The sequence below is a fragment of the Flavobacterium hercynium genome (assembly GCF_002217285.1).
Lineage (GTDB): Bacteria > Bacteroidota > Bacteroidia > Flavobacteriales > Flavobacteriaceae > Flavobacterium > Flavobacterium hercynium.
Genome location: NZ_MUGW01000018.1, coordinates 1 through 57,671 on the forward strand (window position 1 = coordinate 1; position 57,671 = coordinate 57,671).

The 57,671-nt window shown below is 33.7% G+C and carries 56 protein-coding genes and 1 tRNA gene (1 of these 57 running past the window's edge); 37 read left to right on the plus strand and 20 right to left on the minus strand.

Features of this window, described 5'->3' with window-relative positions; all coding sequences use genetic code 11:
• Window positions 1-68: 68 nt before the first annotated feature.
• Entirely contained in the window at window positions 69-494 is a 426-nt protein-coding gene (locus B0A66_RS09255; protein WP_089049578.1) for a helix-turn-helix domain-containing protein, read from the minus strand.
• A gap of 251 nt (window positions 495-745) precedes the next feature.
• Here B0A66_RS09255 and B0A66_RS09260 point away from each other — a divergent pair, with 251 nt between their 5' ends.
• Complete coding sequence (locus B0A66_RS09260) at window positions 746-1,003, plus strand: hypothetical protein (protein WP_089049579.1); 258 nt, start codon at window positions 746-748, stop codon at window positions 1,001-1,003.
• Window positions 1,004-1,136: 133 nt separating this feature from the next.
• On the opposite strand, the gene B0A66_RS09265 is transcribed toward B0A66_RS09260, so the two are convergent.
• The 3 genes from B0A66_RS09265 to B0A66_RS09275 all read right to left on the minus strand — a co-directional run bounded on the left by B0A66_RS09265 (window position 1,137) and on the right by B0A66_RS09275 (window position 4,522).
• The gene (locus B0A66_RS09265) at window positions 1,137-2,294 is read right to left on the minus strand and encodes a TlpA disulfide reductase family protein (RefSeq protein ID WP_165766596.1); all 1,158 of its coding nucleotides are present in this window, start codon (window positions 2,292-2,294) and stop codon (window positions 1,137-1,139) included.
• Window positions 2,295-2,484: 190 nt separating this feature from the next.
• Window positions 2,485-3,258: a TIGR03915 family putative DNA repair protein gene (locus tag B0A66_RS09270; RefSeq protein WP_089049581.1), complete on the minus strand. Its 774-nt coding sequence runs from the start codon at window positions 3,256-3,258 to the stop codon at window positions 2,485-2,487.
• 4 nt (window positions 3,259-3,262) lie between these two features.
• Window positions 3,263-4,522, minus strand: a complete 1,260-nt coding sequence (locus B0A66_RS09275) for a putative DNA modification/repair radical SAM protein (RefSeq protein ID WP_089049582.1) — start codon at window positions 4,520-4,522, stop codon at window positions 3,263-3,265.
• A 328-nt stretch (window positions 4,523-4,850) separates the two neighbouring features.
• Here B0A66_RS09275 and B0A66_RS09280 point away from each other — a divergent pair, with 328 nt between their 5' ends.
• The 5 genes from B0A66_RS09280 (at window position 4,851) to B0A66_RS09300 (ending at window position 7,643) form a co-directional block, all read left to right on the plus strand.
• On the plus strand, window positions 4,851-5,219 hold the full coding sequence (locus tag B0A66_RS09280) for a hypothetical protein (RefSeq protein ID WP_208862576.1): 369 nt from the start codon (window positions 4,851-4,853) through the stop codon (window positions 5,217-5,219).
• Between the two features lie 56 nt (window positions 5,220-5,275).
• Complete coding sequence (locus tag B0A66_RS09285) at window positions 5,276-5,839, plus strand: DUF6642 family protein (protein WP_089049583.1); 564 nt, start codon at window positions 5,276-5,278, stop codon at window positions 5,837-5,839.
• A gap of 3 nt (window positions 5,840-5,842) precedes the next feature.
• Window positions 5,843-6,763 carry a helix-turn-helix domain-containing protein gene (locus B0A66_RS09290; RefSeq protein WP_089049584.1) on the plus strand — a complete coding sequence of 307 codons (921 nt, stop codon included), beginning with the start codon at window positions 5,843-5,845 and terminating at the stop codon, window positions 6,761-6,763.
• Between the two features lie 69 nt (window positions 6,764-6,832).
• Window positions 6,833-7,033 carry a hypothetical protein gene (locus B0A66_RS09295; protein ID WP_089049585.1) on the plus strand — a complete coding sequence of 67 codons (201 nt, stop codon included), beginning with the start codon at window positions 6,833-6,835 and terminating at the stop codon, window positions 7,031-7,033.
• 37 nt (window positions 7,034-7,070) lie between these two features.
• Window positions 7,071-7,643 carry a pentapeptide repeat-containing protein gene (locus tag B0A66_RS09300; RefSeq protein ID WP_089049586.1) on the plus strand — a complete coding sequence of 191 codons (573 nt, stop codon included), beginning with the start codon at window positions 7,071-7,073 and terminating at the stop codon, window positions 7,641-7,643.
• Window positions 7,644-7,722: 79 nt separating this feature from the next.
• Here B0A66_RS09300 and B0A66_RS09305 read toward each other — a convergent pair whose 3' ends face one another.
• From B0A66_RS09305 to B0A66_RS09320, 4 genes are all read right to left on the minus strand, one after another.
• A complete protein-coding gene (locus B0A66_RS09305) occupies window positions 7,723-9,285 on the minus strand; it encodes a DUF5123 domain-containing protein (protein WP_244283422.1) in 1,563 nt (520 codons plus the stop codon).
• Window positions 9,286-9,321: 36 nt separating this feature from the next.
• Entirely contained in the window at window positions 9,322-11,124 is a 1,803-nt protein-coding gene (locus B0A66_RS09310; protein WP_089049588.1) for a RagB/SusD family nutrient uptake outer membrane protein, read from the minus strand.
• A 16-nt stretch (window positions 11,125-11,140) separates the two neighbouring features.
• Window positions 11,141-14,347 carry a SusC/RagA family TonB-linked outer membrane protein gene (locus B0A66_RS09315; RefSeq protein ID WP_089049589.1) on the minus strand — a complete coding sequence of 1,069 codons (3,207 nt, stop codon included), beginning with the start codon at window positions 14,345-14,347 and terminating at the stop codon, window positions 11,141-11,143.
• A gap of 544 nt (window positions 14,348-14,891) precedes the next feature.
• Window positions 14,892-16,058: an MFS transporter gene (locus B0A66_RS09320; protein WP_089049590.1), complete on the minus strand. Its 1,167-nt coding sequence runs from the start codon at window positions 16,056-16,058 to the stop codon at window positions 14,892-14,894.
• A gap of 102 nt (window positions 16,059-16,160) precedes the next feature.
• Here B0A66_RS09320 and B0A66_RS09325 point away from each other — a divergent pair, with 102 nt between their 5' ends.
• The 6 genes from B0A66_RS09325 (at window position 16,161) to B0A66_RS22835 (ending at window position 21,798) form a co-directional block, all read left to right on the plus strand.
• Window positions 16,161-16,994, plus strand: a complete 834-nt coding sequence (locus tag B0A66_RS09325; RefSeq protein ID WP_089049591.1) for an AraC family transcriptional regulator — start codon at window positions 16,161-16,163, stop codon at window positions 16,992-16,994.
• 130 nt (window positions 16,995-17,124) lie between these two features.
• On the plus strand, window positions 17,125-17,625 hold the full coding sequence (locus tag B0A66_RS09330; RefSeq protein WP_089049592.1) for a DUF3347 domain-containing protein: 501 nt from the start codon (window positions 17,125-17,127) through the stop codon (window positions 17,623-17,625).
• Between the two features lies 1 nt (window position 17,626).
• Window positions 17,627-18,187: an AraC family transcriptional regulator gene (locus B0A66_RS09335; protein ID WP_089049593.1), complete on the plus strand. Its 561-nt coding sequence runs from the start codon at window positions 17,627-17,629 to the stop codon at window positions 18,185-18,187.
• A gap of 211 nt (window positions 18,188-18,398) precedes the next feature.
• Entirely contained in the window at window positions 18,399-20,852 is a 2,454-nt protein-coding gene (locus B0A66_RS09340; protein WP_089049594.1) for a heavy metal translocating P-type ATPase, read from the plus strand.
• Between the two features lie 136 nt (window positions 20,853-20,988).
• Window positions 20,989-21,552 carry a hypothetical protein gene (locus B0A66_RS09345; RefSeq protein WP_089049595.1) on the plus strand — a complete coding sequence of 188 codons (564 nt, stop codon included), beginning with the start codon at window positions 20,989-20,991 and terminating at the stop codon, window positions 21,550-21,552.
• A 93-nt stretch (window positions 21,553-21,645) separates the two neighbouring features.
• The gene (locus tag B0A66_RS22835) at window positions 21,646-21,798 is read left to right on the plus strand and encodes a hypothetical protein (RefSeq protein ID WP_165766597.1); all 153 of its coding nucleotides are present in this window, start codon (window positions 21,646-21,648) and stop codon (window positions 21,796-21,798) included.
• Between the two features lie 135 nt (window positions 21,799-21,933).
• Here the strand turns inward: B0A66_RS22835 and B0A66_RS09350 are convergent, their stop codons facing one another.
• Window positions 21,934-22,386, minus strand: coding sequence for a DUF4442 domain-containing protein (locus B0A66_RS09350; RefSeq protein WP_089049596.1), 453 nt, complete (start codon window positions 22,384-22,386; stop codon window positions 21,934-21,936).
• 254 nt (window positions 22,387-22,640) lie between these two features.
• On the opposite strand from B0A66_RS09350, the gene B0A66_RS09355 reads away from it, so the two are divergent.
• From B0A66_RS09355 to B0A66_RS09375, 5 genes are all read left to right on the plus strand, one after another.
• Window positions 22,641-23,096 carry a DUF4870 domain-containing protein gene (locus B0A66_RS09355; RefSeq protein WP_165766598.1) on the plus strand — a complete coding sequence of 152 codons (456 nt, stop codon included), beginning with the start codon at window positions 22,641-22,643 and terminating at the stop codon, window positions 23,094-23,096.
• 194 nt (window positions 23,097-23,290) lie between these two features.
• The gene (locus B0A66_RS09360) at window positions 23,291-23,623 is read left to right on the plus strand and encodes a PadR family transcriptional regulator (RefSeq protein WP_089049598.1); all 333 of its coding nucleotides are present in this window, start codon (window positions 23,291-23,293) and stop codon (window positions 23,621-23,623) included.
• 3 nt (window positions 23,624-23,626) lie between these two features.
• Window positions 23,627-25,360, plus strand: coding sequence for a PspC domain-containing protein (locus B0A66_RS09365; protein WP_089049599.1), 1,734 nt, complete (start codon window positions 23,627-23,629; stop codon window positions 25,358-25,360).
• 4 nt (window positions 25,361-25,364) lie between these two features.
• Window positions 25,365-26,099: a head GIN domain-containing protein gene (locus B0A66_RS09370; protein WP_089049600.1), complete on the plus strand. Its 735-nt coding sequence runs from the start codon at window positions 25,365-25,367 to the stop codon at window positions 26,097-26,099.
• Window positions 26,100-26,187: 88 nt separating this feature from the next.
• Window positions 26,188-27,108, plus strand: coding sequence for a GIN domain-containing protein (locus B0A66_RS09375; RefSeq protein ID WP_089049601.1), 921 nt, complete (start codon window positions 26,188-26,190; stop codon window positions 27,106-27,108).
• Between the two features lie 140 nt (window positions 27,109-27,248).
• Here the strand turns inward: B0A66_RS09375 and trxB are convergent, their stop codons facing one another.
• Together trxB and B0A66_RS09385 are read right to left on the minus strand one after the other, a co-directional pair.
• The gene (gene trxB, locus B0A66_RS09380; protein WP_089049602.1) at window positions 27,249-28,196 is read right to left on the minus strand and encodes a thioredoxin-disulfide reductase; all 948 of its coding nucleotides are present in this window, start codon (window positions 28,194-28,196) and stop codon (window positions 27,249-27,251) included.
• 153 nt (window positions 28,197-28,349) lie between these two features.
• Window positions 28,350-28,424: transfer RNA gene (locus B0A66_RS09385), tRNA-Pro, on the minus strand.
• Between the two features lie 325 nt (window positions 28,425-28,749).
• Here B0A66_RS09385 and B0A66_RS09390 point away from each other — a divergent pair.
• From B0A66_RS09390 to B0A66_RS09415, 6 genes are all read left to right on the plus strand, one after another.
• A complete protein-coding gene (locus B0A66_RS09390) occupies window positions 28,750-29,517 on the plus strand; it encodes a ParA family protein (RefSeq protein ID WP_089049603.1) in 768 nt (255 codons plus the stop codon).
• A gap of 5 nt (window positions 29,518-29,522) precedes the next feature.
• Window positions 29,523-30,425 (plus strand): ParB/RepB/Spo0J family partition protein, encoded by a 903-nt coding sequence (locus B0A66_RS09395; protein ID WP_089049604.1) that lies wholly within the window; start codon window positions 29,523-29,525, stop codon window positions 30,423-30,425.
• Window positions 30,425-30,988, plus strand: a complete 564-nt coding sequence (locus B0A66_RS09400) for a DUF5683 domain-containing protein (RefSeq protein WP_089049605.1) — start codon at window positions 30,425-30,427, stop codon at window positions 30,986-30,988. The genes B0A66_RS09395 and B0A66_RS09400 overlap by 1 nt, the downstream gene beginning before the upstream one ends.
• A 37-nt stretch (window positions 30,989-31,025) precedes the next feature.
• On the plus strand, window positions 31,026-31,727 hold the full coding sequence (dapB, locus tag B0A66_RS09405; RefSeq protein ID WP_089049606.1) for a 4-hydroxy-tetrahydrodipicolinate reductase: 702 nt from the start codon (window positions 31,026-31,028) through the stop codon (window positions 31,725-31,727).
• A 59-nt stretch (window positions 31,728-31,786) separates the two neighbouring features.
• Complete coding sequence (lepB, locus tag B0A66_RS09410; RefSeq protein WP_089049607.1) at window positions 31,787-33,340, plus strand: signal peptidase I; 1,554 nt, start codon at window positions 31,787-31,789, stop codon at window positions 33,338-33,340.
• A gap of 112 nt (window positions 33,341-33,452) precedes the next feature.
• Window positions 33,453-34,073, plus strand: coding sequence for a WbqC family protein (locus tag B0A66_RS09415; protein ID WP_089049608.1), 621 nt, complete (start codon window positions 33,453-33,455; stop codon window positions 34,071-34,073).
• Here B0A66_RS09415 and B0A66_RS09420 read toward each other — a convergent pair.
• The 6 genes from B0A66_RS09420 to B0A66_RS09445 all read right to left on the minus strand — a co-directional run bounded on the left by B0A66_RS09420 (window position 34,063) and on the right by B0A66_RS09445 (window position 40,361).
• On the minus strand, window positions 34,063-35,109 hold the full coding sequence (locus B0A66_RS09420) for an endonuclease/exonuclease/phosphatase family protein (protein ID WP_165766599.1): 1,047 nt from the start codon (window positions 35,107-35,109) through the stop codon (window positions 34,063-34,065). The genes B0A66_RS09415 and B0A66_RS09420 overlap by 11 nt on opposite strands.
• Before the next feature lie 20 nt (window positions 35,110-35,129).
• A complete protein-coding gene (locus B0A66_RS09425) occupies window positions 35,130-35,993 on the minus strand; it encodes a rhomboid family intramembrane serine protease (protein ID WP_089049609.1) in 864 nt (287 codons plus the stop codon).
• Between the two features lie 42 nt (window positions 35,994-36,035).
• Entirely contained in the window at window positions 36,036-36,785 is a 750-nt protein-coding gene (locus tag B0A66_RS09430) for a rhomboid family intramembrane serine protease (RefSeq protein WP_089049669.1), read from the minus strand.
• Window positions 36,785-38,701 carry a DNA mismatch repair endonuclease MutL gene (gene mutL / locus B0A66_RS09435; protein ID WP_089049610.1) on the minus strand — a complete coding sequence of 639 codons (1,917 nt, stop codon included), beginning with the start codon at window positions 38,699-38,701 and terminating at the stop codon, window positions 36,785-36,787. The genes B0A66_RS09430 and mutL overlap by 1 nt, the downstream gene beginning before the upstream one ends.
• Window positions 38,702-38,921: 220 nt before the next feature.
• Window positions 38,922-39,494, minus strand: coding sequence for a 6,7-dimethyl-8-ribityllumazine synthase (gene ribH / locus B0A66_RS09440; protein ID WP_089049611.1), 573 nt, complete (start codon window positions 39,492-39,494; stop codon window positions 38,922-38,924).
• 87 nt (window positions 39,495-39,581) lie between these two features.
• Window positions 39,582-40,361, minus strand: a complete 780-nt coding sequence (locus tag B0A66_RS09445; protein WP_089049612.1) for a tetratricopeptide repeat protein — start codon at window positions 40,359-40,361, stop codon at window positions 39,582-39,584.
• Window positions 40,362-40,742: 381 nt separating this feature from the next.
• On the opposite strand from B0A66_RS09445, the gene recF reads away from it, so the two are divergent.
• From recF to B0A66_RS09500, 11 genes are all read left to right on the plus strand, one after another.
• Complete coding sequence (recF, locus tag B0A66_RS09450; protein ID WP_089049613.1) at window positions 40,743-41,822, plus strand: DNA replication/repair protein RecF; 1,080 nt, start codon at window positions 40,743-40,745, stop codon at window positions 41,820-41,822.
• Window positions 41,823-41,901: 79 nt separating this feature from the next.
• Window positions 41,902-42,582, plus strand: coding sequence for a DUF2461 domain-containing protein (locus B0A66_RS09455; protein WP_089049614.1), 681 nt, complete (start codon window positions 41,902-41,904; stop codon window positions 42,580-42,582).
• A gap of 17 nt (window positions 42,583-42,599) precedes the next feature.
• Window positions 42,600-43,658, plus strand: coding sequence for a glycosyltransferase (locus tag B0A66_RS09460; RefSeq protein ID WP_089049615.1), 1,059 nt, complete (start codon window positions 42,600-42,602; stop codon window positions 43,656-43,658).
• An 85-nt stretch (window positions 43,659-43,743) separates the two neighbouring features.
• A complete protein-coding gene (locus B0A66_RS09465) occupies window positions 43,744-44,847 on the plus strand; it encodes a pyridoxal phosphate-dependent aminotransferase (RefSeq protein ID WP_089049616.1) in 1,104 nt (367 codons plus the stop codon).
• A 140-nt stretch (window positions 44,848-44,987) separates the two neighbouring features.
• Complete coding sequence (murB, locus tag B0A66_RS09470; RefSeq protein ID WP_089049617.1) at window positions 44,988-46,001, plus strand: UDP-N-acetylmuramate dehydrogenase; 1,014 nt, start codon at window positions 44,988-44,990, stop codon at window positions 45,999-46,001.
• Between the two features lie 32 nt (window positions 46,002-46,033).
• Entirely contained in the window at window positions 46,034-46,492 is a 459-nt protein-coding gene (locus B0A66_RS09475; protein ID WP_089049618.1) for a GNAT family N-acetyltransferase, read from the plus strand.
• Window positions 46,493-46,503: 11 nt separating this feature from the next.
• Entirely contained in the window at window positions 46,504-47,118 is a 615-nt protein-coding gene (locus B0A66_RS09480) for an FMN-binding negative transcriptional regulator (RefSeq protein ID WP_089049670.1), read from the plus strand.
• A gap of 83 nt (window positions 47,119-47,201) precedes the next feature.
• Window positions 47,202-48,308, plus strand: a complete 1,107-nt coding sequence (locus B0A66_RS09485; protein ID WP_089049619.1) for a glycosyltransferase — start codon at window positions 47,202-47,204, stop codon at window positions 48,306-48,308.
• On the plus strand, window positions 48,299-48,850 hold the full coding sequence (locus tag B0A66_RS09490; RefSeq protein WP_089049620.1) for an RNA polymerase sigma factor: 552 nt from the start codon (window positions 48,299-48,301) through the stop codon (window positions 48,848-48,850). The genes B0A66_RS09485 and B0A66_RS09490 overlap by 10 nt, the downstream gene beginning before the upstream one ends.
• 162 nt (window positions 48,851-49,012) lie before the next feature.
• Window positions 49,013-49,837: an energy transducer TonB gene (locus tag B0A66_RS09495; RefSeq protein ID WP_089049621.1), complete on the plus strand. Its 825-nt coding sequence runs from the start codon at window positions 49,013-49,015 to the stop codon at window positions 49,835-49,837.
• Window positions 49,838-50,007: 170 nt separating this feature from the next.
• Complete coding sequence (locus tag B0A66_RS09500; RefSeq protein ID WP_089049622.1) at window positions 50,008-50,388, plus strand: PH domain-containing protein; 381 nt, start codon at window positions 50,008-50,010, stop codon at window positions 50,386-50,388.
• An 86-nt stretch (window positions 50,389-50,474) separates the two neighbouring features.
• Here B0A66_RS09500 and B0A66_RS09505 read toward each other — a convergent pair whose 3' ends face one another.
• The 3 genes from B0A66_RS09505 to B0A66_RS09515 all read right to left on the minus strand — a co-directional run bounded on the left by B0A66_RS09505 (window position 50,475) and on the right by B0A66_RS09515 (window position 53,109).
• Window positions 50,475-51,239, minus strand: coding sequence for a toxin-antitoxin system YwqK family antitoxin (locus B0A66_RS09505; RefSeq protein ID WP_089049623.1), 765 nt, complete (start codon window positions 51,237-51,239; stop codon window positions 50,475-50,477).
• Window positions 51,240-51,980, minus strand: coding sequence for a hypothetical protein (locus tag B0A66_RS09510; RefSeq protein WP_089049624.1), 741 nt, complete (start codon window positions 51,978-51,980; stop codon window positions 51,240-51,242). It lies immediately after the preceding gene.
• 247 nt (window positions 51,981-52,227) lie between these two features.
• Entirely contained in the window at window positions 52,228-53,109 is an 882-nt protein-coding gene (locus B0A66_RS09515) for a M48 family metalloprotease (protein ID WP_089049671.1), read from the minus strand.
• 330 nt (window positions 53,110-53,439) lie between these two features.
• Here B0A66_RS09515 and lipA point away from each other — a divergent pair, with 330 nt between their 5' ends.
• From lipA to B0A66_RS09530, 3 genes are all read left to right on the plus strand, one after another.
• Window positions 53,440-54,306 carry a lipoyl synthase gene (gene lipA, locus B0A66_RS09520; RefSeq protein WP_089049625.1) on the plus strand — a complete coding sequence of 289 codons (867 nt, stop codon included), beginning with the start codon at window positions 53,440-53,442 and terminating at the stop codon, window positions 54,304-54,306.
• Window positions 54,307-54,491: 185 nt separating this feature from the next.
• Entirely contained in the window at window positions 54,492-55,490 is a 999-nt protein-coding gene (gene gap, locus B0A66_RS09525) for a type I glyceraldehyde-3-phosphate dehydrogenase (protein ID WP_089049626.1), read from the plus strand.
• 26 nt (window positions 55,491-55,516) lie between these two features.
• A protein-coding gene (locus B0A66_RS09530; RefSeq protein WP_089049627.1) for a tetratricopeptide repeat-containing hybrid sensor histidine kinase/response regulator crosses the window boundary here: on the plus strand, window positions 55,517-57,671 show its 5' portion. Its footprint extends 11 nt past the window's final position; only the first 2,155 of its 2,166 coding nucleotides appear in the window; the start codon lies at window positions 55,517-55,519; its stop codon lies beyond the right edge, outside the window.

Here is a 57,671-nt window from a genome sequence, read left to right on the forward strand (position 1 = left end):
AAATATAAAAAAAGGCATTTTTGGAACGTTACCAAAATGCCTTTTACTTAAATATCGTATCGAATTATCTACTTCTGTAATTTATCAATTAGCTTTTCGAATGTGTTCAGCATATTATCTTTTTGCCTCATAATATCGTCCTTCTCTTTTAGCATACGCTCGTATAAAGCAGTTTTTTCATCATACAATTGAACTATTTTATCTATTGGATTAATAATAGTTTGACAACCAACAAGATTTCCATTATCAACTGTATTAGAAATAATATTGACAACGTGTTCTTCACTAAAAGTATCAAAAGCTTCCACGGGAATTTTTAATACTTCGGAGATTTGTTTGAGTAATTTATAATCAATAACGTCTTTTTGCTCCAGCATTGAAATTTTCTTCTGATTCCAATCTTCACCCAAATCAAAAGCTAATGATTCTTGTTTAACGCCAAGCATTTCTCTAAAACGTTTTAAGTTTCTCCCCTGATGTATTTTCTGTTCCATAATAAATGCTGTTATCTGAAAGGCTTAACTACAAAGCCATTTAAATTAAAAGTCTGAATTTCAAAATTAAAAAAAATATCCTGTTAAATAGTCATTTTGTCAGATATAATATCTTGTTAGTAGTATTCGAAATTTCTCCTATTACTGCAAAACAAAAAAACTTTCTCTCAAACAATTAAAAAAAATTAAAAACAGCAACGAGAATTGCCTTTAAAGTAGCATTTTTGCATATTATTTAATTTACCTACAACATGGATATCGTCAAATTTAAAATCACATCAAAAACTATAAAAGTAGAAGTACGTAATTCTAATAATTATGTTTTTAATTTTAATACTGCGCTGGAGATTCAAAAAGAAGATAAAGATGTTTTATTAAAGCTGTATCATGCCTTAGATCTGCTGTTTAAGAAAGAAAATAACATTGAGGCAAAAAACTATATTTCTCCTAATCAAACTAATATTTTAGATCAAATTTCTGCTGCTGATAGTTTGGAAGAGGAAAAATAATTCAAAATAGAATTAAAAACGAAGCTTCGATTTAAAGACTCAAAATAACTTAAAAAATATGGGACAAAGATATTATTCATCTTTGTCCCATTCTGTTTTTATATGTACACGCTTTTAAGTATAATGTCTTTTATTAAAAAACTTTACTTAAAGATTCGGTTAAATCTTTCTTATTATCATCTCCTCCACCTCTCCATCTTCCTATTATTTTACCATCTTTATTTATTAAAATTTTTACAGGTATGGTAGTAACAAAATAATCTTTTTCTATGTCGCTATGGTAAGTGTTGTTTTCAATATTATCTTTAATTGCTATATGTTTCCAATTTTCAATACCGTCTTTCTTAATCGCTTTCTTCCAAGATTCTAAATCCTGATCTTTAGAGATACTCACAATTTCAAAACCATTTTCACGATATTTATTAGACAATTCTTTTAAAAACGGAAAATCTTCTCTACAAGGTGCACACCAACTTGCCCAAAAATCAAGCAAAATAACTTTTTGACCTTTAAACGAATCGAGTTTTATATGATTGTGATTAATATCTATTAAATCAAAGCCAGACGCGTTTTCACCTACTTTACTACTTTTTAATTGTTTAATTACTTTCTTAAATTCATGAGATGCATAACTTTCCTTGACTTTATCACCAAGCAGATTAAAAAGCGAATCTATTCTTTCATAGCGAAGTGCACCTTCCCTTCTTTTAATCCAAGACAATAATAGATCAGGGCTCACATATGAATTTTTGTTATCAGCAACAAACTTTAAATCAAATTCCATATTCTTTAACCGATTACTATCAATCATTTGGTCAATTTTAATAGCATTTGCTTCCAAATTGGATTTATCACCTTTAGCAAGACTCAGAGCTTCGTTATTTAATTTAAGAAGTTTATATATTGAATCACTTTCTACGAAAAGAGATTTCTTTAGTTTTACCAGATCATTATATTCATCATAGGTACGAAAAGATTTTATTTGTAAATCCCTCAAATTTTTATAATTCAATTCTAAAGTAGCTTTTTTTGGTTCTAAGTAAATAACTTCACCATTAATACCATCAAGAATAAATTCCTTATTATTGCTAATGAACGCCTTTACGGGAAATTCAATCTCCCCTTTCATAATAACTGAGTTCGATTTAATTTCGAAAGAATCAATCACAACTTTATCCGTTGTCTTATAAGTTAGATAAAACTTATTTCCTTTGCCTGAGTTCTTTACTTTTCCATTAATTTCAAAACCAGAACTTTGTCCGGTTACCGAAACTGAGAATAAAAAAACCATTTTTAAAATAAACAATTTATACATTACATCTTTTCTTTGCTGGTTCCTTCTGAAGTAAAAGGAATCTATCTATTAACTAATCATTTTTAAATTAGTAAATAATGCATTTAAAAGCCTATTCTACTGCACTTACTAATAGAACCAAATATAGAAAAAACATATTGCAAGAAGTTTAAAAGTGAGAATTTAATTACTCCAACTTCGGAATCTTCTCTGTCAAATGTTTCCAATATCGTTTAGGAAGATGCTGGAGGTGAAGTCGCATATTTTTTCTGGACTCGATGTTTACACTGGTAAAATAACGTCGCCATAAACTTTGGTAAAACTCTTCCTGCTCATCGCATAGTTCAGCTAAATATTGAGTTGAATTGGATTGCGTATTAAATTCTATTGCGACTGTGGTAACCTTTTCAAGGTCGTAATAAATGCCGTATTTGCGTTTGGCGTCATAAATTAACCAACGCTGATCTGCGTAGCGGTTTTTAAAATGTGTTTCTATTAAAGGCAAAACATCACAATCGGGCTCAACAATAGCATAATACAGCTGGTCTTTCGTTAGTTTAAAACGAACGAAGGCTTCCATTCTATGACTTTCTTTTGCTGTTAATCTTGCTGCTTTTCGAATATCCCAGACTTCACTGTTCCCTAAATCTTCTTCAACATTTTTGGAACTGGCAAATACATATTTTACAAACCGAAACATGATTTCTTCTACCTGATCTACTTCTGACAAAAAGGTGTGGTATACTCTATTTAATCCTTCTTTTGACAATCGTTGTTTGAGACCTTCTAAAACCCGGTTTGCTTTTTTAATATCTGTATTGACAAAATAGGTGGTAGAAAAAAGTAATGCAGCTGAAGGTTCTTTTTTAGCAAACACAACATCACTGAGTTTATACTCGTAAATTTCAAACACAGCGCTCAGCCAGCCTTCATAGGTTCCGTCGTAAATTACTTGTGTCATGATCTTAAAACAAAGAGAGTTGATTAGAGAAATCGTTTTTGTATTTACTTTTTTGGGAATCGAGAATCTGATCTTTAATTTGAACAGCCGTTAAATCCTTTTGCAATAAAAATGGAGAAGCAAATGCCAAAAAGTATTTTGCACGACTGTAAGCGATACCTAACTTTTGAAGATCCTGCGGTGCCAATTTTTTAAATTTTCGGGCTGCGACAATTTTCTGTGCGCCTAAAAAACCAATTCCGGGAATACGTTTTACCAAATCGAGATCAGCGGTATTGATATCTACCGGAAACTGATTTAGATTACGCAAAGCCCATCCTAACTTAGGGTCGATATCAAGATCCAGATTGGGCTGGTTGAAACCTACAATCTCATTTACATTAAAACCATAATTCCGAATCAGCCAATCGGCTTGGTATAATCGGTTTTCACGAATAATGGGAACCGGAGTTCCTATCGCCGGAAGACGATTATCATGACTAATTGGTACGTAACCGGAATAATAAACACGCTTCATACTCATTTTTTGATAGAAATAATCTGCCATGCCTAAAATCTCGAGATCGCTTTCTTTCGTTGCGCCTATTACCATTTGTGTACTTTGACCCGCTGGCGCAAAAAGTGGTGCTTTGTAATTTAGTTTCTTTTCTTCTTTATAGCCAATGATTTCATTTTTCAGATACTCCATTGGTTTAATAACGTCTTTGTGGTTTTTATCCGGAGCGAGTAATTTAAGGCTTTGTTCTGTTGGCATTTCAACATTTACACTCAAACGATCTGCATACATACCTGCTTCTTTTAGCAATTCGTCACTTGCTCCCGGAATTGCTTTGAGATGAATGTAACCATTAAAATTATGATCCTGGCGTAGTTTTTTGGCTATTCTAACCAAACGTTCCATAGTCGCATCGGCATTATCAAAAATACCGGAGCTTAAAAAAAGTCCTTCAATGTAATTCCTTCTGTAAAATCCAATGGTGAGTTCAACAACCTCATCGACTGTAAAAGCAGCTCTTTTGATATCGTTGCTTTTTCTACTGACACAATATGCGCAGTCAAAAATACAATGATTGGTCAGTAAAATTTTCAGTAGTGATACACAGCGTCCGTCTTCGGTAAAGGAATGACAAATACCGTAACCTTTGGCATCGCCTAAGCCTTTGTCTTTATTTTTTCGGTTACTTAAAGCAGAGGAACAGGAAACATCATATTTCGCAGCATCCGCAAGTATCCCTAATTTCTCCATTACTCTTTCGTTTACCATTTTGACGTTTTTTTTATTGCTTTGGAACTACAATTTGTTTCCTGTCAAAATTACTGCTTCGGCAAAAGAAAAGAGCGTAAAGCACTGTTCCAAATTGTATCAAATTTTAGTAATGCCCTTTATTACAAAACAATACAAGAATTAGATTAATTTCATTACCACATTCAAAAACAGGTAATTATACGGGTTAATTAATACATCAGAAAAAACGATTTTTGCAACAAAAACAAACAAACCGTGTAAATTTCTTAATAAAAAACCATACATTAGCAATAAATCAATCTATTACACTCTAATAACTAAACATAAAACAATTAAAAAACATACTATGGAAAACCTTTGGTGTTGGCGTTGCAAAATGAAAGTACCGATGTTGAATGAAGAAGAATATCGTATTGCCTCTACATTATATCGTGAAGGATTTGAAACTGGAAAGTGTAATATGACACGACAAGAACGTTTCAAGGATTTATTGAATTACTACAAAGCGCTAACCGGTTACGACGAAACAGAACCAAACGCTATTATGCATCACCGTATTGAATTGTACGGTCCGCCCTGCGAATGTTGCGGTAAACCCTACCGAACTTCTAAAGCTTCTTTTTGTGCCGCATGCGGATATAAGAGACCCAACTTCTTATTAGAATCTTTAGAAAAATCAGAAAGTAAATGGTGGCAGAAATTTATACCTTTGTAGAAAATGAAGAAAAAATCAATTTTCATCACTTATCAGCAAACAGAAAGTAAAATTTTATGGATTATGAAAAATTCATTTTCTGCCTGGAAGGGGTTCCGGATGTAGATACCACAAAAACTACAGATGTAGTAAAAAATTTAGAAGAAATAGCACTTGATCAGGGGATTTCAAGCATTTACAGAACCTGCGATACTATTGAAGGTTTAGAAGAAAGCCTAAACATATTACTTTATGAAGATCATAATTTTAAGGATTATGAAATCATTTATTTGGTAATGCCGGGTGAACCAAATACTATTTGCCTTCATGATTATTACTATAGTCTTGAAGAAATAGCAGAACTTTTTGAAGGAAAGATGAAAGGAAAAGTCATTCACTTTGCTAATAAAAAAATACTGGATTTAACCAACGACGAAGCGCAATACTTCCTGGACATTACGGGAGCACGTGCCATTTCGGGCTACGGATCTACTTATAATAAAATCGCCAGCTGCAGCACAATCGACAAAGCTTTTTTTAGTTTTTATCAGGAGAATGATGACTTGAAAGAAGTGGTTGAAGAATTATACCAAAAACATTATAACTTGTGTAAGCTGCTCGATTTTAGATTGTACTACTAAGAAATGAAAACAAAAACAGTTGAAAACGTAAAAACATACGGCGGAAAAAGCTTCAGGGATACATTTCTTGGAGCAGAAAACCCAATACACTTACTTTTCAACTCAAATTCAGATCACTTTTTTTGTTTGGAATTTCAGGATGTAATGCGATTGCGATATACTGTCCCTCCTTCTAAACACAGTTGTCATACGATGATTTTTGTTACTTCCGGTGGTCATAAAATGAAACTGGGTCATGAAGAGCATTTAACGATTGCCAATGAAATAATGGTAGTTCCTGCTGGTCATATTTTTTCAATTACTGAAATTGACATGAAACAGACAGGTTACATTTGTCAGTTTCATCCGGATATTCTGATCGGAAAATACGGAAGCCGGGAAATGATTAATGAATTTGATTTTTTAAAAATATCCGGCAATCCGAAAATTAAACTTTCGCTGGAAGATGTGCCTTCTGTTACCAATATTTTAGAGCGGTTAAAACTAGAATTTCTAACCAATGAAAGCATTAATCTGAATATTGTACAAGCATACCTGATTGCGCTATTTTACGAAATGAATAAAAAAAACGTAAAAGCTACTAAAAGCATTTCGGCTGCAGAAGTTTTAACGGGAAGGTTCAAAGAATTAATTCACGCTAATATCAAAACGCAGCATCAGGTTACTTTTTATGCTTCGCAAATGAATATTACGCCCAACCATTTAAACAAAGCTGTAAAAACGGTAACGGGTAAATCTGCCACCAAATGGATTGATGAAACCATTTTACTCGAAGCTAAATATTTACTGTTTCAAACTACACTTTCTGTAAGCGAAATCGCCATGCAGGTAGGACATGAGGATCATTCTTACTTTAGCAGATTCTTTAAAAAACACGAAGGAATTAGTCCTGTTCAATATCGAAAAATGATTGATAAGTCCTAATTATTGATTACCAAATCCTATCAAACTCTTTTTGATTTGCGGAAATTTGCCCTGCAAAAAAAGTAAATTATGATTTATGTTTATAAAACAACGGTTGATTCTAAAGTAAAACTAGAGTTGGCAACCCAAGTGCTAAACGAGTTATTACCAGATGCGCTTTGGAATTTTGATCTGGAAGATTGTGATAATATTTTGAGAATCGACAGCAAGAGAGAAATAAATCAATCTATTCTGAAAAACAATATTTTCGATTACGTCGAATTGGAATAACATTTATCTTTTATCTCTTCAACCTCAACAATATAGCATGGATACGGCCTTACAACAAAACAAAACATTTGACTCGATTGATTATTCGGAACAAAGAATTTCAGAAAATGAATTTATTAACTGCGAATTTATCAACTGTAACTTTTCTAAAAGCGATTTCAGTTCGATTGATTTTTTAGATTGCACTTTCAAAAACTGCAATCTTTCACTGGCAACGCTTAGAAATACGGGTTTAAAAAATATTACTTTCACAGGATGCAAACTAATGGGGCTTGACTTTAGTGCGAGCAACAGTTTTTTGTTTTCTATGCATTTTAATGATTGTCTTCTTGATTATTCGACTTTTATTTACAAGAAACTAAAGAAGACAAACTTCGTTGATTGTTCTTTAAAAGATGTCGATTTCTCTAATACTGATTTAGGTTATGCAGTTTTCAAAAATTGTGATCTTAGCCATGCTACTTTTATGGATTGCATTTTAGAAAAAACCGATTTTAGATCTTCACGCAATTATGCTTTTGATCCTTCAGAAAACAAAATAAAAAAGACCAAAGTGTCGCAAGCGGCCTTAGCAGGTTTACTTGAAAAATTCGATTTAGATATCGAGTAATACGATTATAGTAAAAACAAAAATGGATACAGCTTTACAACTGTATCCATTTTTTATAAAAAACTATAAACATGAAACGTTATTTTCTCCAACGAGGATCTCCTACTGCATTATCAATCAGCGTTTGATTTTTAAGTGTAAAATCACCTGCAGCTGCGTCAGCGAATTGCGGATTTAAAGTTGTTCCTGAAGCATCTACTCTATTTGAAGCAATGCCTGTATCTTTAAAACCAGGAGCATTAAAATAATTATTATTAGAGAATGTTGGTGGCGTCAAAGTTGTCTGACTCATATATACCGTTGTTGGTGCAACATCAGCTATCAATGTATTTCTTACCGTTGAGGCATTAGATATAAAACGAATGTATAAGATTCTTTTTGAAGCAGTTACATCTGATACTTTATACAACGTACAGGCATCTATAAGAACATTGGTTGTTAGTCCCTGACCTGTAAGTCCTGTAGCGGCATCTACTCTCACGAAATCACGGTTTGTAGAACAAGTATCGAACGTGCTGTTTTTAACAACAATATCAGTAACATGCGTATTTCTAAAGTCAATAAAATCAGCCCCTCCATTTGTATTTACATTTTTAACAATAGTATTATCAACTGTAAATGATTTTACTTTTGCTGAAGCTGCATTTGCAGAAATTAAAGCACGAGTGTATTCATGTACCTTACAACCGCTTATCAATATATCTTCCCAAATGGCGCTTGCTCCGGACATTGTTATTAGAGACGCATTGGTAATTGTTGATGCTTCTAAATCTAAATCTATTAAACTTAATGAAGTAGCACTCGCAGTCATGGTAAAAGTTACATGTAATTTTGGTTTATCAAAACTTCTTAAGCCTCTAATCGTAACTGGCTTAGTTAATGAGATATCGCCCGTAAACGGATAATCACCTGCCGCTAATACTAAGGTAGCACCTGGAGCTGCAGCAGCAATTGCAGCTACTAAATCATCTGTTGGCTGAATTAACACTCCACTTCCGATGTCGATTCCGGTTTTAAAACTTGCTACACCTCTTTTTTTGGTATTATTAAACAAATCAACGGTATAATCTGTTTCTCCTGTTAAGTCAGTAATTGTAACAACTCCTGCTGCTTTTTCTTCATCCGTAAGGGTACGTTTAATTTCACCCGGATTGACCACAATATGTGTTACAGCGCTATTCGGAGTCCATCTTAAAATGGCAAATTTCGCATCTATATCAGTATCAAGACCTGCAATAAAAATTTGTTCAGATAAGGTTGTTGCTGTAATAACTGTCCATTTAGAATCTGCTATTCCAGTGGCACTTACCGCTTTTAAACGAATAGAATATACTGTTTCACCATCTAATTGTACCTGTACAGGTAATTGTGCGGCTGTAACCTGAATAGTTTTAAAAATAGTTTTAAAATCAGCATCATCAGCACTAAATTCTACTACATAATGATCTGCCTTTTCAGTTGGAGTCCAATTTAATTCAACTATTGTTTGGCTTCTTACTCTTGCTGTTAATCCAATAGGAGAAAATTCTCTTGTGGTCGTGATATCATTTAATACTTCGTCATTAAAACTATCGCAGCCCGCTATCGAAAATGCCAGTATTAAAGTCGCTAGTAATCCTTTTATTATAGATTTTGTTTTCATAAACATTATACTTTATAATTATTTTATCGTGCGTTATTAATAACCATAATCGTTAACTAACTGCCCATTACTTCCGTTAATAAGCTTTTGCCATATTGGCCAAAACTGTCTGGTATTTGGATCAACCCCTAATTTATATATTGAATTTATTTTACTGTCTGTAAGTGTATTCCATTCAAAAGAAGTATATGTCGGACCCGGATTTACAGATTCTCCTCTGTTAAGTCCATAAATATCAAGCGTTACTTTGTCCTCTTTATATTTAAAATACAATGTAGTTGGCACCGCTGCATAATCGCCGGTACGTTTTTGTAGATCAAACATTTTTTGTTTGGCTTCATCTAATTTTACTTTAAGCAAATTCCAGCGAATAAGTGCTTGTTTACGCTCCATTTCACCTGTAAACTCAAATTTATTTTCGTCAACAATAGCAGTAAACATAGCTTCTTTGCTGCTTAGAGCATCTACATAAACATCAACTTTATCCGCCTGATCTACGGCAGCAAATGCTCTGCGGCGTATTTCTTTTAAGTATGGAGCTGCAGCACCAGGACCTTCTAGTTCATTGGCTGCTTCTGCTGCAATCAAAAGTACTTCGGCATAACGCATGTAGATTTTGTTTACTCCATCATCATTTGTAGAGGTTACGTGACGTGTCATCCATTCGTAACGGTATTTTCCAAAACACCATTTGTTTAAAGCTCCAAGTTCTTGCTTAGCAATTCCATCTGTAGGTTTACCATAAATGTAAGGTACACAAGTAACATCTCTACGAGTATCTGCCTGATCATAATCGTAAAAAATAAAAGGAAGCGGACCCGCAGTACCACCACGATTAAGACCATTAGAATGAAACTGATCATTGTCTGTATGTCTTACAGCAAAGCTAAACAATACTCTTCCTCTACCATCTGCAAACGGAATTTCCCAAAGTGACTCTCCTCCTGCTGTTGTATTTTCCTGATTGTATTTTTTCCAGAATCCTTCGAATGTAGTCTCTAAATGTGCTCTTCCACTTTCTATTACGCTTCTTGATTCGTCTAATGCTAATTTGTACATCGCTGCTACAGAAAGATCTGGATCTTTACTTCTTCTAACGCCATCAGGATATTGTTGGAAACCGCTGGCAACTAACGCTAAACGAGCACGTAATCCTTTTACAAAAGCTTTATTTACACGTTCTACACTATTCGTTGCAGCTGTTTCGTTTGGCCATGGAACTAATGTAGCCGCTTCACCTAAATCTGCAATAAGTTGTTTGTAAATCACATCTCTGCTTGATTTCGGTATATAAATTGTCGCAGAACTTACCGGTTCAAATCGCGCTGGTATATCACCATGTGCTTTTAATAAATCTGCATAATAAACTGCACGCAATGTTAAAGCTTCTCCCAATAAATAACCAAGTTCTGATCCTGGCGTTGGATTTCCGTATTGACGCAACCCTTTAATACAAACATTGGCACGCTCAATTCCGGAATACATAGATGTCCAAGGATTTCCTCCTCCAGTAAGTGTTACCTCAACATCCATCTGACTGTTGATTGATTTAGTATCATAAATACTTAAATCTGCTTTATCATCTGAAGTAGATTCTGAAGCATTGAACCATTCAACGTCAGTATTAAATCCATAGTACGGTATAAAACGTCCTCGGTGTCCATTGGTATCTCCAAACGGAATTTTAATTCCGTCTACCGCTCCTTTTGCTAATCCTGCGTTAGAAAAAAGTGTTTCTTCTTCTACTGTTGATTGTGCAGGAGCTTCAAGAAAATCTTTCTCACAAGAACTAAAAAATCCTGCTATAAGTAATCCTGCTATAATTATTTTATGTTTCATTTTGATACGTTTTAAATTAGAAATTAAGGTTTAAACCAAAAACCAACTGCTTGCTGCGCGGATATGCTGAATAATCAACTCCTGGTGTCAGCGGCGTATTTCTTCTGGTTGATACTTCAGGATCTGGTCCAGAGTATTTTGTCCATAAGAAAACATTGGTTGCGGTAAGGTAAAATCTTAATTTAGAAACCCCAATTGCTGAAGTCAGAGACGTTGGAGATGTATACCCTAACGTAAGTGTGTTAAGTCTTAAGAAAGAACCATCTTCAACAGCCCAATCATTAAACACGAAACGATTCATATACGGAGACCACATTGTGGTGTTGGCATTAAGCGCTGTTAATGCAGCAGGATCTGTTACCAATTGTCCTGTTGAAGAATCAACATTTGTCCATCTTGTACCATCAGCCATTTGTGAACTTAAATTTCTGTATTGTCCGTTTGGAGTAGAACTTGTGAACTCTACTTTATTAGCGTTGTAAACATCATTTCCAACACTGTAGTTAAAAGATGCTGAAAGATCAAAACCATAAGCATTACCATTAATTACAAAACCTCCTGTATATTTTGGATTCGAATTTCCGATAACTTCACGATCTGCAATTGTTACCACACCATCGCCATTTAAATCTTTCAATTTCATAGAACCCGGCTGAACGTTTCCAACAATTGTTGAGCTGTTTGCAACACCTGGTTTCAACGTATATTTTGTACCATCATAATCAAAATCAGCTACTTCATAACGGCCATCGTTTCTATAACCATACATAGAACCTAGTGCCTGACCAACATTTACCTGAAAATCATCACCAATTGCTGAATTCCATGTACTTGCTGCATTGAAGTTACTCATTACGCCAAGAGAGTTAATACGGTTTTTATTGAAACCAATGTTAAACGCAAAGCTCAATCCATAATTTTGCTTTTGTAAAGCAATAACATTCAAAGTTCCTTCGATACCTGTATTTTGAGTTTCTCCCATATTTCTGTATTGTGATGCATAACCTGATCCCGGAATTAGGAAGTTTACCAAAAGATCCTGTGTCACATTTTTATACATCTCAACCGAACCATTGATACGGCTTTTGAAGAAATCAAAATCTAAACCTAAGTTCTGAGTTACTGTAGTTTCCCATTTCAAATCCGGATTGATTAATGTACTTGGCGGTGCCCAAAAATTGTTTACACCATTTATCCATGCAGATTGCGAAGAGAAAAAGGTTTGCATCGTTTGTCCTGTCGGAATGTTATTGTTTCCTGCTTCACCATAACTTACTCTTACTTTTAAAGAGTTGATCCATGAAACATCTTTTAAGAAACTTTCTTCAGAAATTTTCCACGCAACTGCAGCTGCCGGGAAATAGCCCCATTTATTATCTCCTAAGAATTTGCTTGAACCATCGGCACGGTAAGTAGCGGTAAATAAGTAACGATCTTTGTAATCATAATTTACACGACCAAAAAACGAAAGCAATTTATCATCGGCAAAGTAATAATTGTCTACAGCTATTGGTGTAGCTTGCGACGTTAGTTTTCTTGATTGGTCAAAACTAAAGAATTTTGGAAAACCTTGTAAAACATCTGTTGCATCATTTCTTTGATAATCAATTGATTCTTCACCAACCAAAACTCTCAAACTATGATCTTCACCCAATGACTTTTTAAAATCATAATTAAGTGTATTTGCATTTCTGAAACGTGTATCTTTTCTATCGCTCATAATCATCGCCGGCATACCTTGAAGTGTAGCAGCTGGTCTATTAGCAACGTAATAAGTAGAACGTCCGTAGAAACGGTAATCTAAATAGTTGTAATTATCTAATCCTAAATCAGTTTTAAATACTAATTTGTCTGTCAGTTTCCATGAAAAACTTCCTAACATATTAAAGTTCTTTCTTAATTGCTGACGGTTGTTATCTGCTGTCGCAACAAAAGGATTTACTAAATAGCTGGATAATGCTTCGTCTGTATCATCTGTAGTTAATCCCGGCATTGGAATTGGTGCATAACCTACTACGTGTTTTAAACGAGAATCATTTGAAGAGAATTCGTTTTGCTCATTTGCTCCACCTCCGTTAATTTCTGTATCAGAATAACGCATTGTAAAAGCAAGATCTACTTTGTCACTCACTTTACTTTTTAAGGCAAGAGATAAGTTGTTTCTCTTAAAGTCAGAACTCTGCATAATCGCAGTTTCATCATAATGCGCATAATTAAAGTTGAAGTTTATTTTATCCGTACCACCACGAATTCCTAAATCACGGCTCTGAACTTCTCCTGTACGACCGTAAATTTGTTTTTGCCAATTATCACCTTTTATACCTTGATATAAATCCTGATCCTGCCATTGTCCAAAATATTTTTCATATGAATTCAAATCTTTTGCAAGCAAAGCATACTCATATTGCCATTTTACGAAATCATCCGGTGCCAAAACGTCAATATCGTTTGCCATTTGTTTCATTCCGTAAAACATATTAAAGTTTACTGCAATTTTTCCGTCTTTACCACTTTTAGTTGTAATGATGATAACTCCGTTCGCTCCTCTGGAACCATAAATTGCTGTAGAAGAAGCATCTTTTAGCGTTGTTATCGTTTCAATATCTGAAGGAGAAACGTCATTCATACTATTTACAGGAAAACCATCAACAATAATAAGAGGAGAACTATCCTGCGTTAATGATCCACCACCACGAATTCTAATTTTAATTTCAGAATCCGGAGAACCTTCAGATGACATTACCTGAACTCCGGCAATACGTCCTGTTAAAGCTTCTGCAACGTTGGCAATAGGTGTTTTTCGAACATCATTACCAGATAATGTAGAAACCGCACCTGTTAAATCTGATTTTTTTACAGATCCGTAACCAACCACAACAACTTCGTTTAGGTTGTTGGCATCTTCAGAAAGTGTGACATCGATTTTTGATTTTCCTTCAACAGTAAACTCTCTGGTTTTAAAACCTATGAAAGAAAAAGTTAATACTGCTTTTGGGTTTGAAACTTTAATTTTATAACGCCCGTCAAAATCTGTCGAAGCGCTATTTTTTGTTCCTTTTTCAAGAATATTAACTCCTGGCAAAGTCAAACCTGCAGCATCCTTAACTGTACCTTCAAGTGTTAGATTCTGCGCACTTACCTTATTAGTCAGGAATAAGCATAATAAGAAAACAATCGCAACAAAGCGGTTTGTTCCTTTATTAAATAAATCTTTAAAATTCATGGTTTACTGTTTAAATTATTAATTAGTCTAGTTTTATTGTGGGTAAATATTGTATTCGTTTTAACATCGTATTTGCTTTTAATTTGAATTCCCCTAGTAATGATGGGATTTCACAGGCTTTTCTCAAACGTTATAGTGAGATAAAAAAGAGACGAAACAAACATGTAATCGATTACACAAACATAAATATTTTTTTAATACAAAAAATTAAATTTCACAAAAATTTGCNNGATTAAATATTAAATATCTTTTTATTAATTAACTGTTTAGCTCTTTTTAAATAAAAAAACAATCGATTACAACAAAATTTATTATGATTTTAATAAGTTTCAAAATTGGGTTCTGCTTCCTAAAATTCATCAAAAAAAAATTAGACAAAAAAAGTACAAAAACACTAATCTAAATAAAAACTTACAAGATGTTTTTAAGCTGCTGATCTTAACCAAATAACAAAAACAAGATTTCATTTACAAAAAAGAAAAAGCCCTTAAACTAATTAAAGTTTAAGGGCTCAAAAAAGTGCCTTCTTAAAAAAGCTATCGCATTATGCGCTTTGCAATTGTATCGTTTTTTTACGACGTTGAATCAAAATAAAAGTAATTACCATTCCGATAACTGACATCCCTACACCTATTAAGTTTGGAGAAGCATAACTATATCCTGCGACCAAAGGCAAACCTCCCAAAAAGGCACCCAAAGCGTTTCCGATATTAAAACTTCCCTGTAAGGAAGCCGATGCAATCATTTCTGCATCTTTTGCTGTTTTAATCATCAACATTTGAATAGGCGCAATAACAGAGAATGAAATTGCTCCTGTTAAAAACGTTAGAATCAAAGAAACATATTGATTGAAAGAAAATAAATAAACCAAAATCAAATCTACTGACAACACAAATAAAAGTGCTAACGTTGTTGGTGCTGCTGAAAATTTATCTGCCAGTTTTCCTCCGGCAAAATTCCCAACGACCATACCAAGACCTGCTAAAACTAAAATGTACGAGACATCTTCCGGTGAAAATTTAGAGACATTAGTTAACAAAGGTGCAATGTAACTTATCCAGGCAAACAAGCCTCCAAAACCAATTGCGGTGATTCCTATAATTAACCACGCATCTATTTGCTGAAAAAACTTTAGTTGTGTTCTCATGTTTACATCTCCTGTTTTTTCCAGATTAGGCATCCATAAATATAAAAATAAGAGGGTAAGCGATCCGACAATTGCGATAAGCACAAAAGTATAACGCCATATAAAATGATGACCTATATAAGTACCAATAGGAACACCGATAAGATTTGCTAATGTTAATCCGGAAAACATAATGGCAATTGCCTGCGCTTCTTTACCTTTATCTGCCAATCGGCTTGCAACTACAGCTCCTACTCCAAAAAAGGCTCCGTGCGGTAAACCGGAAAGAAATCGGGACGCAAATAAAAAGTTATACGTTGGCGCTATGATCGACAAGGCATTAAATACGGTTAACATCAAAGCTAAAATTAAAAGCATTTTTTTTGGCGGAAAATTTCTTCCGATAATCACCAGCAAGGGAGCTCCAATTACCACTCCAAGTGCGTAAGCAGAAATCAAATATCCGGCTACCGGAATCGAGACTTTCATATTTGAGGCAATATCAGGTAAGAGACCCATCATAACAAATTCGGTAATACCAATAGTTAAACCTCCTAACGAGAGTGCAATAAGACTTTTTTTCATTTTATTATTTAAGAAAGGAATAGAATTTCTATGGCGCAAATTTAACACCGTTCTGTTTATAATAAATTGTACATTTGCGATATAAAATTGTAAATTTACGTTATGAAGAAATTAAATCAATTCGAAACACTTGTTATTGATGAATTTGAAGAAGATGAATTTCACCTTCCTCCACACTCTCATACGTACTATGAAATAATTTACATCAAGAAAGGAAACGGAGTACATCATATCAACAACAACCTTTTACCTTATAAACAAGGTGATCTGTTTGTAATTTCTCCGGAAGACGAACATTATTTTGATATTAAAAAAATGACCCGTTTTGTCTATATTAAGTTTACTGATAATTATTTTAATTCTAATAAAAGTCTTTTTTGTGATGACCTTCTTCTAAACACGCCTGAAGATTTCATGAGAGACAAATTACTTAAAGAAACGGTTTTAAAATTAGATGATCCCTGCAAAACCATTCTAAAAAACACCGTAGAAAACATTACAGCGTATAACTGCAAAACAGATGTTAGTACTTCGCCAATTGTCTTTTATCAGATTCTGTCGATTTTTGGTCTGATTAAGGAAACTATTCGCTGTATGAATCTAAAAATGAAATCGACTCATATTGATAACGAGCAAATTGCCTCTTACATTCATCAGAATATTTACCAGCCCAAATTAGTACAGATTAAAACCATTTCGAATCACTTTAATATAGCAGAAACTTATTTTAGTGCTTATTTCAAAAGAACATTCGCCATTAGCTATCGCGAATACATTCATAATCTAAGGACAACTCTTATCGAAAAGCGAATTCACAACAATCAATTGCCGATTAAACAAATTGCGTATGAATTTGGTTTTACAGACGAAAGTCATTTGTCTAATTATTTTAAAAAGCGAAAAAACATGAAGCCAACGGATTTTAAAAAAACATAATATCTGAAATCGCAAAAGTATCACCTCAAATAAAATCTTTAAATTTACACCACTGGAATTTTATCAAAATTTCAGTATTCTATCAATCAACTTCGAGAAAATTTACTTTCTCTTTAAAAAAACATATCACATGAAAAATCTACTTTCGACTATAGCAGCCGTATTCTTATTGTTTACTGCAAATAATCTTCAGGCAGGCACAACTGCAGCCGCTTCTTCATTGCAACCTGTATATGATGCTTACTTTACAGTAAAAGATGCTTTGATAAAAAGTGATGCCAAATTAACTTCGGCGAAAGCCAAAGATTTACTAACGGCTATTACAGCTGTTAAAATGGACAAGCTTAAAAAAGACGAACATACTATCTGGATGAAGGTTGTAAAAAAACTAACTGCCGACACTAAAAGTATCGTAGCTGCTACTGATCTAAAAAAACAACGCGAAAATTTTAAAGCGGTAACGAAAAGTACTTATGATTTAATTAAAATTTCGAAGTCAGAACAGGTTGTGTACAAACAATACTGTCCAATGGCAGATGCTGATTGGTTAAGTAAAGAAAAAGCGGTTAAAAATCCTTATTATGGTTCATCGATGTTAACCTGCGGAAATGTTGTAGAAACGATCAAATAACATGAAATTCTACATCAAAAATATGGTGTGCGGCCGCTGCATCATGGTGGTTAAATCTGAATTCGAAAAACTCGGACTTGAGACCGTTTCTGTAACGTTAGGCGAAGCCGAACTGGAAAACGACATTACACAACACCAAAAAGAGGTTTTACTTCATACCCTTCAAGAATTAGGATTTGATTTTATTGATGATAAAAAAAGTAAAACCATCGAGAAGGTCAAAAATCTGATCGTCGATTTGGTACACCATAAAAATAACGAACTCAATATAAATCTTTCTGATTATTTGATCGAAAACCTCCATCAGGATTACAGCACGCTGAGTAATTTGTTTTCTGAAATTGAAAACACCACTATCGAGAAGTACTTTATCAGTCAAAAAATAGAAAAAGTTAAGGAGCTTCTTATCTATGATGAACATTCGCTAAGCGAAATTGCAGATATTCTCAATTACAGCAATGTAGCGCATCTGAGCAATCAGTTCAAGAAGATCACAGGCTTTACTCCTACTCATTTTAAAAAAATGGAAGATAAAAATCGTATTCAGATTGAGAATTTGTAAAAAGTCAATTTCTCGCTAAGTCGCAAAGCCGCAAAGTTTTTTTCTAAGTTAATACTTGGACGTCCAGTTTGCGACTTTGCGAGATTATTTTAAAGAGAAAACCTTTCCGCTCTTTACGATTAAATAATTTTACAAATCATTCTCAAAATTATACAAACCGAAGTAAACCTTAGTTCGGAACTTTGCATTGTTAGACCACAAAATAAAAACAATGACTCATCATTATATAATTTCCGGAATGTCATGCGATGGCTGTCGGAAAAAAGTTGAAAAAACACTGAACACAGTTGAAGGGATTCAGGCTGAGGTAACGTTAAATCCTCCATTGGCAACGATAACAATGGGAGAACATGTTGCTACAGAGAAATTTCAAGATGTATTGACGGAAGTCGGTAAGTATACCATTGAAATGACTTCTTCTTCTAATGCTTTAGAAACTCCTGTAAAATCATGCTGTTCAAGCCAGAATAAAAATTCTCATGTAGAACACCAGCATGCTAATAAAACTACTAAATCAATTGATGCTAATACAACTGGCGTATATTATTGCCCCATGCATTGTGAAGGTGATAAAACCTATACTAAATTTGGAGATTGCCCAGTTTGTGGTATGGATTTAGTTCCTGCACAAACTTCGAACTCACAGGAAAACAAAGTATACACCGATTTATTGAAAAAAATGCTGATTGCGGTTGTGTTTACACTTCCCATCTTTATCATTTCAATGTCAGAGATGATCCCTAACAATCCGCTTTATAATTTAATGTCTGTTGAAAAATGGAATTGGGTTCAGCTTCTATTTTCCATTCCGGTTCTTTTTTATGCAGGAGCAATGTTTTTTATTCGTGCGTACAAATCAATCGTAACATGGAATTTAAACATGTTTACCCTTATCGGAATCGGAACGGGTGTTGCTTTTATCTTTAGTATTGCAGGTATGTTCTTTCCGGATATTTTTCCAGCTGAATTCAAATCGCATCACGGAACCATTCATCTTTATTTTGAGGCTGCGACAGTTATTATAACCTTAGTGCTTTTGGGGCAATTATTAGAAGCCAAAGCACACGAACAAACCAGCGGCGCTATAAAAGAACTCATGAAGTTATCACCCACCGAAGCAACTTTAATTAATAACGGAACTGATATTACAATTGCTATCGATAAAATTCAAAAAGGCGATTTACTTCGTGTAAAACCTGGAGATAAAATTCCCGTTGACGGAAAAATTACAACAGGAGAAAGCAGTATCGATGAAGCTATGATTACCGGAGAACCAATTCCGGTTGATAAAAAAACAGGAGATACGGTTATAGCGGGAACTATAAACGGAACCAAATCGTTTGTTATGATTGCTCAAAAAGTGGGCTCAGAAACTTTACTTTCACAAATCATACAAATGGTGAACGATGCCAGCCGCTCGAGAGCTCCAATTCAGAAATTAGCTGATCGTGTAGCCAAATATTTTGTGCCAACTGTTGTTGCCATTTCGCTTATCACCTTTTTTGCCTGGGCAAAATTTGGTCCTGAACCTGCTTATATTTATGGTTTAATCAATGCTATTGCGGTACTTATTATTGCTTGTCCGTGTGCTTTAGGACTGGCTACTCCCATGTCTGTAATGGTTGGCGTTGGCAAAGGTGCGCAATACGGAATTTTGATAAAAAATGCTGAGGCACTCGAAAACCTCAACAAAATAGATGTTTTAATTACAGACAAAACCGGAACGATTACAGAAGGAAAACCATCTGTAGAAAAAGTGTACACCGAACAAAACGATGTTATGAACATTTCAGAAGAAATGCTTATTCAAAGTATCGCTTCTCTAAATCAGCATAGCGAACATCCTTTAGCTAAAGCTATTCTTAATTTTGCCAAACTTAAAAATATAAGTATCGCTGCCGTTTCAGACTTTCAGTCTATCACCGGAAAAGGAATTACAGGTTCTATAAAAGACTCTAAAGTAGCTTTAGGAAATAAAAAATTAATGCTCGATGTTGGTGCTACGATTTCTGCGGATATTGAAAACAAAATTCTTGACGAACAAAATCAAGGCAAAACAGTTTCTTACATCGCTGTAAATAATATCGTATTGGGTTACGTAACTATTACCGATGCCATAAAAGAAAACAGCATAAAAGCAATCAAAAACTTAATCGACGAAGGTGTTGAGGTGATTATGCTGACGGGAGATAATAAAAATACTGCCAAAGCGGTTGCTGATCAATTGCATTTGAGTTCGTTTAAAGCCGATTGTCTTCCTGAGGATAAACTAAAAGAGATTCAACGTTTGCAAGCCGAAGGTAAAATTGTTGCTATGGCAGGTGACGGAATCAACGATGCTCCTGCTCTAGCACAGGCAAATATTGGTATTGCCATGGGAACCGGAACGGATGTTGCCATAGAAAGTGCTAAGATAACGCTCGTAAAAGGAGATCTCAATGGTATTGTAAAAGCTAAAAAACTAAGCCATGCTGTTATGAAAAACATCAGACAGAATTTGTTTTTTGCTTTTATTTATAACATTCTGGGTATTCCTATTGCAGCAGGGATTTTATATCCAGTGTTTGGAATTTTGCTTTCGCCGATGTTAGCTGCTTTGGCAATGAGTTTGAGTTCGGTTTCTGTAATTGTAAATGCTTTACGCTTGCGAAGTCTTAAGCTTTAAAGAAATAATATGGAATCAAAATACATCTAATTATTTTACTTTTTGATATTGAAAAATTTCAATTGCAAAATAGGTTAAAATTGTATATTTGAAATAGACATTTATTCTTATTTAAAGTATTCAAACAAAAACAATTATGACATTAGAAGATTTCAAACAGAATTTTAATAATCAAATTACAGACGAACTGGCTTTATTTTTTGAAATTAATGATGAACTCGGATTCGAAAATTATTCTCAGGGTTTCGGGTTATATGAAGATGATAAATCAGGCATTTCAACCTGGTCTGAGGATGAAGCTTTTTTAGACCAATTAATGCCTTTCGCTCAGGCAAATGGCTCCGGTTCTATGTATGTACTGTGGAATAATGAATCAGGCAAATCCCTGAATGAATTACCTGTAGTTGTTTTTGGTGATGAAGGCGGGCAACATGTTATAGCAAAAAACATTTTTGAATTCATGCAACTGCTAACATTTGATACTGAAATTAGTGTTGATCATGAAGAAGCCTATTTTTATAAAGATGAAGAAGATTATGAGGAAAGCGAAAATCTACAGGAATATATTGATTGGCTAAAAGAAAATTTTAATCTTGATCCGATACAAGAAACAGAATCTATTATAAAAAATGCTCAGGAAAAATACAAAGCAGCGTTTGATCAATGGGTTGCTCACTTTTGTCCAGAAGCTTATAACTAAAAAACATTAACTTTTCCTGAGAATTTTCTTTGAGAAATGTTATTATATTTGGGTAACCAAACACATATCTTTAACAAAAAAACATAAAAAAAAATGAAAAAAGTATTTACCGTTTTAGCAATCGCTCTTTTTACAATTGGTCTTCAGGCACAAGACACTAAACCTGCTAAAAAAGAAAAAGCAAAAAAAGAATGCTGTGCTAAAAAAACAGCGAAAGAGAAAAAAGCATGTTGCGTTAAAAAATAATTGCAATAAAAAATACAAAAGGCCTCAACTATTTGAGGCCTTTTTTATGGGTATTTTTTCGCCACGAATTTCACGAATTATTTTTTTGAGTGAATTTAAAATTCGTGTCAATTCGTGAAATTCGTGTCAAAAAAACTATTTAATTCTAACACTCCATTCAAAATCCATTTCAGAAACCTGAACGCCTTTTTCGTCTGTTCCTATAGATTTCATCCAGAAGGTTTGTCCCTCGCCTGTTGCAATTGTTTTTTGAATTGCTTCCGCTATTAGGTGTCCGTCGTTGCAGACAAATGTTATTCTGCCTGTTGCTTTCTTGGTAAAGTTTCCTTTATTATTGGCTACTAACATCGAAATCTTTTTTCCGCTTTCTTTGATTTGAGAAATTACTAATGCGCCTGTTGTTAATTCTGCTGCCATTGCCTGAACTGCAAAATACATAGAGTTAAACGGATTTTGATTGATCCAGCGGTGCTTTACACTTACGATACAAGAATCTTTGTCGATCGCTTTTACACGTACGCCGCAAATGTATGCAGATGGTAATTTGAATAATACAAATTGATTGAGTTTAGATACTGAAACTGCCATGTGGTTATTTTTTTATGTAAAAATACAAAAAAACTATGCGCGCACAATAAATTGGTCTTACTTTCAAAGAACACTAATAAAATCAATACTTAACGATGATTTTCAGTTCATTATAAGGATATTTGCATTTCTTTATTTGTTAAATTTATGTTAATATTAGGTACTATGCAAAACAAGATACTGTCTTTTAGATATATATTTGCATAAGAAATTACTATATACTTTTAATCATGGATCAATCAACACCACTCATCATGGAAACTACATCAGAAAGAAACACCGCAACGTTCACACACTTAAGCACTTTAACGCAATATTTTATTCCGTTTGGAAATTATATTTTCCCGATTTTAATCTGGACAAGCTACAAAGACAAGTCTGAATTTGTAAATCATCACGGAAAACAAACGCTAAATTTTCAGTTGAGCTTATTGCTTTATACTTTGATTCTGGCTTTGATTGCAATTCCTATTTTCATAACTGTATTTCTTCGAAACATTCCGATGGAAGCCTTTTGGAATGATGAAGAAATGCTTATTAAAAATTTTGATTTTCAGGGAAACATTGGCTTATTAAGCATTGGTGCAACAGCTGTAGTACTTTTTGGAGTTTTAAAATTTGTTGAATTCTTTTTAGTGATTTACGCATCAATAAAAACATCAAACGGAGAATTATATAAATACCCGCTGACAATTCCTTTTATCAGGTAATAGGCAAAAGTTAAAAGTTATAGATTACCAAGGATTCCTAGCCCTGATAGCAGCGAAAATCCTTTTGTGTCCGCCGCGGCGGACACAAAAGATTGAAGCGAATAGCAGGAAAGAGCTCCTAAAAAAATCAATCATCAATCATCATCATCAATCAAAAAACGAATTGTTCAATCAAAAAAAAACAAAATGAAATTATGAACATTGAAAACACAAAAGCACAGATGCGCAAAGGTGTTCTTGAGTTTTGCATCCTATCGGTTTTAAAAGAAAAAGATGCATACACATCAGAAATATTAGACACTTTAAAAAACGCCAAATTACTAGTTGTTGAAGGAACGGTTTATCCGCTTTTAACAAGACTAAAAAACGACGGTTTGCTTAATTATCGCTGGGAAGAATCGACTTCAGGACCACCACGAAAATATTATGGGCTAACGGAAATAGGACAAACATTTTTAAACGAACTAAACGGTACCTGGACAGAATTGTCTGATGCTGTAAAACTAATCACCAATCAAAAACAATAAGTCATGAACAAAACAGTAAATATTAACTTAGGAGGCATGTTTTTTCACATTGATGAAGATGCATACTTAAAATTGACGCGCTACTTTGACGCTATAAAACGATCACTAAATAACTCGTCTGGTCAGGATGAAATTATTAAAGATATTGAAATGCGTGTTTCTGAATTATTGACAGAAAAACAAATTAGCGACAAACATGTTGTGGGCGTGAAAGATGTTGATGAGGTGATTGCAGTTATGGGACAACCGGAAGACTACATTATTGAGGATGACGAAAAACCAAACCAATCGTTTGATAACGGAACCAGAAAACACAAAAAATTATACCGCGATAAAGAAAAAGGTATGATTGGTGGTGTAGCAACCGGTTTAGGACACTATTTTGGAATTGATGCGGTATGGATCAAAATCATTTTCTTAATATTTGTTTTTGCAGGTTTTGGAACCGGAATATTGGCTTATTTTGTTCTTTGGGTGGTAACTCCGGAAGCAATTACAACTTCTGAAAAACTTGAAATGACGGGAGAGCCAGTAACTATTTCAAATATTGAAAAAAAGGTACGCGAAGAAATCGAATCACTTTCTGACCGATTTAAAAATGCAGATTATGATGCAATGGGAAATCAGGTAAAGTCGGGAGCTGGGAGAATAAGTAGTTCGTTTGGAGACTTTATCATGACTATTTTTAAAATCTTCGCTAAATTTTTAGGTGTTATTTTAATCATGTCTGGTATTACGGTTTTAATCATGTTATTGATTGGCGTTTTTACAATTGGAACTAATGTTTTTGTTGATTTTCCTTGGCAAAACTTTATTGAAGCAGGAAACTTTACCGAATATCCGTTATGGTCATTTGGTTTACTAATGCTTTTTGCGGTTGGAATTCCGTTTTTCTTCTTGACGCTTTTAGGTTTTAAATTATTATCACCAAACCTTAAATCAATAGGAAATATTACAAAATATACATTGTTGGCTATTTGGATTATTGCAGTTGCTATCTCAATAAGCATTGGTATCAAACAGGCAACCGAAGTTTCTTATGATAACAAAACTGTTGAAAAAAAGACTATCGCTATTACAGCAAAAGATACGCTTTTCGTAAAATTCAGATACAATGACTATTATGCTAAAGATTTAAATCACCACAGAGATTTTCAATTTGTGCAGGATTCAGCAAACAATGAGGTAATTTATTCTACAGATGTACGTTTACATGTTTTGCATACAGATGAAAAAACGCCTTACTTACAAATAGAAAAGAGTGCAAGAGGAAATTCGTTTATCACCGCTAGAAAAAGAGCTGAAAAAATTGATTACAAAGTACAGATAGAAGGAAATCATTTAATTTTGGATAATTATTTCATTACTGATGTAAAAAACAAATTCAGAGGTCAGGAAGTTGACATATATTTGTACTTGCCGGAAGGACAACTTTTTAAACCAGATGCTTCTCTTCAAGATTATGATGACTCTGAAAATGATTTTTTTAATTTACACTTTACCGGAAACTATAGCTATATAGTAAAAAATTCAAAAATCATTTGCCTTGACTGTCCTGCTGATGAAGATGACAATAATGATGATGATGAAATAAACAATGAAGAAGTAAATGATATTGACAACGATACTGTAAAAGAAGTATCGATTAAAATAAATGGAAAAGAAGTTTTAAACGGCACAAAAACCAAAGGAAAGCTAACCACTGATAAAAACGGAGTTATAATCAAAATTAACTAAGGCCATGATAAAAATAATCATTCATATTACGAAATTCATTATTGCGACAATTACCGCATTATTGTTTGCTTCATGTAACTTAAACATGAATACTGTAGAAGGTAGTGGAAATGTAACTACTGAGAAAAGGATTGTTCAGGGCGATTTTAAAAACATCGACGTTAGCAACGCTATAGAATTAGTTATTGAACAAGCGGATGTAACTGAAATTGTTGTCGAAGCAGATGACAATTTACAAAATGAGATTGTTACAAAAGTAGAACACGGAACTTTAGTGATTAAATGTAAATTTAATTCCTTTAGAAATGTTACCATGAAAAGAGTAACGGTAAAGATGCCTGTTATTGAAAACCTTGATGCTTCAAGTGCAGCTTCTATACAAAGCAAAAATGTATTGCAAGGTGAAAACATTGATTTAGAAACATCCAGTGCAGCAACGATGGACCTGAACATTGAATCTGATAATATTTCTTGTAAATCAAGCAGTGGAAGCTCTATTACCATCCAGGGAAAAGCTTTAAAAATTAAAACAAAAGCATCCAGCGGTTCAAGCATCGATGCCGGAAAGTTATTAGCAAACGATGTTGAGGCTGATGCTTCGAGTGGTGCAACTCTGGATGTACACCCTATTTTAAGCTTAAAAGCAGGAGCTTCGAGCGGAGCAAACATCAATTATCTATCGACTCCTAAAACTATCGAAAAAACTTCCAGCTCAGGAGGAAGTGTAAATCAGGGATAATATACTGACAATGTATGTTAAAAATAAAAGAAATCATTCATCACAAGTGGATGATTTTTTATATTTGTTGAAATCAAATTTAGAATTAATGAAAAAAAGCACAACCTTAATCCTATTATTACTAGTTACGACATTAACATTTGCTCAAAAAAGAGAAAAAATAAAAGGATCTAAAATCGTTACTACTTCAATAAAAGAAGTGGGCGATTTTGACGGCATTGAAGTCGATGATAATTTAGATGTGTATTTGGAACGCGGAGAAAAAAACGAAATCAAAATTGAAGCCGACGATAATTTACATGAAATTATCGGAATGGATTTAAGAGAAAAAGTGCTGCGTTTATATACGTCAAAAGAAACTAATATTTTTAAAAAATTAGTGGTTCGCGTTACGTATACCCCTTCACTAAATAAAGTTATTGCCAAAAACGAGGCCAAAGTGTATGCCATACAAGAGCTTCAGTTAGATGACATTACCTTTCATAGCTTTGATTTCGCGAAATTGTATCTTAATGTAAATGCTAAGAAATTTAGTTTGTTTGCTGACGACAAATCCAGGATAGAATTGAACTTGAAAGCTGATGATGGAAGTTTTCAATTGAGTAAATATGCCGCTATTAAAACACTGGTTTCTGCTACTAAATTTAAATGCGATCAATATCAAAAATCAGCTGCCACTATAGAAGGAATTGCTGAAAAAGCAACTATTCGATTAGATAATAATGCTGTTTTTAACGGAACACGATTTACTCTGAAAGAGACTAACCTTGTTACAGAAGGTTCTGCTGTTGCAACTGTTTTAGGTCAAACAACAATTGCAATTGCTGCCAGCGACAAATCGGAAGTTTCATTATTTGGTGATCCAAAAATCGAACTTACCCGTTTTACGGACGAAGCCAAATTGATTAAGAAACCAGGTGCTATCAAATTAAAATCAGAGTTAGAAAAAGAAAAGAAGGAAAAAGAAAAGAATAAAGACGAGAAACCAAAAGAAGATAAAAAAGAATAAACTTTTGAAAAAAATCTTTATTCCTTTTTTAGGTTACGCTCTTTAATTCACACTTATAAAACAAAAAGTCCCATTTTACAATGGGACTTTTCTATATAAAATAACGACTTCTATTCTAAAACAAAAGCCGATTTGGATATTTATTCTTTAGCAGCTAAATAACGCTCTGCATCAAGAGCAGCCATACATCCTGTTCCGGCAGCTGTAATCGCTTGACGGTAAACATGGTCTGCAGCATCTCCGGCAACAAAAACACCTTCTACATTTGTTTTAGATGTTCCCGGTGTATTTACGATATAACCTGTTTCATCAAGTGTAATGTAATCTGCAAAAATATCTGTGTTTGGTTTATGACCGATTGCTACGAAAAATCCTGTTGCAGGAATTTCAATAACTTCATTTGTAGTTTTGTTTAATGCTTTGATAGCGTGTACAACATTGTCATCTCCTAACACTTCTAGAGTATCGTGATTCATTAAGATTTCGATGTTTTCTGTTTTTCTAACACGCTCTTCCATAATTTTAGAAGCTCTGAACTTTTCGCTTCTTACTAACATGGTTACTTTTTTGCAAAGTTTAGATAAATAATGTGCTTCTTCGCAAGCAGAATCTCCTGCCCCAACGATTACAACTTCCTGATTACGGTAGAAAAATCCGTCGCAAACGGCACATGCAGAAACGCCACCACCCATTTGAAGATAATGCTGCTCTGATGGTAATCCTAGATATTTAGCAGAAGCTCCTGTAGAAATAATAACAGTTTCGCAATGTAATTCGATACTATCATTAATCCACACTTTGTGAATACCTCCTGAAAAATCAACTTTAGTTGCCCAGCCATCACGAATATCTGCTCCAAAACGTTTTGCCTGATCTTGCAGCTGAATCATCATTTCCGGTCCCGTAACTCCATCAACATAACCCGGGAAGTTTTCTACTTCATTAGTTGTAGTCAACTGACCACCCGGTTGCATTCCCTGATATAATATTGGATTCATATTTGCTCTGGCAGCATAGATTGCAGCAGTATAACCTGCAGGACCAGAACCAATAATAAGACATTTAATTTTTTCGATTGTATCTGACATAATATATTAACATTAATAATTGATGGTGCAAAAATAAGACTTTATTGTATTATAAAGGAATGACAATAATCAGTTTTTATTATTCTGAAATAGAGGAATTAAGAAAGACCCTAAAATAAAAAAATCCTTTCTGCAGAACAGAAAGGATTTTCGTCGGGGTGGCAGGATTCGAACCTGCGGCCTCCTGCTCCCAAAGCAGGCGCGATAACCGGGCTACGCTACACCCCGTAAGCGGGTGCAAAGATAGAATTATTTTTTGCTTATCCAAAACAATTTAGAAAATTAAATTATTTTTTTATTCTTTGCCTTTTCAGAGGGTGTAAAACGCTTTTTGGTATACATTTTAATACCCAACTTTCATTTCTGGAAGATTTCTCCCTTTTTCAAAAATAAAAACCGGCTTATTTCATCACTATTCTATTACATCTTTAAAATAAAGTTCCTTGAAACACGCTCAGAACAACGGCTAACCAAGTATTATCAAATGTTAACAAAATAGATTTTCAAAAACCATAAATAATTGTATTTTTACGGTTCAAAATTCAGAAAATAAATGGGCAAAATCATTGCGATTGCTAATCAAAAAGGAGGCGTTGGAAAGACTACTACATCTGTAAATCTTGCAGCCTCATTGGGTGTTTTAGAAAAAAAAGTGTTGCTGATCGATGCTGATCCTCAAGCAAATGCTACGTCAGGGCTTGGAATTGACGTAGAATCTGTTGAAATTGGTACTTATCAGATACTTGAACACAGTCACACACCGAAAGAAACTGTTATTAAATGTTCAGCTCCAAATGTTGATGTGATACCTGCTCACATTGACCTTGTTGCCATCGAAATCGAATTGGTTGATAAAGAAAACAGAGAATACATGCTTAAAAAAGCATTAGAAAGTGTTAAAGACGAATATGATTTTATCATTATCGACTGCGCACCTTCTCTGGGATTACTAACTTTGAATGCTTTGACTGCTGCTGATTCTGTTGTTATTCCAATTCAGTGTGAATATTTTGCACTTGAGGGATTAGGAAAGTTATTGAACACTATTAAAAGTATTCAAAAAATTCACAACCCGGATCTTGATATCGAAGGATTGTTACTAACTATGTACGATTCAAGATTACGTTTATCAAATCAGGTTGTAGAAGAAGTTCAAAAACATTTTAACGATATGGTTTTTGATACCGTAATTCAACGAAATGTAAAATTAAGCGAAGCTCCAAGTTTTGGTGAAAGCATCATTAATTATGACGCTACAAGCAAAGGTGCGGTTAACTATATTAACTTAGCACAGGAAATTATAAAGAAAAACAGTAAATAGTTTTTATGACAAAAGCAATTAAAAAACAAGCCTTAGGAAGAGGATTATCAGCATTATTAAAAGATCCGGAAAACGACATTACCTCAGTAGAAGACAAAAATGCTGACAAGGTTGTTGGAAATATTATTGAGCTTGAAATAAGTGCTATCGAAATAAATCCGTTTCAGCCTAGAAGCAATTTTAATGAAGAATCATTACGTGAGTTAGCTACTTCTATTAAAGAACTTGGCGTGATTCAACCTATTACTGTTCGAAAATTAGACTTCAATAAATACCAGTTAATTTCCGGAGAGCGCCGTTTGCGTGCTTCGACTTTAGTTGGATTAACACATGTACCGGCTTACATTCGTATCGCGAATGATAACGAATCGCTGGTTATGGCTTTGGTTGAAAACATCCAGCGTCATGACTTAGACCCAATCGAAATTGCACTTTCGTACCAGCGTTTAATTGATGAAATTCAGTTAACACAGGAACAAATGAGTGAGCGTGTGGGAAAAAAACGTTCTACAATTGCCAATTACCTGCGTCTTTTAAAACTGGATCCGATTATTCAAACCGGTATTCGTGATGGTTTTATCAGTATGGGACACGGTAGAGCAATCATCAATATTGAAGATTTAGATGTTCAGACTGATATCTATCAAAAAATAGTAAGCCAGAATTTATCTGTTCGTGAAACGGAAACATTAGTAAAAAATTATCACGAAGGTTTACAGCCAAAAGCAGAAGGAAAAGCAAAAACACCATCATCATTTGAGGTTGAAGAAGTTAAAAAAAGCACATTCAACGAATATTTTGGTGCGAAAGTTGATATAAAAGTTGGTGGTAACGGAAAAGGAAAAATCACAATTCCGTTTAGTTCTGAAGCCGACTTTAATCGAATTATAAAATTAATTAATGGATAGTGAGTAAAATAGTCCCCATAAGTCTATTGTTCTTTCTCGCAGGAACCGTTTCTCTTTTTGCTCAGGTAAAAAAAGACACGGTTTTGGTCGTAAAAGACACTATTGCATTACAGGAAATTGATCCTCTTACTCCCGCAAAAGCAGCCTTTTACTCTGCAATTGTCCCCGGATTAGGTCAGGCATACAATAAAAAGTACTGGAAAATTCCATTGGTTTATGGCGCAATTGGTACCAGTTTATACTTTTATATTGACAATAATAAAAAATACCACAACTATCGGGACGCTTACAAACGAAGACTTGAAGGCTATAGTGACGACAACTATCAGTTTCTGGACGACAGCAGACTTATTGCCGGACAGAAATTCTACCAAAGAAACAGGGATTTATCTGTTTTATTTGTAGTTGGCTTTTATGTTTTAAACATTATTGATGCCAATGTAGATGCTGCATTAATACAATTCAACGTAAATGAAAGACTTTCACTTCGTCCTGAAATTTACCCCAACGATGTAACTTTTAGACCAAACGTTGGACTAACTTTTAATTACTCTTTTAACTAGATCACTGATCTTTTTAAATTCAATAAAATACACACAAATGAAAATTGCGCTTTTAGGATATGGAAAAATGGGTAAAGTAATTGAAAGAATTGCTTTAGAAAGAGGCCATGAAATTGTTTTGAAAAAAGATGAATTTAATACGTATGACGGTTTAGCAACTGCTGACGTAGCTATTGACTTTAGTGTTCCAACAGCTGCAGTTTCTAATATTTCGAGTTGCTTTAACAATAATGTTCCTGTAGTATCTGGCACAACAGGATGGTTAGAACATTTTGACGAAATGATTGCGCTTTGTAATGAAAAACAAGGAGGTTTCATCTCTAGTTCTAATTTTAGTTTAGGTGTAAATATTTTCTTTGAAGTAAATGAATATCTGGCTAAAATAATGTCACAACTTGATTCGTATAAAGTGTCAATGGAAGAAATTCACCATACTCAAAAATTAGATGCCCCAAGTGGTACTGCCATTTCATTAGCAAAAGGCGTTATCGAAAACAGCAATTACACCAATTGGACTTTAGACCAGGCTAGTGACAAAGAAATTCATATTGAAGCAAAGAGAATTGGCGATGTTCCCGGTACTCACACTGTTGCTTACGATTCTGTTGTAGACAGCATCGAAATAAAACATACAGCACACAATCGTGAAGGTTTTGCTTTAGGAGCTGTAATTGCTGCTGAATGGCTTGCCGGTAAAAAAGGAATTTACAGCATGAAAGATGTTTTAAACTTAAAATAAATTAAACCTTTGGGCTCTGAAAATTATTTTTTGACAGCCTTAATTTTAAACAATATATTATGACACTATATCTCTGGTTTGTTTTTTTCTTAGCAGTTCAAATCATTCATTTTCTGGGAACCTGGAAATTGTATCAGGCTGCCGGAAGAAAAAGTTGGGAAGCTGCAATTCCTGTATATAATTCGATTATTTTAATGAAAATCATTAGCCGACCAACGTGGTGGACGCTTTTGCTTTTTATTCCGGTAATCAATCTTATTATGTTTCCGGTTGTTTGGGTAGAAACTTTAAAAACATTTGGTAAAAAATCAACTTTAGACACTTTATTGGGAATTTTTACACTTGGATTCTACATTTATTATGTAAACTATACTCAAAAATTAGAATACCAGGCTGAAAGAAAATTAACTTCAGAAAACAAAGCTGCTGATACTGTAAGCTCATTACTTTTTGCTGTAATTGTAGCAACATTGGTACATACTTATTTAGTACAGCCTTATACAATTCCAACTGCTTCGTTAGAAAAATCATTATTAATTGGTGACTTTCTATTTGTAAGCAAGGTAAATTACGGTCCAAGAGTACCTATGACTACTGTCGCAATGCCAATGGTACACGATACGATTCCATTTCTTAAAAGAAAATCATACTTAAGCTGGCCACAATTACCTTATTTCAGACTTCCTGCAATACAAAAAATCAAACGATCTGATATTGTTGTTTTTAACTGGCCTGTGGATACGGTACATTACTTCTACGAACCGAAAGGACGTCCGGGTGTTATCAAACCTATTGATAAAAAATCAAATTACGTAAAAAGATGTGTTGGTATTCCTGGAGACAGCTTATCAATTGTCGATGGTTTTGTATTCATTAACGGAAAAAAACTAATTTTACCTGAAAGAGCGAAACCTCAGTATTCGTACTCTGTAGCTTTAGATGGAAAAACACCTATCGATTTTGAATCTATTGTAAAAGAATTAGACATTACAGATGGTGCAGGTTTTAAAAGTGAAAAAAGAGATACTTTAATTTTTAGAGCTTTAACAGAAGCAAGTGCTGAGCGTCTGAAAAACACACCTGGAATTACTGCTGTAAAAAGAGAAATTGACAGAGGAAATGACAATGCTATTTTCCCTCATATCAATAAATGGAGCCAAGACAACATGGGACCTATTTACATTCCGGAAGCTGGAAAAACAGTTGCCTTAACGAATGAATCTATACCTTTTTACAAAGAAATCATTACGAATTACGAAGGAAACACACTTCAATTAGACGGTGCTCATTTCTTAATAAACGGAAAACCAGCTACGACATATACCTTTAAACAGAACTATTACTGGATGATGGGAGACAACCGTCACAATTCTGAAGATAGTAGATATTGGGGATATGTTCCTGAAAATCACATTGTAGGTAAGCCAGTTTTTATCTGGATGAGCTGGGACAGTAACGGAAAAGGTATCAATAAAATTCGTTGGAACAGAGTTTTCACAACCGTTGATGGCGAAGGACAACCGCAATCTTACTTCAAATATTTCTTAATTGTTCTTGCAGCTTATTTTGTTGGAGAATATTTCTGGAGAAAAAGAAAAGAAAACAAAGCATAAAAAAACGTTTATTCGTTAAGCATAAAAAAGTTATTTTTGTTTCAGGTTTCAAGTTTCAGGTTTTATACGAACCTGAAACTTGAAACCTGAAACTTTTAAACCAATAATTACAATGAACTCTCTATTACTTCCTACCTATTTTCCGTCAATAAGCCACTTTGCTGTTATGGTACAGTCAGAAAATATTATTTTAGAAATGGAAGACAACTTTCAGAAGCAAACCAATAGAAACAGAACTTATATTTATAGTCCAAATGGTATTCAGTTATTGAATATCCCTGTTAAGCATTCAAAAACACTACATCAAAAAACAAAAGATGTTTTAATAGAGAATGATTTCGACTGGCAGAAACAACATTTTAAATCACTGGAAGCTGCTTACAGAAGTTCTCCTTTCTTTGAATTTTTTGAAGATGATCTTATTCCTGTTTTTGAAAAAAAACATACTTTTTTGATGGATCTGAATCTTGAAGTTTTTGACGTTGTAAAAAAATGTCTGCGTTTGAAATTAGAATTTGAATCCACTACTGAATATTTTCACGAGGCTACGAATTGTACAGACTTTAGATATTTAGCAAATGGAAAAAAAGACCCTAACAGCTTCGAAAAACACCCACAGGTATTTGATGATAAACATGGATTTATAAACAATTTAAGCGTACTGGATTTGCTTTTTAACGAAGGTAAATTTGCAATAGATTATTTAAAATCGCAAACGCTTCTTATTCCATAGATAGCCTTGCCATGATTGGATAGTGATCTGAGTTTTCAAAATCAGAAAAACTTTCAAACTGTTTCACTTTCATTTTACTGTCTGAAAAGATATAATCTATTCTTGCCGGATAGTAGCGGAACTTATAAGTTGCTCCAAAACCCTCTCCTGCTTCTTCAAAGGCATCTTTAAGCTTTCCTTTTATGTTTCTGTACACATAAGAGAAGGAACTGTTATTCATGTCTCCACAGATAATAATAGGATACTTACACTCTTTTATGTTTTCTTTAAAAATACTCGCCTGTTCTTGCTGTTGTCTAAACCCTTTACTTATTCTACTGTAAATAAGCTGCGATTTACGCTGGTTTACATTGTCAATATCATCTGATATCTTGTCGACATCCGGCGAAATCTTAATCGACTGCAAGTGCATGTTATAAACGCGAATAATATCTTTACCACGTTTTATATCGGCATACACAACGTTGTTATCAGAATTAGGAAAAACGATATTCCCCTGATCGATTATTGGAAACTTAGAAAAGATAGCCTGACCCGTTTTAATTTTTTTTCCTTCAATAAAAATATAACGATGTGGATAAACTTTAAGATCAATATGAGCAGAGTTTGAATATTCCTGAATACAAAGAATATCCGGATCTTGCTCGTCTATAAATTTCTTTATGTTAGACGGAATATCATCACGATCCAGCCATTTAAAAACATTAAACAAACGCACGTTATAGCTCATTACAGAAAAATCCTTTTCGTCTTTTACGTATTCTTTTGCAGAGAATTTATAAAACTTGCTGATAAAGGTAATTCCCGTTAGCAATACCAGTCCGGATAAAATAAGGCGTTTTTTAAACTGAATTGCCCAATAGATAAAGAAAAGTCCGTTTAGAACAAAAAATGCTGGCATAAACAAAGTTAGCACCGATAAAAGAGGAAAACTTTTAGGTGCTAGAAATGGTAAAACATAGACACTAAACGTTAACACGGTCAGGACTATATTCAAAAAGAACATTATTTTATTAAACCAAGACAGGTTTTGCATGTTTTATTTTATTACGAGGATTATTTTCCTGCTTTAAATAAAAATTCTTTCTCTTCTTTGGTTAAGCAATCGTAACCGGATTGGCTAATCTTATCCAAAATCTCATCAATTTGCTGTTGCGCTTTGTCTTTCGTAACAATTCTTGACACTGGCTTTTCTGTAGGTTTTTTGTAATTTTTATGTACTGTTTTAAATGGGGTCGAAGGTGATTTTCTGAACAGGTTGACAAAAAAGTCTATTGTTCTTGAAACAATGACACTTAAATCAGTTCCGTTTTGAAGCAATTTTACAAAAACAAAACCAAAAAAAGCACCAGCTAAGTGTGAAATATGCCCGCCTGTATTACCAAGGCTAATCTGCATTAAATCTAAAATTAAAATTACAGCTGTGATGTGCCATAATTTCACCACACCAATTAGCAATAAACGCACACTCATTAACGGCTGATACGTTGTCGTAGCTACTAAAATCGCCATAATTGCAGCGGAAGCGCCAACAATAGAAGACGAAAAATTCAGAAAATAGTAACTTAAAACAAACACAACTCCAGAAAAAATGGCACTTAGAATATACAATCCCAAGTATTGTTTTTCTGTAAAATACGTCATAAACAAAGTGCTTGAAAAATTTAATACCATCATGTTGAATAACAAATGAAAGAATCCATCATGAAAGAAAGCGTAGGTTAAAAACGTCCAGGGCTTATATAAAAAAACTCCCGGCTCTGATGATAATGCCAACCAGCTAGGAAAGTTAAACTGACCGATAGAATATTGGTAAAAAAACACCAGTGAAATCAGGAAACAGGCGATATTCCAATAAATAACGCGCATCGCAATTCCGCCTAACTTGTATTGTAATTTTAAATCATCAAGAATATTCATAAACTCTTTTTGGTATTTCTAATTTTACTTAAAGCTAAAAAATTAATTCCAACGATTATTATTAAACTGATTTTTTTTCCAGAACCACATCATTAAAAAACCAGCCACTGCGCCTCCAACATGTGCGAAGTGCGCTATTCCTGTTCCTCCATTTCCAAACAAAGAATTTCCTTTGAACCCTAAGAACAAGTCAATTGCCAAGATTCCAGGTACAAAATATTTCGCTTTAATTGGCACCGGAATAAACATCAAGGCTAACTCTGCATTAGGAAACATAAAAGCAAACGCAGTCAATAAACCATAAATAGCTCCCGAAGCTCCCACAACTGTCCCAATATAAGCTCCCGTAAAGCCTTCAAACTGCGATACAGAAAGAATTTGTTGCCATCTGATATCAATCTTACCTTCATTAAGAAGCTGTAAAATATCAGCTTTCTGATATCCATTCGCTATCAAAGTATTTATAGCATCCTGAAAGAAATAATAATTCACACCTGTATGCAATAAAATAGCACCTAGTCCACAAGAAATGTAAAAGAATAAAAATTTCTTACCACCCCAAAAATGCTCTAAAGCTGATCCAAAAGAAACCATTGCAAACATATTGAATGCAATATGCAAAATCCCACCATGCATAAACATGTGTGTAAGAGGCTGCCAAGGTTTGAAATTTGGATTTTCAGGAAAAAACATTGCAAGATAATCGTAAGAAACAGGAACCAATTGTGAACCAATAAAAAATATAATATTGATTATCAACAATTGTTTTACAACGGGTGTCATATTATTCATCATAAGGCAAATTTTTTATCTATGTCTTCCACACGCATCGTGATGAAAGTTGGTTTTTGAAAAGGTGAAATATTAGGATCTTTACAGGCAAACAAACCGTTTACCAAATTATCTTGTTCTTTTTCGGTTAAGTACGATCCTGTCTTAACCGCTAAACTTTTGGCCATCGATTTGGCTATAGTATCATTCTGACTGTAACTGTTGGCTGGAATTCCGTCTTGCAAATCACCCAGTAATTGTTCTATTACTAATGAAACTTCACTTTCGGTAATATTTACCGGAATACCTGAAATTACAATATGATCTGACTCAGCACCGTCGAACACAAAACCTGTTGTTTCGAGTGATGGCTTAAGCTCTTCTATTAATTCCATTTCTCCTGAAGAGTAAAACAGATTTAAAGGAAACAACAATTGCTGACTCGAAGCCTGATTTACGGTCATATTCAATAAAAATTGCTCGTATAATATACGTTGATGGGCACGTTGCTGATCAACAATGACCATTCCGGATTTTATTGGTGAAACAATATATTTTTTATGTATTTGATATGTTTTATGAATCGCCTGCTCTACATCTTCATCATTAAACAATGACGATGTCACTTCTTCGTTTTCGAAGTTAAAAGGCGAACTCTCAATACTTTCTGTTTCTAAACCAACATACAAACTTTCCCAACTTGTGGTTGGCTCTACTCTCTTATTATATCCCGAATAAGAATTTGATCCGGAACCGGAACCAGATCCTGAATTAGAACTGTAACCAGATCCTGAGCTTGATTTTGTATAATGCTGATTGGTTTTATCGTCTGTAAACGGATTAAATGTTCCATCTACTTGGATGGTTGGTGTTTCTGCTTCCATATCTTTATAGTGATATGGTGTATCCAGATTAGAATCACGATCAAAATCAAGAACCGGCGCCACATTAAATTGCCCTAAACTGTGTTTTATAGAAGCTCTTAAAATAGCATATAAAGCTTGTTCATCATCAAACTTAATTTCTGTTTTGGTAGGATGAATATTGATATCGATTGTATTCGGCGGCACTTGTAAATACAAGAAATAACTTGGCTGTGAACCGTCTTTTAAAAGTCCGTCGTAAGCTGCCATAACCGCATGATGCAAATACCCGCTTTTTATAAAACGATCGTTAACAAAGAAGAACTGCTCTCCCCTATTTTTCTTAGCAAACTCTGGCTTACAAACAAAACCCTGAACGTTTATGATCTCAGTATCTTCAGTAACAGGAACCAGTTTTTCATTGGTTTTACCCGAAAACATACCCACAACACGCTGGCGATAACCAGCTGCAGGCAAATTAAACATTTCACTTCCGTTATGATAAAAAGTAAAATGAATATTGGGATGCGCCAAAGCTACACGTTGAAACTCATCCATTACATGGCGAAACTCAACTACATCTGATTTTAAGAAATTACGTCGTGCAGGAATATTAAAAAATAAATTTTTAACAGCAAAGGAAGTTCCCTTAGGCAAAACCGCTACTTCCTGAGAAACAAATTTACTTCCTTCGATCACAATATGCGTTCCAAGCTCTTCCTGATCTTGTTTGGTTTTCATTTCCATGTGCGCAATCGCGGCAATCGAAGCCAAAGCCTCTCCACGAAAACCTTTTGTACATAATGAAAATAAATCTTCTGCCTGACGAATTTTTGAAGTGGCGTGACGTTCAAAACACAAACGTGCATCTGTCACACTCATTCCCATTCCGTTATCAATCACCTGAACCAATGACTTACCCGCATCTTTAATAATTAGTTTAATGTCTGTTGCCTTAGCATCCACAGCATTTTCTAATAACTCTTTGACAACGGAAGCCGGTCTTTGAACCACCTCTCCAGCGGCAATTTGATTAGCAACGTGATCAGGAAGTAATTGGATAATACTGGACATTAAAATTCTTTGATTTAAGGTTTATTGATTGTTTATTGTGCGTAACGTAACCCAAAAATAAGGGTTTGATACCGCTATTTTATTTTTGGTTTTTTAACCAAGGCGTACAAATTTAATGAAATTCTATGGGGTTTTTGACCTACCTTAGTCATAAAAAAAACAAAAAACCTATACTATTTTTACACAGTATAGGTTTTAGTATTTTTAAAACGATTGTGTTTTATTCTTTTTCTAATTTTAATGGAGTCTCTTCAATCTGAAGCGCACCAGAAACTAATAAAGGCTGATTGAACGAATGTGATAATGAAGCCTGTTGACGAATGTACGCCATTTTGATAGCTGCAATTGCTGCTTCAGTTCCTTTATTTCCGTGAATTCCACCACTTCTGTCGATAGACTGTTGTATGTTGTTATCTGTTAAGACACAAAAAATAACAGGAATATCGGTTTGAACATTTAGATCTTTAATTCCTTGTGTAACGCCTTCGCACACAAAATCAAAGTGTTTGGTTTGTCCCTGAATCACACATCCGATAACAATAACTGCATCAACATTTTGCGTTTGAAGCATTTTCTTTGCACCGTAGATCAATTCGAAACTTCCCGGAACATTCCAGCGAATAATTTGCTGAGCAGGAACTTCATTATCAATTAATGCTTCAAAAGCACCATTATAAAGTCCTTCGGTAATCGTTTCATTCCACTCAGAAACAACAATCCCAAATCGAAAGTCTTTCGCATTTGGGATCGTGTTTTTATCGTATTCTGATAAATTTTTATTTTCAGTAGCCATCTGTATATTTTAGATTTTAGATATTAGACTTAAGATTTCAGATTCTGAAATACAAATCTACGATCTTAAATCTAAAATCTAATATTTTTATTGTGCTAATCCTATTAATCCATCAACAGAAGCAGCTTCCGGAGTTGTATCAAAGTTTTCTTTAATGTCTGTGAAGTATTTTAAAGCATCCTCTTTTTGTCCTAAAGTTAAGGCTGCTTTACCAGCTTTAAGTAAGAAACGAGGTGTTGTAAAATCATTTTTGTTAGACTCAGCCGCTTTAACATAATAGTCTAAAGCTTCTTTTTGTTGATTTTTTTGAGAGTAAGCATCTCCAATCGCTCCTTTTGCTAAAGCGCTTAAGATTACATCACTTGATTTAAAATCTCCTAAATATTTAATAGCCTCGTCAAATTTACCTGTATTTAGGTAAGCTATACCTGCGTAATAGTTTGCTAAGTTTCCTGCATCTGTACCAGAATACTCATCAGCGATTTTTACGAATCCGAATTTACCTTCAGAACCGTTTAAAGCCAATTTGTATAATGAATCACTTGCTACACCGTCAGTTGCTTTTTGAAAATTTTGTTGTGCAACAAACATTTCATTAGCAGCATCCTCTTGTTTAGGAGCTTCGATGAATTTTTGGTAAGCCAAATATCCAATAGTCGCTACAGCAATACCAGCAACTAAACCAATAATGATTTTTTGATTTTTAGCAACCCAGTCTTCCGTTCTTGAAGCTGTCTCATCTAATTTTGAAAATACACCAGCTGTTGTGCTGTCTTTCTCATCAATGATTACTTGTTGTTCTTCATTTACTTCTTTAACTTCTTTTTCTTTCGGTGCTTTATATCCTCTTTTATTGTAAGTAGCCATTTAAACATAATTTAGTGAACGGCAAAAATAAAATTTTTATTGAAACTGAAGTAAAAAAAATCAATTTTATATCTATTTCGCAAAAAATATTTTCAAAAATTACAACTCCTTTCTCTTTTGTCTTAAAATAATTCATACTGAAACACGCCAAAAGCCTTTTATATCGATAATTTTCGATAATTTGCACCTTCAAATTTTTGCTGTCCAAAACTTAGTTTTTCTTGGGGTTAAGACGTAATTTTAACTTCGAATTTCGAAGAATTTTACAAATTGAAGTGGTTTTTCTCGAAAAAGCCCTGAATCAAAATCCTAAAAACGTAATCTAAGCGTAATAATTACGTTTTTGAAACAGCAAATTTTACTTTTAGAGCTCCTTAAAAAATGCATTTAAACAAAATTTCTCTTTTTAATTATAAAAATTTCTCTGAAATCAGTTTTGAGTTTGACAACAAAATTAATTGTTTTGTCGGCAAAAACGGTATCGGAAAAACCAATGTACTTGATGCTATTTATCATTTGGCTTACGGAAAAAGTTATTTCAATCCGCTTGCTGTACAAAACATCAAACATGGGGAGGAGTTTTTTGTGATTGATGCCGAACTGCAAAAAAACGACCGAAGCGAACAAATTGTCTGTAGTTTAAAAAAAGGACAAAAAAAGATTCTGAAAAGAAATGGAAAAGCCTACGATAAGTTTTCAGATCATATTGGTTTTATTCCTTTGGTTATTATTTCGCCGGCTGATCGCGATTTAATCGTAGAAGGAAGCGAAACGCGCCGTAAATTTATGGACAGCGTAATTTCGCAATTAGACGCTACTTACCTGCAGGAACTCATTCAATATCAAAAAGTAATTGTGCAGCGAAATGCTTTGCTTAAATATTTTGCATTGAATCATGTTTTTGACAATGATACCTTATCTATATATAATGAGCAATTAAATGTTTTTGGTAAATCTATTTTTGAAAAAAGAAAAGTTTTCCTCGAACAGTTTATACCTATATTTAATATCCATCATCAAGCCATTACAGGATCTGAAGAAACCGTGCAATTAGTTTATGAAAGCCATTTGTTTGAAAAAGACTTACTAACTATTTTACAAGAGAACATTAATAAAGATCGTGCCTTGCAATACACGAGCGCAGGAATTCACAAAGATGATTTGTCCTTTGAAATTGACAAACATCCTATTAAAAAGTTTGGTTCGCAAGGACAACAAAAATCTTTTCTGATTGCATTGAAGCTGGCTCAGTTTGAATTTTTAAAAAAACAAAGCGGTGTAAAACCTCTTTTACTTTTTGATGATATTTTTGATAAGCTTGACGAAAGCCGAGTTGCTAAAATTATTGAAATGGTGAACAGCGAAACTTTTGGTCAGCTGTTTATCTCGGACACGCATCCCGAGCGAACAGAAGCAATTGTAAAATCGACGCATCAGAGTTATAAAATTTTCAATTTATAATTATGTCGAAATTCAAAAACTAAAAATCATTACTTTAGTACCAACAATACTTAATATGCAACTGCAATAACAACTGAATATGCTAACGAAAGAATCATTGCAATTTTTAGACGATTTAAAGAAAAACAACAATCGTGATTGGTTTCAGGAAAACAAAAAACGTTACGAAGTCTTTAAAAAAGATTACCATCAATTGGTAAGTGATTTTTTGGATGCAATGAAACCACTTGATCCTTCATTAGAATTATTAGAGGTTAAAAATTGTACGTTCAGAATCAATCGTGATATTCGTTTTTCTAAAGACAAATCGCCATACAAAGCGCATTTAGGTGTTTGGCTTTCATCTGGTGCAAAAGGTCAAAACAGATCCGGGTATTACGTGCACATCGAAAAAGGAGCCAGTTTTATCGCCGGAGGATTTTATTCTCCCGATGCTGACCAGTTAAAAAAAGTTCGTAAAGAAATTGCTTTTTTCCATGACGATCTGGAAGCTATTCTTGCTGATAAACATTTCAAAAAAGAATTCAAGAATTTTGATATCGATGATAACAATTCACTTAAAAACCCACCAAGAGGTTACGAAAAAGACCATCCCGCTATCGAGTTTTTAAAATTGAAAAGCTTTACAACAAGTCAAAAATTCGATATTGCTGAAGTAACGCAAAAAGATTTTGTTTCGAAAATGAGTCAAAAGCTGATTGCACTAAAACCGTTAAACGAATTCATCAATCGCGCTCTGGAAACAGAGGAAGAGTTCTAAAAAAATATTTTTATTTAATGAAAAGGAAAATACTTTTTCTGGGAGAATCTTATCGTGCTGATGCTATTACGTGGATGAATGGTCTGAAAGAGTTTGGCAATTTTGACATTATTACTTGGGAACTGCAAACACCAAGTAATTCAAAACTAAACCGATTCAAACGCATTTTAGAATACGGATTTGCTCCTTTCGCGATTCGGAAAATAGTACATCAGCAAAAACCGGATATGGTCATTGCGGAACGTACCACCAGTTACGGATTTCTGGCGGCTTTGTCAGGTTCAAAAACCATTGCCGTCGCACAACAAGGACGAACTGATTTATGGCCAGAAGGTTCTGTTTTATATCCGTTTAAAAAGTTTATTCAGAAATACGCGTTCAAAAAAGCACATTTAATTCACGCTTGGGGACCTGTTATGACGATTTCAATGAAGGAAATTGGAGTTGATATGAATAAAGTTCTAGTGCTGCCAAAAGGAATTAACTTATCGCTTTTCGCTCCTTCAACTAGCTTTTCTACCAAAATTGAAGCCATTGTAACACGATCGCTGCAACCTGAATACCGTCATGATTCTATTCTGAAATCGTTTGCCATTCTACATCAAAAAGGAATTGATTTTTCGCTAACAATCGTTGGTGACGGAACCCGATTAAATTTTTTAAAAGAGTTAGCCAAAGACTTGAAAATCGAAAACAAAGTGATTTTTACAGGACGAATTCCAAATACTGATCTTCCTGCTTTATTGCAACAAGCAAATATTTACATTAGCATGCCTATTACCGAAGGCGTTTCAGCATCTTTGTTTGAAGCGATGGCTTGTAATTGTTATCCTATCGTTTCGAATATTCCGGGAAATCAAAGCTGGATTACACACCGAAAAAATGGTCAGCTTATTGAAATTGATAATATCGAAATACTTGCCGAAGAATTGATTTGGTCTTTTGAAAATGCTGAATCCCGAAATAATGCAATCCTAGAAAACAGAAAATTTGTTGAAGCCAATGCTAATTATAAGACTAACATGAAGCTGATTGCAGATAAATACCACACGTTATTAGATTCCAGAAATCTTTAATCTTTAAAAAAGAATCAAAACGTAACTTTTTTCTTATTTTGCCGACATATTAACTGTTCCATTGTTTCATTTAATTACTAAGGTCATGAATAACAGAAGAAATTGGTTAAAACAAATAGGTTTAGGTGTTGTAGGTTTAAGTGTTTATCAACTTGAAGCTTTCGAGAAAAAACCAACACAAGAATATTTTCTGCCCAATATAGACAACGCTCCTATATTGTTAAGGTCTAATGAAAATCCGTACGGACCTTCGCCACTTGCGATAAGCGCCATGTCAAAAAGCATCAGCTTAAGCAATCGATATGGCTGGAATATTGCATCAGAACTTGTGACTGCTATTGCTAAAACCAATAAAGTTTCAGATCAGAATGTTTTGTTAGGAGCAGGATCAACTGAAATCTTGGATTTGGTTCTTCAATACGTTGCCTTAAAAAAGGGAAATTTTGTAATAGCCGAAACGACTTTTGATTACTGGACTTACCCTGCTGAAAAACTAGGCATCAAAAAAATAAGCATTCCGCTCACTAAAGACAAAAAACATAATTTAACGGCAATGTTACAAGCAATTGATGCAGATACCAAAATGGTTTACCTCTGCAATCCCAATAACCCAACGGGAACAATATGCGAACGCGAAAAATTAATATCGTTTATAAATGAGGCTACCAAAAAAACGCTAGTTTTCGTCGATGAAGCTTATATTGATTTTACAAAAGAAGAATCCTTGAGTGCTTTAATAACAGACAACAAAAACTTGATTATCACTAAAACCTTTTCCAAAATGCATGGTTTAGCCGGCGCACGAATTGGTTACGCCCTTGCCTCCTCTTCAACTATTGAGGAACTTTCAGCTTTAAAATCATCTCCAAATCTGTCTATTGCCACAGTAACAAGTGCAGGTGCAATGGCATCATTACAGGATGAAAAATTTGTTCAAAAAGTATTTACTTTAAATGAAGAAGTAAAAAAATATACAATTGAACAACTTACTAAGCTTGGTTTGACCTGCATTCCTTCTTTTACCAACTTCATTTACTTTTCGCTTGACAATTATAAAAAAGATTATTTTAAACAATTGACGGATCATAATATAATGGGAACTAAAATTTATGAATCTAACGGAAAATGGACCAGAATAACGATTGGCACGATGAAGGAAATGCAGCAATTTATTGCAGCTCTTCAATAAAACCTCATCAAAAATTTACTTAATGTCAGTTGCGGTTATTTTAACAATTTTGTTTGCTGATATTTTATAAAAATCAATCCAAATAAATTATAATCCTTACTTTTGAAACCAGAATTAATTCGACAAAAAGCCTTTTATATATGGAAATCCAATCCAATTTTTCTTTAAAAAAATTCAATACGTTTGGCATCGAAGCCAATGCTAAACAATTTGTTGCTGTGCACTCTGTTAAAGAATTAAAAACAATTTTAGAAGAAAATAAAAACGAGAAAAAATTTATTTTAGGAGGCGGAAGCAATATGCTTTTAACTAAAGATATTGATGCTTTGGTTATTCATATCGATTTAAAAGGGAAAAAAGTAATTAAAGAAGATGATGATTTTGTCTGGGTCGAAAGTCAGGCAGGAGAAACCTGGCATGATTTCGTTCTTTATACGATTGAGCAAAATTTTGGCGGTTTAGAAAATATGTCGCTTATTCCCGGTAATGTTGGTACAACACCCGTTCAGAATATTGGTGCTTACGGAACTGAAATCAAAGATACTTTTGTTTCGTGTGAAGCAATAAATATTGACTCCCTGGAATTAAAAACATTCACGAATGAAGAATGTAATTTTGGATACCGTGAAAGTATTTTTAAAAATGAAGTTAAGGATCAATATATTATTACATCCGTTATTTACAAACTGACGAAACGCAATCATAAAATCAATACCTCGTACGGAGATATTTTGGCTGAATTAGCCAAGAATAACATTACTGAACCCTCTTTAAAAGATGTTAGTAATGCTGTAATTACGATTAGACAAAGCAAATTACCTGATCCTAAAGAATTAGGAAACAGCGGAAGCTTTTTTAAAAATCCAATTCTATTAAAAACTGATTTTGAACCGATACATCATAAATTCCCTGAAATGAAATTTTATGAGGTTTCTGCGACTGAAGTAAAAGTTCCGGCTGGCTGGCTTATTGAGCAGGCAGGTTTTAAAGGAAAACGTTTTGGCGATGCCGGCGTTCATAAAAATCAGGCTTTAGTTCTGGTAAATTACGGAAACGCAACTGGACAAGAAATTTTAGCCGTTTCAAAAGAAGTACAAAAAACTGTTTTTGAAACCTTTGGTATTCATATCGAAGCTGAAGTAAATGTGATTTAAAAGCAATAAATTTTCAGACTATAAAGATATAAATGACCGAAAACATTTCCATAGAAATTATAAGTCCAAACGATGAAAAAGCATCGTCAATTATCGACGAATTGTCTTCAAATTTGTTTGTTCGTTTTGGAAGTGATGGCAAAAATTCTTTTACAGACTGGGAAAATGACAATTCTAAGTTTGTATTTGCTGTTGCAGTGCAAGATAATGAAATTGTAGGTTGTGGTGCCATTAGACCGATTGATGAAAATGTTGCAGAAGTTAAACGAATGTATTCTAAACTTCCACGAAAGAGAATTGGAAAGATGATTTTATCATTTTTAGAGGATAAAGCAAAAATCATAGGTTACACTAATCTGGTTTTAGAAACACGACTGAAAAATGACGAAGCAGTTTCTTTTTATCAAAAGCAAGGATATAAAGTAATTTCTAATTATGGAAAATATAAGGATCGTCCCGAAGCGATATGTTTTGGAAAATCTTTGATTTAAATAACAAAAAAATGTATACACCAAAAATTTACAAAGACGAAGATCCGGAATCAATCAGAACTTTTTTGAAAGAAAACAGTTTTGGCATTCTGATTAATCAGACCAATGGAAGATTGTGTGCAACACATATTCCGATTGAACTTGAAGTAAATGCTGATGGAAAAGAAATTTTGCAGGGACATATTTCAAAACTGAATCCGCAAGCAGACGGTTTTGCAGAAAACGATCAGGTTCTGGCTGTATTCTCTGGTCCGCATTCTTATATTTCCTCTTCCTGGTACGATCATGAAAATGTACCTACGTGGAATTACATAGCCGTACATGTTTACGGGCGAATCAAAATTATTGATGAAGCTACTGCAATAGAGCAGCTAAAAAAATTAGTCGACAAATACGAAGCCGGTTCTGAAAACCCTGTTCGTGTTGAAGATTTATCAGCAAAAACAATGCGTGAAGCAAGAGGAATCTTTGGTTTTGAAATTGAAATTGATGAAATTCAGGCTACCAAAAAACTCTCTCAAAACAGGGATGACCACAATTATAGCAATATAATTACAGAGCTAGAGAAAACAGAAAACCCTATGGCTATTGCAGTTGCAAAAGAAATGGGTAAATGCCGAAAGTAAATTAGTTAAAATTATCAAAAATTAAGAATTCATAAGTACATTTGCACTCGCAATATTCAGGAATTAAAAGACATTAAAATCAGATGCTTACAATTACTTTTTACTTTTTTATCGCTATTGTTGTCGTACAACTTTCTTATTATCTGGGGATTTTTGGGAAGTTTGCTTTTGGCAAACCTCAAACCATTGAGAAACAAAAAGTTCCGGTATCGGTAATTGTTTGTGCCAAGAATGAAGAGAACAACGTAAAGAACTACATTCCGCTATTAGCAGAACAAGATTATCCTGATTTTGAAATTGTTTTAATCGATGATGCTTCAAGTGATGAAACACTGGAAGTTTTTGAAGAATTTGAGCAAAAATACGACAACATCAGACTTGTAAAGGTAGAGAACAACGAAGCCTTTTGGGGTAATAAAAAATATGCTTTAACTTTAGGAATTAAAGCTTCAAAAAAAGAATATCTTTTGTTTACGGATGCTGATTGTTATCCTACATCAAAAGACTGGATTACAGCTATGTCATCTCAATTTACGGAGGAAAAAACGATTATATTGGGATATGGAGGTTATGAGAGAATTGAGCGTTCTTTACTTAACAAAGTAATTCGTTTTGAAACTATCCTAACGGCTGTTCAATATTTTTCATGGGCAAAAATAGGATTACCTTACATGGGAGTTGGCAGAAATCTCGCGTATAAAAAAGAAGAGTTTTTTAATGTAAATGGTTTTATAGAACACATTCAGGTTCGCTCCGGTGATGATGATTTATTTGTAAACCAAGCAGCTAATAAAAACAATACAGCCATTGCTTATCATCCTGATAGTTTTACATACTCAAGACCTAAAAAGTCATATAGCGAGTGGTTTACACAAAAAAGAAGACACGCTACTACGGCAAATCATTATAAGTTTTTTGATAAAATGCAATTAAGTATTTTTTATACTTCACAATTATTTTTCTTTTTATTAGTTATTCTTTTATTGTCTTTACAATTTCAATGGATCTTTGTATTGGCTTTACTGGCTACACGATACACTATTGCATGGATTGTAATGGGGGTTTCTGCCGGAAAATTGAAAGAAAGAGATTTGAGAATATGGTTTCCTATTGTTGAGATAGTACTTATATTCACGCAAATCAATATCTTTATAACTAATATCTTTTCAAAACCTGTACATTGGAAATAAACTCTAAAATAGAAAAAGCAAAAAAAGGCGATCAGATCGCCTTTACTTTTTTATTAGATTTTTACTGGAACGAGGTATACAGCTTTATGCTGAAACGTACTGAAAATGAAACGACTGCAGAAGACATTACCATAGAAACATTCTCTAAGGCTTTTGACAAAATAGGATCTTACAATCCTGAATTTCAGTTCAACACCTGGTTAATTGCCATTGCAAAGAATGTGTACATCGATTTACTTCGCAAAAAGAAAACCAATCTTTTTATTGAAATTACTGACGCTGAAGATCAGCAAGCCTATAATATTGCAGACACTTCTCTGTCTGCCGAAGATGCATTAATCAAAGAGCAAAACCTATCAAGACTCTTGCAATGCATCAAAGAATTAAAACCCCACTACCAGGAAGTTATTCAACTTCGCTACTTTCAGGAAATGACTTATCAGGAAATTGCACTCAAAATAAATGAGCCTTTAAGCAATGTAAAAGTAAAATTACTCCGCGCTAAAAAATTATTAGCAGAAATCATCGAACGTAATAGATAATTCATTATCTTTAGCTATACAATAAGATATAATTCTATTAACTCTTAAAAACTTAAACATTCCGCACACCCAACGTTCTTTTCGAAATTATTAGTTATCAACTAAACTAATTCCATTTGGCTTATGATTTAATTTTACTTAACCTTAAAACCCCCTTAAATTATGTCTAAATCAAGTATCTACGAAACCAAGTGGACCGATCTTGTCTTCGAAAACAAAAACAAAGAGTATGGAGCTTACCAATTGCGTCAGGAAAGTTCAAAAACATCTGTTACAGCATTATTTTTAGGAGTATTATTAGTTACCGGCCTTGGAAGCGCATCTATGTTATTGAATAAATTCAAAGCAGAAAATGTACCAGGCATAACTTTAGCTCCTAGTGATCCACTTGTATTGGTTAACCTTGACCATATTGTCGAGCCCAAGAAACAAGATCCAATTTTACCTCCTCCAAGAGTTGAAGAAGCAGCACCAGCATCTACCAGTGTACAATTGACAAATCCAGTTGTAGCTAAAACAGCAGACGCTACAACTTCTGTAATTGCAACGAACAAGGATAATACGCCAACAACAAATAATCCTGAAGGAACTGGAGACAATCTTAATACGCCACCACAAGTAAGCGGCGGCGGAGAGAATATTTTACCTGTAGATAAGCCTACTGGCCCTTATTCTCCTAGAGTATTGGATAAAATGCCGGAATTCCCAGGCGGAATAACTAAATTTTATACTTACGTTGGAAACAATTTTGCAAGACCAGAATTAGATGCTGAAAAAATTCTTAAGGTTTATGTTTCTTTTGTAATTGAAAAAGATGGTTCTATTACAGATATTAAAGTTGTAAACGATCCGGGTTACGGAATGGGAAAAGAAGCTATTCGCGTCTTGAAATCACTAAGAACAAAATGGATTCCAGGTGTTCTAAACGGAGAACCGGTAAGAACAGCCTACAATCTGCCAATAACAGTAAAAACAGAATTACAATAAAAAAATAAAAATACAAAAGCAGAATTTAGGTTCTGCTTTTTTTTATGCTCTTTAGTTAAAAAACGCTTTATAATCTTTTCATAACCTCTAGAATAAACCGACTAAATCTAGTACATTTACAGAACACTAAAAGATTAGGAAGATTTTTATTATAATTAAAAACTACAAAAATGGGAATATTTTCAGCTATTCTTGGGAACGCAGGTTCGGTAAGCCAAGAAGATTTAACTAAAAAATACGAGCAATTATTAACGGAAAACGAAGTGTTCGAAATGGGTTTTAAGTTAATCCGTGATACTTTTATTTTTACGAACAAAAGATTAATTCTTGTTGATGTACAAGGATTAACAGGAAGCAAAACAGAATACAAATCGATTGCTTACAAAAGCATTACCCGCTTTAGCGTTGAAACTGCCGGAACTTTTGATCTGGATGCAGAATTAAAAATTTGGGTTTCAAGCGAATTACAGCCAAGCATTGTAAAACAATTTAATAAATCTGTAAACGTGTATGATGTACAAAAAGTACTGGCATTTCACGTTTTAGGTTAATACAAAAAACAACAAACCCGACAAATTTTGAAACTTGTCGGGTTTTGTTTTTAAATCTTTATCGAATTTCTTTACGCACAAGTATATCAGTTTACATATACATCAAAAGAAACAACCTTGTTTAGAGTCGGAGTTACTTTATCCTCAAACTGGTATTGAGCTACTATTTGAATTCTATTAAGTCCTTTTTTAGTTAAAACTTCCTCAACAATAATCTCTGTTGGTAATTTACTTTTAATAATTCTTTTTGCTTTTGAATTATCAGCACCAACAGTTTCTATTTTAAAAGTTCTTTTTGCATAGGGAATATTGGCTACTAAGTAATTGTAGCGTATAGTATCACCAATTTTTAGAATATCAACCGTTTTAATTCCGTATTGTTTATTATTTACAAGTTTATATTGGTCAATTGGCCAAATTGAATAGCCATCATACATCTTCACTACTTTGTCATTAAATTTAATGATGAAAGCTGTTTTTCCAAGACTATCGCACATAATATATTTGTCCATTAATCCATTTTGATTATAATACGTGCATTCTAAATTTATCTCGCTATTTTTTCTATAAAACACAGATTCCAACTTACCATTATCATAATAATAAAAGCAATTTCCATTTGGTTCATTATCAACAAATTTACCTTCGGAAATTTTAATTCCTTTTTCATTATAACGTGTAAATTTCCCATGAAAAATTGTATCGCCGTTTCTTAACACATATTCATTTGTACGCAATAATTGACCTTCAGCGTTATATTTTTTTAAGGCGTATACCTTCTCATCTCTAAAATAGAGAAATACAGCAATTAGTCCCGATACTATGAGTATTATTAAAAATTTGCTTTTCATTTATTTGTTTTTTTGTTGAGATTCATAAATATCTCTTCTTACTTGTACATTTTTATTTGGATCATTAGGATCTGTAAAAACATTTACCATTTCTGTTTGGTCTTTTACTTCGCTTTTTCTAAATGCTTCTTCTGCTGCTGGTTTTACTTCTTTTATAAAATTTGCAAAATTATCAGCAGATGTAATAGCATCATTCATTTTATCATCCTTTGTAGGTTTTCCTCCATTTGTTCCTTTTCCGTTTGAAGAACTGCCTTTTACTTCAAAACCGAGTATGGCGATTAGAGCGAATAATGCGCCTCCAAAATCAATCCACGTAACATATCTTCCTCCTCTCATTAATGAGTCTGGATTTTGACTGAAGCCTCCGTCTGCAAATGCATATCCTCCGCCTAATTTAGTAGATTTTTTCTGAAAATTATAAAGAATCTCTCCGTTATAAGTAATTTGTTTGGTGTCGCCATCCAGCAACAATCTGTCACCATTGAGAAATGTTTTCCCCCACGTATGACCGAGATTTTTGTAATGATCAATTTTGGCGTGTCCGTCGAGCCAGATTATTTCACCTGTTTCTTTATTTCTGTACCAATCAAATGGCGTTCGTCCGTCAAAATCTACTAACCGTAGTAAAGCTGCATTGTAAGCACCATAGGATTTAAACTGCCCTAAGTCTTTGTCTGAATTATTATTACGAAAACAACTCCCCGTTCCATGCTCATCAAAATCAAAATCGAAATTCATAATAAATATAATTTGTAAGTTATTGTGTTTTATTCTTACAATTATATCTTTAAATAACCATGTCCACAATACCCACTTTCCGTGATTTTTTAAAAATACCGGAAAGTGGGTATGGCTAACGTAAAAGAAAAATGAACTTCATTCAACAAAAAAAGCAGTAAACTTACGTTTACTGCTTTTTAAAATTTGTGCTTTTATTTTAATTAATCCTACATTAATCTTTTGAGGATCAATGACTCTTAAAAAACTATTTCTTTTTAGTTGTTGTTTTTTTAGTCGTAGTTGTCTTTTTAGTTGTCGTCGTTTTCGTAACTACTGGAGCTGTATTTACAATCTTTTGCTGAACATACGGCTTATACATACCGTCTTTCTCTGCTCTTGCTTTAGCATCTTCTGCTCTTTGTTTAGAATCAGGATGCGAACTCATCATTTTTTCAATAAAAGATGCTTCTGCTCCTTCGCTCATTTTTGCTAAAATTCTAAATGCAGATTCTTCGGCATTTACATTATAGCCATTCTTTTTCATAAAATCATACGAAAACAAATCGGCCTCAGCTTCTTGCTTTCTACTGTGTTTACTATCGATCAAAGCACTTCCAATTTTTCCTAACTGACTATCAGTAACAGCAGAAATCTTTGTAGATTGTGAAGCAACTCCATCAATCAAAGCTTCTTTTTGATACGCGGCACGCATAGCATCTCTTGAATCGTTGTTGGCAACGTGACCAATTTCATGGCCAATTACAGCAAGTAATTCATTATCGTCCATGATGTCCATTAGACCAGAATATACACGAACACTTCCGTCTGCTGTTGCAAAAGCATTTACATCTTTAACTTTATACACTTTGTAGTTTAAAGTATATCCTTCTCCTGCTGTATGTTTACCAAAAAGTCTGTTCAATCTTAAAGTGTAAGGATCTGTAGGTCCCGCTACTTCATTTTCAGCATCTAATTTTACAACAGCTTCTTTAGACAATGCTGCAGCATCGGCATTACTTAATGTAAAACCTGCTACTCCTTTTTGAACTGCGCCTATTGCTTTTTCACCAAAATTAATTTGTGCATTTACACTCGTTATTCCAAAAGTCGCAAATAAAACTCCTAATACTATAAATTTCTTTTTCATGTTTTTTACCATTTACTGTTTATCAACAAATGTACTACGAACAAAACGACGATTTTGTACCATTTGAATCATTTTTTTAACAATTAAAGATATAAAATTTAAATGAGTTAAAATCAAGCAGATATAACAATTCTACTCTAGTATTTTATGCACACAACAGAAACGTAAAAAATTAAGCAAAATCATTTCATTAAAACCATATTTTTAACATTTTAATCACATCAACATAAATTTGCATTAGAAGATAGAATCGTTCTATCATCAAATTAAATCTTAAACGAATCATCAAATAAACTACATTCCTTATCTTTGTGTTTTGAATTTTGATATATGGAAACAGTCATTGAAAATATACCAACGGGAAAACCTAAATGGTTAAAGGTTAAACTTCCTATTGGACAAAAATACACTGAACTTAGAGGTTTAGTAGATAAATACAGCCTAAACACTATTTGTACCTCAGGAAGCTGCCCAAATATGGGAGAATGCTGGGGCGAAGGAACGGCTACTTTTATGATTTTAGGAAATGTTTGTACACGTTCTTGCGGATTTTGCGGTGTAAAAACCGGAAGACCGGAAACGGTAGATTGGGACGAGCCGGAAAAAGTGGCGCGTTCTATAAAAATCATGAACATTAAACATGCTGTTATCACAAGTGTTGACAGAGATGATTTAAAAGATGGAGGTTCGATAATCTGGATTGAAACCGTTAAGGCTATCCGAAGAATGAATCCGAATACTACTCTTGAAACGCTGATTCCTGATTTTCAGGGAATGGAAAGAAACCTTGACCGAATTGTAGAAGCAAATCCTGAAGTAGTTTCACACAACGTTGAAACGGTTCGCCGTTTAACACGTGAAGTACGTATTCAGGCAAAATACGATCGTAGTCTTGAAGTTTTAAGATACCTGAAAGAAAAAGGAATCAACAGAACAAAATCCGGAATCATGTTGGGTCTTGGTGAAACAGAAGAAGAAGTTTTTCAGACTATGACAGATTTACGCAATGCAAATGTTGATGTTGTTACGATTGGTCAATACCTGCAGCCAAGTAAGAAACATTTACCTGTAAAAGAATTTATTACACCGGAGCAATTTGCCAAATATGAAAAATTTGGTTTAGAATTAGGCTTCCGCCATGTAGAAAGCGGACCTCTTGTTCGTTCTTCATATAAAGCTCAGAAACACATTTTATAAAAAGTGTTGAATCGTTAATTTGTTTAATCGTTAAATCGGTTGATTAACTAAATCGAAAATTGAAAGATTGTTTTATTCAATCTTTCAATTTTTTAATTTTTCAATCAGAAATAAACAAATTAACGATTTAACGATTTAACGATTTAACGATTAAACAAATCACCGATTAAACACATCATCACGCATTGAAAACTAGAATTGCTATTAACGGTTTTGGAAGAATTGGCCGAAATTTATTTCGTCTTCTTTTAAACCACCCTGAAATTGAAGTCGTTGCCATCAATGACATCGCTGATACTAAAACCATGTCGCATTTAATAAAATACGACAGTATTCATGGTGTATTGCCGTTTAAAGTTAGTCATGATGACGAAAGCATTATTATTGACGGAAAGCATTATTTGTTTTTTCATGAAAAGAGTATCTCAAATTTAGATTGGAAAAGTCACAATATTGATTTTGTAGTTGAGTCTACAGGAAAGTATAAAACGCACGAAGAATTAAATGCGCACCTTATAGCAGGAGCAAAAAAAGTAATTCTTTCTGCTCCATCTGAAGTAGATACTATAAAAACGGTAGTTCTAGGAGTAAATGAAAGTATTCTGGACGGAACTGAAACTATAATTTCAAATGCAAGCTGTACTACTAATAATGCCGCACCAATGATTAAAATCATTGATGAATTATGCGGAATCGAGCAAGCGTACATTACAACAATACATTCGTACACTACAGATCAAAGTCTTCACGACCAACCGCATAAGGATTTACGTCGTGCAAGAGGAGCAAGTCAGTCGATTGTTCCTACAACTACAGGTGCAGCTAAGGCATTAACGAAAATTTTTCCTAAATTGCATGAAAAAATCGGAGGTTGTGGAATTCGAGTACCTGTTCCGGATGGTTCGTTAACCGACATTACGTTCAACGTAAAACGCGCCGTAACTATCGAAGAAATCAACGCCGCTTTTGAAAAAGCCTCAAATACTTATTTAAAAGGAATATTAGATTATACAGAAGACCCGATAGTTTCTGTTGATATAATAGGCAATACTAATTCTTGTTTATTTGATGCGCAACTGACTTCTGTCATTGATAAAATGGTAAAAGTTGTTGGCTGGTATGATAACGAAATTGGCTATTCATCCCGATTAATTGACCTGATTTTACTAACAAAAACAAAATAGATTCATTGTAAGGAGCTTTGTGATACATGAAATACTACCTTTTAATTCTGATTAGTTTTACTTCATTTTTGTATTCTCAAACTAGACAGAATACAGATAGTGTTTCTTATTACAATAAATTAGCCAATTCTAATCTTCAAGATAAAAAGTACAATCAGGCTGTTCTCCTAACAAAAAAATCTATTGCTTTTTGCCTCAAAAATGATGAATCTGAGCAATTAGCCAATCAGACTTTTAAACTTGGAAAAATTTATTATACCCAACGAAATTATGAAGAAGCATTAAAAAATCTTCATGAGAGTGTTTCGTTATTTGACCGCGTCAGACCAACAGCTACAAAAGCTTTGGCATTGCATTATATTGGCGTAGCTAATACAGCAAAAGGCGATCATAAAACGGCTGCCATTTATTACAATAAAGCAAAAAATCTTTTAAAGCAATTAAATATAATTGATAGTGCCGAAGTATTGAATTACCAAAAAGCATTGGCATTAAAACAAAACAGAAACTACAGTGCCGCTATAAGACTTTTTCAGGAAATAACAAGAAAGCCCAGTGAGCCCTTCAATCTAAAAACCAAAACTGATTCTTATTATCAGCTGGCTTTAATTGAAACGCACCTCAAAAAAAATGATTCTGCCAAGATTTATTTTGATAATGCGTTAAAACTTACCGAAAAGACAAACGACCTGATTCAAAAATCAAAAATTGTTTTAGCGATAAGTATATATTATAAAGAAAACAAAAACTACGATCTTGCTTATTCTTATCTCGAAGAACATTATCAGCTTGAGAATTATATCTTAAAACTGAAAAATGCGAAACTAGATGTAGATGAGTTTCAGAAATTTAAAAAAAATCAATCTTTAAACAATACGATAAAACGCGAGAGTGAAGAAAAAATTCAGCTAAAAACATATCGTTATTCTAAACTGGTAAGCATTCTGGCGATTGCACTAATTTCTATTTTATCGCTTTTAAGTTTGGCTTTGTATAAAAACAACATCATCAGAAATCAGAACAATTTACTTTTAAGAGAAAAAAACAAGGAACTTATTCTGGCTAAAAATAAAGCTGAAAAAGCATCTAAAGCCAGATCTGAGTTTTTATCTACTGTAAGTCATGAACTTCGTACGCCTCTTAATGCCATTAACGGTATTACACATTTACTACTTGAAGACGGGCCAAAAAAGAAACAATTAAAATACCTGGAATCATTAAAATTTTCCGGAAACTACCTGACAACGTTTATTAATGAAATACTGGAGATTAATAAAATAGATTCGACTAAAGTTGAAATAGAACATATTTCTTTCAATTTAAAAGAATTGCTTTTCAATATTCAGATTTCATTAAAAGAACTGGCAACCGCAAATAAAAATTATTTTAATCTTGAAGCTGACCCGTCGATTCCTGATAATTTAATTGGCGACCCGACCAAAATATCGCAAATTATACTGAATCTCATTAACAATGCTTTAAAATTTACTCAAAACGGACATGTTAATGTAATTGCCAAATTGCATTCCAGAACTGAGGCAGAAGTAACTGTTTATTTTGAAATTGTAGATACCGGAATTGGTATTCCTGAAGATAAATTGCAATCTGTTTTTGAGAGTTTCTCGCAAGGATCAATCGAAGTCAACAGAAAATATGGCGGTACAGGATTAGGTCTGACGATCGTCAAAAAACTAATTGAACTTTTAGGAGGCGAAATACAACTCAAAAGCGAAGTGGGAAAAGGCTCTACTTTCACATTTAAACTTGATTTTAAAATCAACAATGAACCGTTGCAACCTGTTATCGAAACTAAATTATACGATGATAATCAATTAAAGAACAAATCGATTTTGCTGATTGAAGACAATAAAATAAACCAAATGATTACGCGAAAAATGCTGGAGAACAAAGCTATAACTTGCGAAATCGTGGATAATGGTGAAGATGCTGTCAAAATTTTAAAAGTAAAGCGTTTTGATATGATTTTGATGGATGTTCATTTACCCGGAATAAACGGAACAACAGCCACAAAGCAAATCAGAGAATTTGATCAATCGACACCCATTATCGCACTTACGGCTATTTCGCTTGACGAGAACAGAGATACACTTTTATCTTTTGGAATGAATGATGTGATTACCAAACCTTTTGTTCCTGATGAATTTTACAGCACCATCGCAC

Coding starts and splice junctions, on each gene's coding strand:
- B0A66_RS22835 (WP_165766597.1), top strand. CDS start 21,646: ATGAAAAAAGTATTTACCGTTTTAGCAATCGCTCTTTTTACAATTGGT.
- B0A66_RS09370 (WP_089049600.1), top strand. CDS start 25,365: ATGATAAAAATAATCATTCATATTACGAAATTCATTATTGCGACAATT.
- B0A66_RS09320 (WP_089049590.1), bottom strand. CDS start 16,058: ATGAAAAAAAGTCTTATTGCACTCTCGTTAGGAGGTTTAACTATTGGT.
- B0A66_RS09265 (WP_165766596.1), bottom strand. CDS start 2,294: ATGGTTTTTTTATTCTCAGTTTCGGTAACCGGACAAAGTTCTGGTTTT.
- B0A66_RS09475 (WP_089049618.1), top strand. CDS start 46,034: ATGACCGAAAACATTTCCATAGAAATTATAAGTCCAAACGATGAAAAA.
- B0A66_RS09285 (WP_089049583.1), top strand. CDS start 5,276: ATGGATTATGAAAAATTCATTTTCTGCCTGGAAGGGGTTCCGGATGTA.
- B0A66_RS09375 (WP_089049601.1), top strand. CDS start 26,188: ATGAAAAAAAGCACAACCTTAATCCTATTATTACTAGTTACGACATTA.
- B0A66_RS09425 (WP_089049609.1), bottom strand. CDS start 35,993: ATGAATATTCTTGATGATTTAAAATTACAATACAAGTTAGGCGGAATT.
- B0A66_RS09395 (WP_089049604.1), top strand. CDS start 29,523: ATGACAAAAGCAATTAAAAAACAAGCCTTAGGAAGAGGATTATCAGCA.
- B0A66_RS09310 (WP_089049588.1), bottom strand. CDS start 11,124: ATGAAACATAAAATAATTATAGCAGGATTACTTATAGCAGGATTTTTT.
- B0A66_RS09360 (WP_089049598.1), top strand. CDS start 23,291: ATGAACATTGAAAACACAAAAGCACAGATGCGCAAAGGTGTTCTTGAG.
- B0A66_RS09415 (WP_089049608.1), top strand. CDS start 33,453: ATGAACTCTCTATTACTTCCTACCTATTTTCCGTCAATAAGCCACTTT.
- B0A66_RS09315 (WP_089049589.1), bottom strand. CDS start 14,347: ATGAATTTTAAAGATTTATTTAATAAAGGAACAAACCGCTTTGTTGCG.
- B0A66_RS09455 (WP_089049614.1), top strand. CDS start 41,902: ATGCTAACGAAAGAATCATTGCAATTTTTAGACGATTTAAAGAAAAAC.
- B0A66_RS09485 (WP_089049619.1), top strand. CDS start 47,202: ATGCTTACAATTACTTTTTACTTTTTTATCGCTATTGTTGTCGTACAA.
- B0A66_RS09330 (WP_089049592.1), top strand. CDS start 17,125: ATGAAAAATCTACTTTCGACTATAGCAGCCGTATTCTTATTGTTTACT.
- B0A66_RS09325 (WP_089049591.1), top strand. CDS start 16,161: ATGAAGAAATTAAATCAATTCGAAACACTTGTTATTGATGAATTTGAA.
- B0A66_RS09295 (WP_089049585.1), top strand. CDS start 6,833: ATGATTTATGTTTATAAAACAACGGTTGATTCTAAAGTAAAACTAGAG.
- B0A66_RS09335 (WP_089049593.1), top strand. CDS start 17,627: ATGAAATTCTACATCAAAAATATGGTGTGCGGCCGCTGCATCATGGTG.
- B0A66_RS09340 (WP_089049594.1), top strand. CDS start 18,399: ATGACTCATCATTATATAATTTCCGGAATGTCATGCGATGGCTGTCGG.
- trxB (WP_089049602.1), bottom strand. CDS start 28,196: ATGTCAGATACAATCGAAAAAATTAAATGTCTTATTATTGGTTCTGGT.
- B0A66_RS09345 (WP_089049595.1), top strand. CDS start 20,989: ATGACATTAGAAGATTTCAAACAGAATTTTAATAATCAAATTACAGAC.
- B0A66_RS09505 (WP_089049623.1), bottom strand. CDS start 51,239: ATGAAAAGCAAATTTTTAATAATACTCATAGTATCGGGACTAATTGCT.
- B0A66_RS09305 (WP_244283422.1), bottom strand. CDS start 9,285: ATGAAAACAAAATCTATAATAAAAGGATTACTAGCGACTTTAATACTG.
- mutL (WP_089049610.1), bottom strand. CDS start 38,701: ATGTCCAGTATTATCCAATTACTTCCTGATCACGTTGCTAATCAAATT.
- B0A66_RS09495 (WP_089049621.1), top strand. CDS start 49,013: ATGTCTAAATCAAGTATCTACGAAACCAAGTGGACCGATCTTGTCTTC.
- B0A66_RS09430 (WP_089049669.1), bottom strand. CDS start 36,785: ATGAATAATATGACACCCGTTGTAAAACAATTGTTGATAATCAATATT.
- B0A66_RS09300 (WP_089049586.1), top strand. CDS start 7,071: ATGGATACGGCCTTACAACAAAACAAAACATTTGACTCGATTGATTAT.
- B0A66_RS09290 (WP_089049584.1), top strand. CDS start 5,843: ATGAAAACAAAAACAGTTGAAAACGTAAAAACATACGGCGGAAAAAGC.
- B0A66_RS09350 (WP_089049596.1), bottom strand. CDS start 22,386: ATGGCAGTTTCAGTATCTAAACTCAATCAATTTGTATTATTCAAATTA.
- B0A66_RS09260 (WP_089049579.1), top strand. CDS start 746: ATGGATATCGTCAAATTTAAAATCACATCAAAAACTATAAAAGTAGAA.
- B0A66_RS09500 (WP_089049622.1), top strand. CDS start 50,008: ATGGGAATATTTTCAGCTATTCTTGGGAACGCAGGTTCGGTAAGCCAA.
- B0A66_RS09420 (WP_165766599.1), bottom strand. CDS start 35,109: ATGCAAAACCTGTCTTGGTTTAATAAAATAATGTTCTTTTTGAATATA.
- B0A66_RS09460 (WP_089049615.1), top strand. CDS start 42,600: ATGAAAAGGAAAATACTTTTTCTGGGAGAATCTTATCGTGCTGATGCT.
- B0A66_RS09270 (WP_089049581.1), bottom strand. CDS start 3,258: ATGACACAAGTAATTTACGACGGAACCTATGAAGGCTGGCTGAGCGCT.
- B0A66_RS09515 (WP_089049671.1), bottom strand. CDS start 53,109: ATGAAAAAGAAATTTATAGTATTAGGAGTTTTATTTGCGACTTTTGGA.
- murB (WP_089049617.1), top strand. CDS start 44,988: ATGGAAATCCAATCCAATTTTTCTTTAAAAAAATTCAATACGTTTGGC.
- B0A66_RS09510 (WP_089049624.1), bottom strand. CDS start 51,980: ATGAATTTCGATTTTGATTTTGATGAGCATGGAACGGGGAGTTGTTTT.
- lipA (WP_089049625.1), top strand. CDS start 53,440: ATGGAAACAGTCATTGAAAATATACCAACGGGAAAACCTAAATGGTTA.
- B0A66_RS09445 (WP_089049612.1), bottom strand. CDS start 40,361: ATGGCTACTTACAATAAAAGAGGATATAAAGCACCGAAAGAAAAAGAA.
- B0A66_RS09255 (WP_089049578.1), bottom strand. CDS start 494: ATGGAACAGAAAATACATCAGGGGAGAAACTTAAAACGTTTTAGAGAA.
- B0A66_RS09390 (WP_089049603.1), top strand. CDS start 28,750: ATGGGCAAAATCATTGCGATTGCTAATCAAAAAGGAGGCGTTGGAAAG.
- recF (WP_089049613.1), top strand. CDS start 40,743: ATGCATTTAAACAAAATTTCTCTTTTTAATTATAAAAATTTCTCTGAA.
- B0A66_RS09355 (WP_165766598.1), top strand. CDS start 22,641: ATGGAAACTACATCAGAAAGAAACACCGCAACGTTCACACACTTAAGC.
- ribH (WP_089049611.1), bottom strand. CDS start 39,494: ATGGCTACTGAAAATAAAAATTTATCAGAATACGATAAAAACACGATC.
- B0A66_RS09465 (WP_089049616.1), top strand. CDS start 43,744: ATGAATAACAGAAGAAATTGGTTAAAACAAATAGGTTTAGGTGTTGTA.
- B0A66_RS09280 (WP_208862576.1), top strand. CDS start 4,851: ATGGAAAACCTTTGGTGTTGGCGTTGCAAAATGAAAGTACCGATGTTG.
- B0A66_RS09365 (WP_089049599.1), top strand. CDS start 23,627: ATGAACAAAACAGTAAATATTAACTTAGGAGGCATGTTTTTTCACATT.
- B0A66_RS09275 (WP_089049582.1), bottom strand. CDS start 4,522: ATGGTAAACGAAAGAGTAATGGAGAAATTAGGGATACTTGCGGATGCT.
- lepB (WP_089049607.1), top strand. CDS start 31,787: ATGACACTATATCTCTGGTTTGTTTTTTTCTTAGCAGTTCAAATCATT.
- dapB (WP_089049606.1), top strand. CDS start 31,026: ATGAAAATTGCGCTTTTAGGATATGGAAAAATGGGTAAAGTAATTGAA.
- B0A66_RS09480 (WP_089049670.1), top strand. CDS start 46,504: ATGTATACACCAAAAATTTACAAAGACGAAGATCCGGAATCAATCAGA.